We start from the raw sequence: 57,671 nt of genomic DNA, 5'->3' as shown, positions 1-57,671 counted from the left end.
GGTCTGGGCGACGCAGGTGAAATTCTACCAGCCGCAGGCGGCGAAATCCGCCAGCGGCGGCATTACCACCGAATATATGTATCGCGTGCCTGCGCCGACTTGCTCCGTCCTCTACAAAACCTGCCCGCCGCGGCCGAGCGAATGGGATGTCATCACGCTTTTCGTGCAGCCGCTGTTCGAGGATGTCTGCGATGTCTGGCCTTGGATGGCGCTTTATGACGACGATACGCCGATGACCGATCTCATCCATTTCCAGCAGACGATCTTTCTGCAGGACCGGTCGATCCTCGAAAACCAGATCCCGACGCTGCTGCCGCTCGATCCGGGCATGGAAATCCCGACACGCGCGGACCTGACCTCGGTCGCCTATCGGCGCTGGTTGAAGCGCCACAATTATACCTATGGCGCGCAATTGGTGGCGCAATGAAGCTTTACGACTACATCCTCTCCCCGAGCTGCTACAAGGTGCGCCTGATGGCGGCGCTTGCTGGCGCAGCGCTCGAACTGAAGCCCGTGGATTTTCATCCCGGAAACGAACATCGCAGCCCGGCCATGCTGGCGCTCAATCCGGCCGGCACGATCCCGATCCTGGAGGATGGCGATCTGCTGCTGACGGAATCTTCCGCCATGCTCGCCTATATTGCCGCAAAGGCCGCACCTGGCTGGCTGGGTGGCGATAGTGCCGAGGAGACGGCGCGGATCCAGCAATGGCTGGCCTTTTCGGCGCGGCTGACATCCAGTCTCGGTGGCGCGCGGCTCACCCAGATGTTGCTTGTTCCTTGTGATATCGCTGCCCTGCAAAAGTCCGGCATTGCCGCCTTGCGGGAGCTTGAGGCCGGGCTCGTCGAACAGAGCCTGCGCGGCTGCCGTTTTCTCGCAGCCGACCGGCCGACGATCGCGGACATTGCCTGCTTTCCCTATGTGGCGCTGGCGCCGGATGGCAATGTATCGCTCGATCCCTATCCGACGATCCGGCTATGGTCGCGCGCGTTGCGGGCGCTGCCGGGTTTTATCGAGATGCCGGGCATTCACCGTCTGCACGAACTGAAGCCGGAACCGGAGGTGCAGGCCGAAGAGGCGTGAAGCGCTGATATTCCGTTCAGGGCCGTGGCCCTGGCAATCCTGAAATTCCAAAAAGAACCGAAAGAGGGGACAGAAATCATGACCAAACTGACACGCAGAAACCTGATGCAGGCTGCTGCCGCAACCGGCCTTGCCGGCGCATTCGGCAGCCGTGCCGCCTTTGCCGCCGATGAACCGCTCGGCATTACACTTGTCGTGCCGTCGCCGATCGGCGATGTGGGCTGGGGCCATGCGCTTGCTGCTGGCCTCGATCCGGTCAAGGCCGCCTATGGCGACAAGGTGAAGATCACCGTCATCGAGAACATTGCCGAAGGCCCGGATGCAGACCGTATCATGACCAAGACGGTCGCCGACGGGAACAAGTTCCTGATCGCCGGCTCTTTCGGTTACCAGAACGGCGCGATGCAGGTCGCCCGCCGCGACAAGAAGGTCAGCGTGCTGCACGCGTCCGGCTTCCAGGTCGCGCCGAATTTCTCGCCATTTGCGGCAAAGTATTTCCAGGGCACCTATCTGATGGGCATGGCCGCGGCCGCGCTTTCCAAGACCGGCAAGATCGGCTCCGTCTCGGCCTTCGCCATTCCCGAACTGATCACCTCGATCAACGCGTTCACGCTCGGCGCCCAGTCGGTGAAGCCGGATATCGAAGTCTCGGTCGTCTGGGTCAATTCCTGGTTCGATCCGGCCAAGGAACAGGAAGCTGCCAAGGCGCTGATGGCGCAGAAATGCGATGTGATCTTCTCCAACGCACAGGACACGCCCTCGGTCATCGCCGCCTGCGAGGAAGCGGGCGTCTATGCCTTCAACCTCAATTCGTCGATGAAGAAATATGCGCCGAAGAAATATCTCGGCTGCGTTGCGACTGACTGGTCGCCCTTCTTCAAGGCCTCCGTCGACGCGCATTTTGCGGGCAAGTTCAAGGGTGCCAACGCCTTCCTCGGCGTGGCGGACAAGGTGGTCGAAGTCGTCGACTGGAACCCGGACGTGCCGGCCGATACGATGGCGAAGATCAAGGCCCTGGAAGCCAAGATCGCCGATGGCAGCTTCTCGCCCTTCACCGGCCCGATCACCAAGGCCGATGGCAGTGTCGGCGTCGCTGCGGGCAAGACCCTGCCGGACAGCGAGATCGTCGCGATGAACTGGCACGTCAAGGGCGTCACCACGCCGCTGCCGAAGTGAAGCAATGACGACACCGCTCCTGTCGCTCCGCGGCGTCTCGAAGAGCTACGGACAGATCAAGGCCAATCGCGGCATCGATCTGGACGTGGCTCCGCGGTCGATCCATGCGATTCTCGGCGAAAATGGCGCCGGCAAATCGACGCTGATGAAACTCATCTATGGCGTCGAACAGCCGGACGAGGGGAGCCTGTCCTGGAACGGCGAGGCGATGGCGCTTGCCTCGCCCGCCGAAGCCCGCCGGCGCGGCATCGGCATGGTGTTTCAGCACTTTTCGCTGTTCGAAACGCTGACCGTGGTGGAAAATATCCAGCTGGTCATGCCCGGCAAAAAGGCGGAGCTGGCGGAGCGCATGCGGTCTCTCGGCCGCGATTTCTGGCTGGAGGTTGATCCGCTGGCGCATATGCATGCGCTTTCGGTCGGCGAGCGGCAGCGGGTGGAAATCATCCGCTGCCTGATGACCGATCCAAAACTTCTGATCCTCGACGAACCGACATCCGTTCTGCCGCCACAGGCGGTGGAAAAACTGTTCGAGACGTTGCGGCGCCTGCGTGATCGCGGCGTGTCGATCCTGTTCATCTCCCACAAGCTTGAGGAAATCCGCTCGCTCTGCGACCGGGCGACGATCCTGCGGGCCGGGCAGGTAACCGGGCATGTCGACCCGCGCGAACATGATGCGCATGAGCTGGCAAGGATGATGATCGGCCGCGATATGCCGCAACCGACACCGCCGGCGCCGAATGCGATGGGCGAAAAGCGGCTGGAACTGATCGGTCTCGATTACATGCCGGATGATCCTTTTGCCGTGCCGCTGTCGAAGGTGAGCCTTACCCTGCGGGCAGGCGAGATCCTCGGCATTGCCGGCATTTCCGGAAACGGCCAGAGCGAACTTGCGGCGCTAATTTCCGGCGAAACGCGGCTCGGACAGCATGAACACGACCGGATTTTCATGATGGGCCGGGATGTCGGCCAGATGGGCGCTGCTGCCCGCCGCAGGCTGGGCTTCGCTTTCGTGCCGGAAGACCGGCTCGGTCGCGGCGCGGTGCCGGAAATGTCGCTGACCCTGAACGGCCTTTTGACCGCCCATCCGCTAAAGCTCTTGCGCCGGGGTCTTGTCGACCGATCAAAGGCAAAGGCCTTCGCCGAGGATTGCATCCGTGACTACGACGTGCGCACGCCGGGTCCTGATGCAGAAGCCGGTTCGCTTTCCGGTGGCAATCTGCAAAAATTCATCGTCGGCCGCGAAATCATGCTGGCGCCCGGCCTGCTCTTCGTCGCCCAGCCGACCTGGGGCGTCGATATCGGCGCCGCAATGGCGATCCGCCAGAGGCTGGTGAAGCTGCGCAATGAAGGCATGGCGATCCTCGTCATTTCAGAAGAACTCGAGGAATTGTTCGAGCTCAGCGATTTCATTCAGGTCCTGCATCATGGAACCCTCAGCCCTCCGCTCGTCACCCGTGACACGAAGCCGGAGGAGATCGGCCGTTACATGATCGGCTCGGCTCCCGGTTCAGGAAAACTCGCCTCATGAGCATGCCGGCCTTCGCTTTCCTTCCCGCGCTCGTCAAGCGCGAGCGCGCATCGCTCACGGCGACGGTTCTCGCGCCGCTTCTGGCGCTTGCGGTGGCTATCATTCTCAATTTCGGGCTTTATGTGCTGATGGGGCGAGATCCCGGCGCCGTCATGCACGCCATGCTGCTCGAACCCTTCATTTCCTGGGCCTCGTTTTCCGAAGTGCTGTTGAAAATGGGGCCGCTCCTGTTCATTGCGCAGGGGCTCGCAATCGGCTTTCGCGCAAAAGTGTTCAATATCGGCGCCGAGGGCCAGTTCATCCTTGGGGCGATCTTCGCCTCCGCCATTCCGATCTGGTATCCAGAAGCGGAAGGTGTGTGGATCTGGCCAGCCATGCTGCTCGTCGGCGCGATTGGCGGGGCGCTCTGGGCCTCGATCACCGCCTTCTGGCGGGCACGGCTGAATGCGAACGAAATCCTCGTTTCGCTGATGCTGAGTTTCGTGGCATCGCAGCTGCTCTATTATCTTCTGCTCGGACCCTGGAAGGATCCGAACGGCTTCAATTTTCCGCAATCTGTCATGTTTCAGTATGACGCCATGGTGCCGACACTGATCGAAGGCACGCGCGTCAATGTCTCGCTGCTGATCGCGCTTGCCCTGTCGCTTGCCGCCTGGATCTTCATGCAGAAGAGTTTTTGGGGCTACAAGTTGCAGGTTGGCGGGTTGGCGCCGCGGGCGGCGGGGTATGCGGGCTTTTCGGAAAAGCGGGCGATCTGGCTGTCGCTGCTGATCGGCGGTTTTGCCGCGGGTCTTGCGGGTGCCGCCGAGGTCGCAGGGCCGATCGGCCAGCTGCAGCGGTCGATCGCGACGGGTTATGGGTATGCAGCGATCATCGTTGCCTATCTCGGCGGGCTGCACCCGATCGGCATCATCTTTTCGTCGCTGCTGATGGCGGCCCTTTATATCGGCGGGGACAATGCCATGGTCGCGGCCAATCTTCCGGTTGCGGCCGTGCGTGTCTTCCAGGGCAGCCTGCTTCTCGCCTATCTGGTTGCCGTCGCCTTCATCCGTTACCGGCTGGAATGGCCGCATTTATCGCGCCGGAGAGCATCATGAACGGTATCGAGTTCATTCTGGCCGGGATGTTGGCCGCGGCGACACCCTTTTTGCTCGCAGCGCTCGGCGAGCTGGTGGTGGAGCGTGCGGGCGTGCTCAATCTTGGCGTCGAGGGCCTGATGGCGCTTGGTGCTGTGATCGCCTTCATCGTGGTCTATCACGGCGGCGGGCATTTTCTCGGCTTCGTCGCGGGCGGATTGGGTGCCGCACTTCTGTCCTTGCTCTTCGCCTTTATCGTCCTCGGTTTCCGCGCCAATCAGGTGGCGACAGGCCTTGCGATCGGCATTCTAGGCCAGGGACTTTCGGCCCTGTTCGGCAAAAGTTACGAGAGCCTGACGGTCAAGGGCCTGCCGAAGCTCGGAATTCCCGGCTTGTCTGATCTGCCGGTCATCGGCGGCCTTTTCGTGCAGGATATCGCCGTCTGGCTGTCGCTTCTCGCAACACTCGGCGTCTGGTTCCTGCTGGCGAAAACCAAGGCCGGTCTTGTCATCCGCGCCGTCGGCGAAAACCCCAAGGCGGCGCATGCGATCGGGTACTCTGTGATCGGTGTGCGGCTCGCCGCGATTGCCTTTGGTGGATTGATGGCAGGGTTTGCGGGTGCCTATGCCGCGGTCATCTATACGCCGCTCTGGGCTGACGGCATGATCGCCGGTCGTGGCTGGATTGCGATTGCGCTGGTCGTGTTCGGCACCTGGCTCACCGGCCGGGTCTTTCTCGGCGCCTGCCTGTTCGGGGCGGTCTCGCTGATGGGGCTTGCGGCACAGGCGACCGGTGTCGATCTGCCCTCGCAGTTGCTCTCAAGCCTGCCCTATCTCGTCACGATCATCGTGCTCGGCATCATTTCTGCTGACCGCCGGCTGCTGAAGCTCAATGGCGTCGCCTCGCTTGGCGAGCCCTTCGAACGATAAAAGCAGCGCCTCGGTCTGAGGCGCTGCTTTTCAATCCGTCAGATCCTCGATGGGGATCAGAAATCTTCCCAGGCTGCCTCGTTGACTGCTGCAGAGCGGCCACCGAAGGCCGATGCGATCTTGCGGCCGAGAGCGCGGGCAGGCGAGGGGGACGCATTGGTGGAAGCGGATGCCACCTGCACGCTGGCTGATATGGTCTGAGTCCGTGCACCGTCATTGCCGAGCGTGAAGCGGGCGAGCAGTGCGTTCAGCGATGCGGCTTCCCTTGCAAGACTGTGGCTGGCGGCGGTGGACTGCTCGACCATGGCGGCATTCTGCTGGGTGCCCTGGTCCATGGCGTTGACGGCCGTGTTGATCTCCTGCAGGCCGACCGACTGTTCACGAGCGGATTCGACGATCGCGTCGACGTGGCGGTTGATCTCCTGAACTTCCGCGACGATGGTTTCGAGTGCCGTGCCGGTATTGCCGACCAGTTCGGCACCGGAGCGAACATGTTCACCGGACGTGGTGATCAGCGCCTTGATCTCCTTGGCCGCCTGGGCGGAACGCTGGGCAAGCTCGCGCACTTCCTGGGCGACGACCGCAAAACCCTTGCCGGCTTCCCCAGCGCGGGCCGCCTCGACGCCTGCATTCAGTGCAAGCAGGTTCGTCTGGAAGGCGATTTCATCAATGACGCTAATGATATTGGTGATCTCGCCGGAGGAGCGCTCGATCTCCTTCATCGCCATGACGGCATCGCGGACCACCTGTCCGGATTTTTCCGCACCATCACGGGCACGGGCGACAAGGCTGCCGACTTCTTCCGCCCGCTTGCTGGAATCCTTCACCGTCGTGGTGATTTCTTCAAGCGCCGCTGCCGTTTCTTCGACGGAGGCCGCCTGCTGTTCGGTGCGCTTGGATAGGTCGTCTGCAGCCGAGCGGATCTCGTTTGCGCCGGAATCAATGCCACGGGCATTCTGGCCGACGGCGTTCAGCGTCCTGTTCAGGTTCTCGGCCGAATTATTGAAGTTCGAGCGAAGCGTGTCGAGATGTTTGACGAAAGACTTTTCAATGCGGTAGGAGACATCGCCTTCCGCCAGGCGGCCGAGCGCCTGACCGAGTTCGGCAACGGCGAACTGGGTGTCGGCATCGTCCTTGGCCTTCTGGGCATCGCGGGCGATGCGTTCACGGTCAGACAGGCTGCGATTGGCTTCGGCCTCCTTTTCCAGCCGGATGCGTTCCAGCGCATTGTCACGGAAGACAGAAACGGCCTTGGCCATCTGGCCAACCTCGTCGCGACGATCCTGGCCGGCGACGGCCTGATCGGTCTCGCCTGCGGCAAGCGAGGTCATGCGCTCGCGCAGCCTTGCGATCGGCATGGTAATGCCACGCGAAGAAACGAACAGGGCGGCGGCGATCGCGGTCGCAAAAACGATCGTCAGGATTGCGAGCGAGATCGTGATGGTGGAATTGGTCTGATCGGTCAGCGCGGCGGCCCGGATATTGATGTTCTTCTTCATCAATGTCGTCAGGTCACGCATGTCGGAGAGCAGAGGCGTCAGCATAAGGTCGGCCTTTGCGAGGGCTGCTCTTGCCTCGTCATCGCGATCATCCACGCCGAGTTTTACGCCGGCATCGGTCTGGGCAATCAGCAGCTTTGCTTTTGCGATGAAGCTGTCGATCGCGGCAGCATCCTGCGGGCGGCCGCCTTTCGACTGTTCCAGTCGACCGATCAGGCTAGTGGTGTTTTCCTTGTAGAAATCATGCGCGACCTTAAGCGCCGGATCCTTGGTGTCATAGGCCAGCGTCTGGTAGGCCGCATAACCGGTTGCCACGAGGCTTCTCGTTGCTGCGACGAGGTCCACTTCCGCCTGATAGTCCTTCGAGATGAAGTCGGAATAGGTGGAATCGACCGTCTTGAACTTGTCGGAGAGAAACAGTGTGGCACCGATCCCCACGACGCAGATCGGAATGATCAGCGACAGGATTTTTGTCCGGATACCGGAATTCTTGAGAAACGACATAATGCCCCCTTGCTGACCGTTTCGGTGATCGAACGTCGAGGAGGCACAAAACATCAGCGCGCCGGGATGGAGCCATTGCTCATCCCGCGAACCATCAAGCACCCGCGAGAAACGCGGGCGCCTGCTACGCCATGTCATGATACTGCGATTTTCAGGCCGCCAACGACGATATCGATCGGATGGTTGAAATCGACATGGCAGAGATCTTGGCCATCATGGCGGCTTGAGCGGGTTCTGCCGAATATCAATTCAAGCTCAAGGCGGTAAGTGCAGTAATGTTTTGTTTAGAAATGCTTTTTCAGGCCAACAACAATTTTCAGGTTGCCTGCAAAGGCAGCGCGATAAAGTCGTTAAACTTGTAACGAACGATAATCCCAATGGCGCAGTTGCGGAATCATTTTTCGCTTGAAACAGTTTTCATCAAAACTGAAGCGGCGCGCGGCATCGCCAGTTTTTTATCCGACGCTACGCCAGAGAATATAGACGCTGACCGTCAGGATGACCCAGCGGAAGATGCGGGTGAGGGCCGTGCGGCTCTTGGCGAGGCGCGTCGCAAGCAGTGTCCCGATTATGCCGCCGCCAAGGCCGCCTGCGATGAAGTATCCTGCGACATGCCAGTCGACGAGGCCCGAGAGGGCGTAGTTGACGGCGGTGGTGAGGCCGAACGTACCGACCGCCAGCAGCGACGAGCCGACCGCGTTGATGAGCGGCATGCGGGTCGCGAAATAAAGGCCGGGTACGATCAGGAAACCGCCACCTATGCCGAAAAAGCCGGAGCACAGGCCGGTCACAAGTGCCACCACCGTCGTCTTGCGATAATCGCCCGGCGTCAGAGATTGCGGTGTGGTGTCGGACTGGGCGTTGTTCGGCTGCATGACGAAGGCCACGAACATCATCAGCAGGCCGAAGGTGAAGAGAAGGCTGTGGCCATCGACCATCTTGCCGAGGCTCGAGCCGAAATAGGCTCCGAGCGAGCCGGCAATGGTGAAGATCAGCGCACATCGCCACCAGACATGGCCGCGGGCCGCATGGCTGACGAGATTGAGATAGGCGTTGACCGAAACGGCGAGCGCGCCGGTGCCGATCGCGGTGTGGATGTCACGCACGCCGACGACATAAAGGAGAAGTGGTGTCGCGAGGATCGATCCGCCGCCGCCGATCAGCCCCAGCACGAAGCCGATCAGGGAGCCGGAGCCGATGGCGAGAACGGTTTGCGGGATGAGATCGCCCACGCGCGATTACCAGATCGAACCCGGCAAGGCATCGAGCGGGATTTTCAGGTAACAGCGACCGTCCGTCTCCGCTTCCGGCAGTCGTCCACCGCGGATATTGACCTGCAGCGCGTGCAGGATGAGTTTTGGCATGGGCAGGGTTCTGTCGCGCGCCTCACGCAGCTTGATGAAATCCTCTGCCGACTTGCCGTGCACATGCGGGTTCCTGGCCTTCTGTTCGGCGACGGTCGATTGCCAGAGCGCCTCGCGTCCGCCGGGCTGATAGTCATGTCCGGTGAAAAGGCGTGTCTCGTCCGGCAATGTCAGAATGGCCTCGATCGAATTCCACAGGCGGGCAGCGCTGCCGCCGGGGAAATCGGCGCGGGCCGAGCCGCTGTCGGGCATGAACAGCGTATCGTGGATGAAGGCCGCATCGCCGACGACATAGGTGATCGAGGCGAGTGTATGGCCAGGGGAATGCATGACCCGCACGTCCAGTTCACCGATCCTGAAAGTCTCGCCATCGGCGAACAGCCGGTCCCATTGAGAGCCGTCGCAGGCGAAGTCAGGCCAGTTGTAGATTTCCTTCCAGATGGTCTGCACATCTCGGACATGCTCGCCGATCGCGGTCGGTGCACCGGTGCGGGATTTCAGATACTGGGCGGCGGAAAAATGGTCGGCATGGGGATGGGTGTCGAGGATCCATTCGACGGTCAGTCCGTTCGCTGCCACATGGTCCAGAATGGCATCGGCATTCCTTGTCGCGGTCGAGCCCGACTTCTCATCGAAATCCAGAACGGGATCGATGATGGCGCATTTCTTTGTCGCGGGGTCGGCGACGACATATTGGAGAGAACCGGTGCGGGCGTCGTAAAAAGCCGAGACGTCGGGGCGCTGCATGGACTTAAGCCATCTCCCTTTCGGCGCGGGGAAAGAAGATCGCCCGGGCCGGATTGAAATCGTAATCCTTCTCAAAATTCGTGGCGTCCCCGGCGAGCTTGGCCACCGAGGAAAGAATAAAGTCGATCTTGGCCTCCGGCAGGAGAACGCTGAAATTCAGGCGGGTGAAGCCCGGCTTCCGGATCTCGTCGCCGGCGAGGATGGCCTGGCGCACATCTTCCGATTGTTCCTCGTCTATGTCCAGCAGGCGGTGGACATAAGGGCCGGCGCAGGCACAACCGCCGCGCGCCTGGATGCCGAACCGGTCGCTCAGCATCCGCGTCACCAGCTGCTGGTGAACATAGCCGCCTTTGCCATCCCGGATACGGAAGGAGAAGATCGGTAGGCGGTGGGGTTCGTGCAGGCCGAGTAGTTCCAGATTGGTCACGTCCTTCCATGCGGCGAAGGCGCGGGCGGTGAGGGCCTTGTTGCGGTGGCTCATCTCGGCGGCGCCGATCGCGTCCTTGACGATGAAGGCGAGCGCTGCGCGGATATCACCGACGACGTTCGGCGTGCCTGCCTCCTCACGGGCTTCGATATTGCCGCTATAGTCGTGCGTCGTCGGAGACACGAATTTCACCGTGCCGCCGCCCGGCCAGGACGGCTTGTCGGTCGCAAGCGCATCGCGGCGCAGGATGAGAATACCGGAGGCGCCCGGTCCGCCGATGAACTTGTGGGGCGAGGTGACGATCGCGTCGATCTCGACGCCCGGCTTCGGGCACATGGCGATCGGCAGATAGGGGCCGGCTCCGGCATAATCCCAGATCATTTTCGCGCCGGATGATTTGACCAGTTCGGTAATGCCGGCGACATCGCTGACGATGCCGGTGATGTTGGAGGCGGCCGAAAGGCTGCAGATGGTCAGTTCCGGTGCGCCATTGCGGAGCGCCTCTTTGAGCGCAGCAAGATCCGGTCCGCCGGTTGCTGCTTCCGCGATCTCGATGATCTCGGCGCCGCTTTCGCGCCAGGGAAGAATGTTCGAATGGTGCTCGTAGGGGCCGATGATGACGCGCACCGGCCTTCCGGCTGCAATCGCTTCGGTGATGCCGAACAGCGTGACGAGCCGATTGATGCCGGATGTCGCTCCCGAGCCGGTGAATATGACGGCGAAGCGGTCGTCGGCGCCGCAGAAATCTGCAATCAGCGATCGGGCCTCGCGCCGCATGCGGGTCATGAAGCCACCGCAATAGGAGGCTTCGGTGTGGCTGTTGGCGTAATAGGGAAGCACGTCTTCCAGAACGAAATGCTCGATTTCCCGCAGAGCCCGGCCCGACGCGACGTAATCGGCGTAAACGAGGTCCTTTGTGCCGTAAGGCCCGTCGATCCTTGCCTTTGCCCCGATGAGATCGCTGCCGAGATGGCCGATCAGGTCGGCCCGCGCGGCCAGGTTTTCACGGAAGCGCGAAAGGGGGCTGGTCTCGGCTTGCGGCAGGGTGCGGGCGGCGGTTTGCACGGCGGTTCTCCAGTTGCGGATGTCGCAACGAATCTAATCGGCAGCCTGCGGGAAGACTTCACTTGTTTTCTGTCATTTTTTGATGTTTTTGTTTCATATGATAGATAAGGTCGAAAAAATCGATGAATTTGATCTGAAGATCCTGACGCAGCTGCAACGCGATGCGCATCTGTCGCAACGGGACCTCGCCGAAAAGGTCGGTCTGTCCCAAAATGCCTGCTGGCGTCGGTTGCAGCGGCTGACATCGATCGGCATGATCCGTGGCGCCCATAGCGATATCGATCTTTCAGCACTCGGGCTCGATCTGACGGTTTTCGTGATGATCCGCACCCGGCACCATTCCAGGGAATGGATCGACAGTTTTCGCGAGCATGTCGAGCGTTTGCCTGAGGTAATTGATTTCTACCGGATCGGCGGCGACTGGGATTACCTCATCAAGGTCGTCACCCGCGGTATGGGCGGTTATGATGCCTTCTATCAGAAGCTCGTCACCAATTTTGATCTGGCCACGGTCACCGGTTTCTTCTCGATGGAAGCGATCATCAACAATCGTGCTGTCGATATCCGCCGGCTGAAGTGAGCCGCACGGTCCCGGTCAGGCGCTGGCGCGCTTGACGATGTGAAAGCCCGTATCCACCATCATGCCCGTGGCGCCACTACCGGCGGCGCGCTCGATGATCAGCGACATGGCGCGCTGGCCCATCTCATAGCTGTGGGGCTGCACGGTGGTCAGGCCGGGAGTGATCTCGGAGGCAATTTCGTAATCACCCCATCCGGCGATGGCCAGGCGTTCCGGCACTTTCCAGCCGCGGCGGCCGCATTCGAACAGAACGCCGGCCGCAACGATATCCGTCGGGCAGACGATGGCATCGAGATCGGGGTCGATCGCGCAAAGCCCTTCCAGCGCTTTGGGCCCGGCGCCAAAACCATCCGCCTGATCGACGAGGAAAATCCGATAGCTGTCGAGCCCTGCTTTTTCCATGCTCTGTTTGAAGGTCGGGACACGTTCGGTGAAGCGGCTGGAGACATCGCCCTGGTAACCGACAAAGCCGATCCGCCGATATCCGCGCTCGATCAGGAGTTCGGTGATTACGCGGGTCGCGTCTGAAGTGGAATAACCGACCGCCATATCGAACGGGTTTTCGTGCACCCAGGATTCGACGACCGGCACGCCCGTCTTGCGCAACAGGGTTTTGACATCGCTCTCGTGCTCGTCGCCCACAAGGGCAATGCCGGCGACACGCAGCCCGACGAAGGTGCGAATGGCGGAGGCTTCCTGGCTCAGCGTATCTGCCAATTTCAGAATAAGCTGATATCCTTCGGTCGCAACATGATCCTGCATGCCACGTACGTAGTTATAGAAGCTCGAGTTCTTGATCGAGGGGATGACGGCGCCGATAACGCGGCTCTGGCCCGAGGCGAGATTGCCGGCCGCGTGGTTCGGAATATAGCCGAGTTCGGCGGCGATCTTGAGCACGCGCTGGCGCGTTTCTTCCTGAACCCGTTCGGGATAACGGAACGTGTTGGAGACTGTCATCGGTGACACGCCGGCTGCAACTGCAACCGACTGCATAGTGACTGTTTCGTCGGATCGAAGCTTCGTCATGAGGTGACCTTAAGCTTAATTCTACAGCGGAATGATTACGAAATACGCACTGCTATAAATGACGGCAAAATGAGAAAAGCAATCCTTGACAGAAGTCAGACACAGAATATTGTAGCGCTACAAAACGCCGATGGGAACATATCTTTTCGGTTCACCATCTGAAGGCGCAAGCTCGGGAACTATTCATGACGGTAGTGGAACAGGCGGTTGGAAAAGGGCTTCTGCTGAAGGGGATCCATAAATCCTATGGCAAGGTCGCAGCCGTCAGGAATCTGGATCTGCATGTGAATGGCGGTGAGCTCGTCGCATTGCTCGGCCCGTCTGGTTGCGGCAAGACGACGACCCTGCGCATGGTCGCAGGTTTCGAGACACCGGATTCCGGGAAGGTGCAGATCGACGGCGAGGAAATTTCCACGCTGCCGCCGCACAAGCGCCGGCTCGGCATGGTGTTCCAGAACTACAGCCTTTTCCCGCACCGTACGGTCGCCGAAAATATCGGTTTCGGCCTGCGCATGGCCGGCATGGCGAAATCTGCTCGCGACGCGAAAATCAATGAAATGCTCGACCTCGTGCAGCTGGAGGGCAGGGGCGATGTCTATCCGTCAAAGCTATCGGGTGGACAGCAGCAGCGTGTCGCGCTGGCGCGTTCGCTCGTCGTCAATCCCAAGGTTCTGCTGCTCGATGAACCGCTCGGCGCGCTCGACAAGTCGCTGCGTGAAAGCATGCAGTTCGAGATCCGCGGCATGCAGCAGCGTCTCGGCATCACTGCTCTTCTCGTGACGCATGACCAGGAAGAGGCCATGTCGATGGCCGACAAGGTCGCGGTCATGAATGGTGGCCGGATCCTGCAGATCGGCGCGCCGGCCGATATCTACGACCGGCCGAAAAGCCGTTTCGTCGCGGAGTTTCTGGGAACCTCGAACATATTCGAAGGCCGCGTGAGCGATGATGGCGCAAGCCTCGTTGCGTCCGGACCTCAAGGGCCGGTCAACCTGCATCTCCCCGAGCCGCAGAAGGCCGGCCAGTCTCTGCTTCTCTCGGTTCGCCCGGAACGCATGGCGCTGACGCCCGGCGAGGCATCGGCCGGGCTTGCGGCGCGTATCGTCGGCGCGGTGTTTCGCGGAAATTATGCGGCCTACCAGGTCGAAGTGCCGGCGCTTGGCCGCGAACTCTTCGTTTACCGGCAGGCCGACGGGCCGCTCGGCTCGACCACCTATCATCTCGGCCAGGCCGTGACGCTCGACTGGGCGCCGCAGGACGGCGTCATCGTGAGCGCGGAGTAATTTGAAAGTGACGATCATGCAGAAAAGCGGTGCGCGCATCGGGATCGACGTCGGCGGGACTTTTACAGATTTCGTCCTCTCCAATCCGAATGACGGCAGCCTGACCTATTACAAGGAACCGTCGACGCCGGACGAACCGTCGCGCGCCCTGATAGAAGGTTTGCAGTCGCTGTTGAAGAAGGCGGGCATGACGTCCAGTGATGTCGGCACGCTGATGCATGGCACGACGATCGGGCTCAACGCGATCATTCAGCGCCGCGGCGCCACGATCGCACTCGTCGTCAGCAAGGGTTATCGCGACATTCTCGAAATCGCCCGCAGCCGCATGCCGTCTTCCTTCGATTTCCATGCGAGCAAGGAAGAGCCGCTCGTTCCGCGCCTGCGGATCGTCGAGGTCGATGCGCGTCTCTCGGCCTCGGGCGAAGTCAGCAAGGCCGCCGATGATGCCGAGCTTGATCGCGTCGCCGCCGAACTCAAGGCGCTTGGCGTTGATGCTGCTGCCCTCGTGCTGATCAACGGCTATACGACGCCTTCGGTTGAGATCGGCATGGCAAAGACGCTGTCCGAAAAGGCGGGTGGTCTTTCAATCACCTCCGCCGCGGCGATCTGGCCGGAAATCCGCGAATATGAGCGCACGCTGGTCGCCTGCCTCAATGCCTATATCCAGCCGCTGATGCAGCGTTATTTCGCCGGCCTCAAGAAGGGGCTGGAGCGGGACGGCGTCGTGGCTCCGATCCTGGTGACGGCGTCGAACGGTGGTTCGCTCAGTCTCGTTTCGGCGGACGAGCGGCCGGTCGAAACCATTCTGTCCGGCCCGGCTTCGGGCGTCATGGCGGCGGCGCGTCTGGCGGAAGCCGCGGACGTCAAGTCGATCATCACCTTCGATATGGGCGGCACGTCTTCGGATATCGCCGTCGCGCAAGCTGGTTCTGCTGAACTCGCAACGCGCACCGATATCGGCGGCCTGCCGCTCGTGCTGCCCGTCGTCGATGTCTCGGCGATCGGTGCCGGTGGTGGCTCGATCGTCTGGGTCGATGCGCATGGTCTTCTAAAGGTCGGCCCGCAGAGCGCCGGCGCTATGCCCGGCCCGGTTTCCTACGGTCGCGGCGGCACGCAGCCGGCTGTTACCGATTGCTATCTGGCGCTTGGCTATATCGATCCGGCCGGTTTCCTCGGCGGCCGCATGAAGCTCGATATCGATGCGGCGCGCACAGCCCTTGCCGAAGTCGGTGAGCGTATTGGTCTCAAGGGCGAAGATGGCGCGGCGCTGGCTGCCGAAGGCGCGCTTGCCGTGACGACCGCCGGCATGGCGACCGAACTTTACAAGACGCTGGCCTCGCGTGGCCTCGACCCAGCCTCTTTCGCACTTGTTCCGTTTGGCGGTGCCGGCCCGACGCATGCCAATCTTCTCGCCGCAGAAGCGGGTATCGGCCGCGTCGTCATTCCGCCGGCGGCCGGCACGTTCTGCGCGCTCGGCGCTGCGGCCGCCGACCTGCGCCGTGATTTCGTGCGCAGTATCCGCCGTGCTGTCGATGAGACGACTGCCGCGCTGATGCTCGACGTCATGAAGGAACTGGAAGACGAAGGCAGCGCCTGGCTCGACCGCGAAGGCGAAACCAGCCAGACCCGTCGCTTCGAACGCGGGGCCGACATGCGTTATGCCGGCCAGGCTTATGAGCTACGCGTCAAGCTGGACGAAAACTGCCGTGACGCGGCCTCGATCGCCGAAGCCTTCCATCTCGAACACGAGCGCATCTACGGCTTTCGCGATACGCAGACGGAAGTCGAGCTCGGCACCGTACGTCTCGCCGTCGTTGGCGTGACCGAAAACATCACCCAGCCGGAAATCGCAGCCGGCAGCGGTACGCCTTCGCCCAAGGGCGAACGCCCGATCTTCCGCTCCGGCAAATGGGTTTCGGCTGGCGTTTATGACCGCAGTGCGCTCGGTGCCGGCGACCGGATCAGCGGTCCGGCGATCATCGAACAGGATGATACGACGACGGTGCTTCTGCCCGGCTGGTCGGCCCGCGCCGATGTCCTTGGTAACCTTCATCTCGAAAGAACCGCGTAATGAAGCTTGATCCCGTCACGCTCGCCATCCTTGGCAACAAGCTTGCCGCCGTCAGCGAGGAAATGTGCTTGACGCTGCAGCGCACCGGCCGCACGCTCTATGTCAAGGAAACGGCCGATTTCGCCTGCGCGCTCGCCGGTCTCGATGGCCGCTTCTTCGCCTATCCGCGCTCGATCGGCGTTTCCGGCTTCGTCGGCCTCGAATGCGCACCGGCGATCGCGGCGGTCGGCCCGCTTGAACCGGGCGATGTCATCCTCACCAACGATCCCTATCGCTCCGAAGGTCTCGCGACGCATCTGCCCGACCTGCACATGATTGAGCCCTACTTCCATGACGGCAAGATCGTCGCTTACGGCTGGTGCTTCGTGCATTGCTCGGATGTCGGCGGACGCGTGCCGTCGAGTATCTCGCCGGTCAATACGGAAATTTTCCAGGAAGGCCTGCGTATTCCGCCGGTCAAGCTGATGAAGAAGGGGGAGATGAACCCCGACGTCGCGCTCTTCCTCAATGCCAACAGCCGCACGCCTGACGCCAATATGGGCGATATCCGCGCGATGCTGGCAGCCCTTGCCGCCGGCCGCCGTCGTCTGGAGCAGACGATTTCGCAGCACGGCGCCGAAACGGTGTCGACCGCCGCCGTCGATCTGGTTGCCTACTCGGCCGAAAAGGCGCGCACGGTGCTGAAGCGCGTTCCGGCCGGCACCTACAGCTTTGCCGACTATCTCGATGACGATGCTGCCACCCGCCTGCCGGTGCGCGTTGCGCTTTCCGCGACGTTTGCCGATGGTGAAGTGCATCTCGATTTCACCGGCACCGATCCGCAGGTTTCGACCGCGATGAATATTCCTTCGCGCGGCCGGCCGCATGCCTGGCTGACGCTGCGTGTTCTGGCGCTGGTCAATACGCTTGATCCGACGACGCCGCTCAATGTCGGCATGCTGGCGCCGGTTAAGATCACTGCGCCGGAAGGCAGTCTCGTCAATCCGCAGGAGCCGGCTGCTGTCGGCGTTCGCCATGCGGCAGCGATCCGCGTCAACGACGTGTTGAACGGCGCTTTCGGCAAGGCTCTCCCGGATGTCATGCCGGCTGCATCGTCCGGCACGGTCATTCCGGTTGTCATGGCCGAGCCGGATGGCCATGGCGGTCGTCGCGTGCAGGTCATCGAGCCGATGATCGGCGGAACCGGCGCGCGCAAGGGCCGCGACGGCATCGATGGTCGCGACAGCGGCATTTCCAACCTTGCGAACAACCCGGTGGAGACGGTGGAAGCCGAGCTCGGCATCGAGATCTCCACCTATGCGCTGCGTCCCAATTCCGGCGGCGCCGGCCAGTGGCGTGGCGGCTGCGGCATGGAACTGACGTTCCGCGTGCTGACCGACGACAGCAATGTTCTCGGACGCGGTCTCGAGCGGCTGCTGTTCCGGCCCTGGGGTTCGAATGGCGGCAAGCCCGGCATGCCGGGGCAGCTCATTCTCAACCGTGGCACGGAGCGCGAAAAACATCTCGGCAAGATCGATGTCCTGACCGTCAATGCCGGCGACACGGTGACCTTCCTGACGCCGGGCGCCGGTGGCTGGGGTGATCCTGCCGCGCGTGATCCGCAGGCCGTGCTGAAGGATGTCGCCAACGGTTTTGTCACTGCGGAAGCGGCTGAAAGCGAATACGGCGTTGCAATCGTCGATGGTGCCGTGGATGCAGCAAAGACCGAAAGCCTGCGCAAGGGCATGACGGCCAGCACCTCGGCCAATGCCCAGGGCGTCGAACGTGAGCGCTGGGACCAGGCCTTTCCGGCCAGTGTCATGGACAGCCTCAACCGTTCGCTGGTGGCATTGCCGGGCGCCGTGCGCCAGCGCCGCCGCCGTGAAATCTTTGATGCCGTGCTTGCGGAACTGCCGGAAGGTTTTCCGCGGGTGGAGGCCGGCAAGACTGCCGTTGACGCCGCGCGTCAGCGGCTGGAGGCCGCCGCAAGCAGCCTTTGATGCGCATGAACCGAAAAGACTGATGCCACCTCGTTCCAGCTTTGGAGAACTGTGATGACGATAATCAAGAGAAGACATTTCCTCGGTGGCAGCGCCATGATCGGCGCCGGCCTGATGGCAGGCGGCATGCCGCGCCTGGCAAACGCCCAGTCGACGGAAATCACCGTCACCGCTTTTGGCGGCGTCTGGGAAGAAGCGGTCCGCAAATGCTTCGTCGCGCCCTTCGAGGCCAAGACCAAAGCCAAGGCAAATGTTTCCCTTGGTGGTCCGCCGCAGTGGCTGGCACAGGTCGAAGCCAACCAGGCAAAGCCGCCGGTCGACGTGCTGATCATGACGCCGGACCTGGCTCTGACGGCTGCAAAATCCGGTCTGGTCGATGACTTCACCGTCGACAAGATCCCGAACCTTGCCAAGATCCCGAAGGAACTGACCGACAGCGTCATGGGCAAGGGCACGCTGTTCGATTACGGCGTCGGCGGCATCACCTTCCACAAGGAACGCGTCAAGAACCCGCCAAAGTCGTTCGCGGAATTCGTCGATCGCGTTTCCAAGGGCGAGTTCGTCGCCTCCGTTCCGTCGATCGCTTATGCCGTCACCCCGATCATGCTGATCTGGGCCATGGCCAAGGCGCTCGGTGGTGGTGTCGACAATGTCGATCCGTTCTTCAAGGCCATGGCCAAGATGAAGGACAATCTGGTGTTCTGGGGTGGTCCGAACGACTTCTTCAACCACCTGTCCTCCGGCGAAGCCGAAGTCGGCATCTATTTCGACGGCCGTACCTGGAACCATTACGACAGCGGCGCGACCTGGATCGACTTCATCAACCCGGAAGAAGGCGGTTCGCTGAACGGCGTCGCCGTACAGAAGCCGAAGAACGCCAATCCGCTCGCCTGGGAATACATCAACGAAATCCTCGACGCGCAGAACCAGACCAAGTTCGCCGACATCATGAACTATGGCGTGACGAATTCCGACGTCGTCTACAGCGACAAGATCAAGCCGCGCATCACGCCTTGGCAGAAGACCGCGTTTCCGCCCTATGAGCAGATCGCTCAGGTGCGCAACGAATGGGTCGATCGCTGGAACCGCGAAATCGGCCGCTAACCGACCATGGGCTGCCCTTTGATGGGGCAGCCCAAATTTCCCGCCAACGGATGCAAGCGATGAGCGATACCAGCCTGCAACAGACATTGCCCAGCCGACGGACGAGATTGCTCGCGCCGCCTCTCTTGGCGTTGCCGGCTGTTCTCTTTCTCGTCGTCTTTTTCGTGCTGCCGCTGATCGATAACGGCATGCGCAGCGTGATCGCCAACGACGGCGGGTTTACCCTGTCGCGTTATGCCTCGCTGCTGACCGACGGCTTTTATCTCTGGATCATTGCCCAGACGGTTCTGCTGTCCGCGGGGGTGACGATCATCTCGATCATCATCGGTTATCCGGTCGCCTATTTCCTTGTCCGCAAGGCGGGGCGTTTTTCAGGGCTGATCATCTTCCTTCTGATCGCGCCGCTTCTGACCTCGATCATCATGCGCACTTTCGGCTGGCAGGTGCTGTTTGCCCGGCGCGGGCTCGTAAACAATCTTCTCGTCGATCAGCTCGGTATTCTGTCGGCGCCGCTGAGGCTCACCAATTCGCCCGAAATTGCGATCGCGGCACTGGTGCATGTCCTCGTGCCCTTCATGGTTCTTTCCATCGCAACCGTGCTGCAGGGCATCGATACGCGGCTCGAAGAATCAGCAAAAATCCTTGGTGCCAACCGGCTGCGCACCTTTTTCGAAGTGACGCTGCCGTTATCGCTTGATGGTATCGGCACCGGCGCGATCCTCGTCTTTATGATCGCCAATGGCAGTTTCGTCACGCTCGTCCTGCTCGGCGGCGGCATGCAGACGCTGCCGCTGATGATCTACCAGCAGTTTAACACGACGCGCGATTTCGGCATGGCAAGTGCCATGAGCATGATCCTGCTGGTCATCGCCGTCTTCTGCCTGTTCCTGCAACTGCGCCTCGTGCGCCGCAAGGGAGCCTGAGCGATGAAACGCGACTGGATCAATCTCGGGCTTGCCGCCTTCGTCGTTCTCTTCTTTGTCTTCATGCTGGCGCCGATTTTGATCGTTGTCCTCGTGTCCTTCACCTCTGCCGGTTACGTCTCCTTCCCGATTCCCGGCTGGTCGCTGAAGTGGTTCGCCCATATCTTTGAATACCAGCCCTTCATCGATGCATTGATCGTCAGCATCGAGATCGCGATCGGAGCGACGGTCCTGTCCTGCCTGATCGGGGTGCCGGCCGCGATCTTTCTCGCGCGGTCCCGCAGCGCCTGGGCAAGCGGGATCATGACCTTCCTCCTGTCGCCGCTGTCCATGCCGATGATCGTTATCGGTTTTGCCTCGCTGTTCTTCCTGTCCTGGCTCGGCGTCGGCATTTCCTTTGCCGCACTTCTGATCACCCATACGGTCGTCTGCCTGCCCTATATCGTGCGCACGGTTGCCGGCGTTTATGCGGGGCTGCCGCGCTCGTATGAGGAAGCGGCGGCCATTCTCGGTGCCAACCCGCTTCTGACCTTCTGGCATGTGACGCTGCCGCTGATCCGGCCCGGCATCATGGCGGGATCGCTGTTTTCCTTCCTCACCTCGTTCGACAATCTGCCGATCAGCTATTTCTTCGGCAGCGCCAGCACCAACACGCTGCCGGTCGTGATGCTGAGCTATATGGAAAACCAGTTCGACCCGACGATCGCTGCGCTCAGCACGCTGCAGCTCGCTCTCGCCGTCGTCGCGCTTCTGATCGTCGACCGTGTCTATGGCATCGACAAGATGACGGTGGCCGGATGAGTTTCGTTCTGCCGGTCGACCATGTCGTCGTCCTTGTGCCGGATCTGGTAGCGGCGGGCTCTGCCTTCGAGGCCGCCGGTTTTGATGTGACGCCGCAGACACGGCACAGCCCGGCCATGGGCACGGCCAATCGCTGCGTCATGCTGGAGGGCGGCTGCTATATCGAGATCATGGGCATTGTCGCGGAAACGCCGGCCAATGCCACATGGCGCAATCTGCTGGGCAAGGGGCCCGGCATTCGTGGCTTCGCCCTGCGCAGCGCAGATATCGAAGTTTCCGCGCTGGAGCTCGCATCGCTCGGTATTGCAGCCGAACCCGTCCGCCATTTCTCCCGCATGACCGATGACGGCGAGCTGCGTTTTTCCATCACGCGGATCGAACCTTCGGCGACGCCCGGGCTGCAATGCCTGGTCTGCCAGCATCATACGGCCGAGCTTCTTTGGCTGCCTCAAACCATGGTTCATGCCAATGGTGTTTCCCAGCTCGTGTCGGTCGCGCTGCCAGGGGCGGGATCGCTGGCTGTTTTCCCGCCGGATGAGAGCCGGCAGGGCGTTGCGATCGCCGCCGGTGCCGGCCGGCTCATCTTTGCCGGTCGCCAGCCGCAATATCATGATCTGCGCAGCATTTGCGGCGTGGAGATCGAGGTCGCCGCCGCATGACCTCCTGGCCGTCCGACACGCCGTCCTCGCTCTGGATGTCGCTCTCGCGTGAAAAATTCGAGGCGCCGGCGCTGAAAGGCGAGACATGCGCTGACGTCGTCGTCATCGGTGGAGGGATCTCCGGGCTCTCGACGGCGCTGGAGCTCGTCCATCGGGGAAATCGCGTGATCGTGCTGGAAGCGGTGCGTGTCGGTTACGGTGCGTCCGGCAGGGCGAATGGGCAGGTTATCTCTGCACTCACCCGCCATGGTCCGGATGCGATCCGCAAGGTCTGGCCGGGTGAGAGGGGAGAACGTTTCATTCAGCTGGTGAAAGGCGCTGCCGACCAGCTCTATGATCTGATCGAGCGTTACGGGATCGATTGCGATGCACGGCGAACCGGCTGGCTGCAGCCGGCGCATACGCCGGGCCGGCTGAAACGGGTTGCTGGCCTTGCCGCGCAATGGGCGGCGGTCGGTGCGCCGACCGGTGCTGTTTCCGCAGAGGCAATCAGCGCGAGGCTCGGGACCGGCGCCTATTGCGGCGGGTGGGAACATCGCGGCGGCGGCCATATCAATCCTTACGCCTTCACCTGCGGCCTTGCCCGTGCCGCCGTGTCGGAAGGTGTTGTCGTCTTCGAAAACAGTCCGGCATTGCGTCTTATCCGCGATGGCGGCGACTGGATTGTCGAGACGGCCGGCGGGCGCATCCATGCGCCAAAAATCGTGCTGACGACCGCAGCCTATAGCGGAGATCTCTGGCCGGAGCTGACGCGCTCGATCGTTCCGGTGACATCCTATCAGGCCGCGACCGATCCGCTTGGCGCTCTGGCCGATACGATCCTGCCGAATGACGAGGCTGCTTCGGACACGCGGATGGACCTGCGCTATTTCCGCAAGGATCGCGAGGGAAGGCTGATTTCCGGTGGCGCGCTGGCGATCCAGGCCGGTGCCGCGCGGCGCCTGCCGGCCATGGTCGCACGGCGGTTGGGGCAAATGTTTCCTGCCCTGGCGGAAAGGCCGATGACCTCCTTCTGGGGCGGGGGCATCGCCATGACCATGGATCGCCTGCCGCGTCTCTATCGGCGTGGCGACGGCATCTATGCCTGGATCGGCTGCAACGGCCGCGGCCTGGCACTCGCCTGCGCCATGGGGCCGGTCATGGCCGATGCCGTCGAAGGCGTGCCGGACGAGAAGCTGGCGCTGATGCCGACGACACCTTCCACCGTGCCGTTCCACGCATTCGTCTCTCGTTTCGCGCGACTGATCCTGCCCTGGTACCGGTTCAGGGACAGCCGCGAGGTTTGAACAATGATGAACGCCAACAGCATCCCCAAAACATCAAGGTGAGGTTATGACGTTTTCACTCTCAGCACTCGACCGGCAGACCGGCATGTTCGGCATCGCTGTGGCGAGTTCGAGCATTGCCGTCGGCAACCGATGCTCGTGGGCACGCGCTGGAACCGGCGTGATCGCCACCCAGCATCGCACCGATATCCGTTGCGGACCGCTCGGGCTCGATCTGCTGGGCAAGGGTTTTTCGGCCCGCGAGACCGTGGATATTCTCGTCGCAGGCAGCGAACATCCCAATCTTCGGCAGTTTGCGGCAGTGGACACGGGCGGGCGGACGGCATTTTTCAACGGGCCGGATATCTCATCCATCGCAACTGCCCATGAAGGCGATGCATGCGTTTCGGTCGGCAATTTCATGGCCAATGAACAGGTCACGGAGTCGATGGTTCGCGGTTACGAAGCCGCAGCCGGCATGCCGTTTGCCGAACGCTTGCTGGCCTCGCTCGATGCCGGCGTTGCGGCCGGAGGCGAGACGCAGCCGGCCATGGCCGCGGCGCTTCTGATCGTCGACAAACATGCCTGGCCGCTGGTCGATCTTCGCGTCGATTTCGAACCCGAACCCGCCACGAAGCTGCGCTCGCTATGGCGCGCCTACGAGCCGATCGTCGATCGGTTCATCACCCAGGTGCTGGAACCGGCGGCATTGAAGCCGCTGATCAATTCGGCGCTGCAGGTCTGACGACGACAAGCCCGCCCTATCCGAAATTCAAGAGAGACTGCTGCATGACTGACCTGATCGAGGCCCTTGTCGGGCCTGTTCCGGATGCCCGGATCAACAATCTGCTTGCGCGCCGCGCCGACCTGATGGCGCTGACCGAGGCGAGCCGCAAGGCGGTGCTGACGCCGGCCGAACCCGGGGGGCTTTCCCACGCGTTGCGGGCGCTGATTGCCGTCAGGGCTTCCGAACGGCTCGGCGATAGCAGGATGAAGGATCACTATTACGAGCACTTCACCCAGTGCGAGGATTTTTACGATCTGGTCGGGCTGATCGAGCCGGATGCCGTTTCCGACGATCCCTGGCTGCAGGCGATCCTCGACCATGCCGACATGCTGACCTGCCGCCCGCGCACGGCGACCAGCGGCGACATTGAAAAATTGTATGCGGCAGGTGTCAGCGACGCGGATATCGTCCGGCTTGCCGAGCTTGCTGCGTTTCTGGGATATCAGGTCCGCCTCGTTGCCGGTCTGCGCCTGATGGAGGACATCCGATGACCGACGCCGTTCACCACTACACGACGGAGGTTCTCGACTGGCGGCCTTTCGTGAGGCCGGTCAAGGTCGAGGAGCTTACGGACGAGCAGCGCGAGGCATTAAAGATCACGCCGGCCAACAAGAAGATCTCGGACTATGTCCTGACGCTTGCCCACGACCCGGAATCGCTGCTGCACCGTTCGCCGCTGTTCAACGGCATCATGTATGGCAAGGACGGGCTCGATCGCGGGGGCCGGGAGCTTGGGGCGATCGGTTCGTCGATCGTCAACCGCTGCATCTACTGCATTGCCGTGCATGCCCGCCATTTCAATCAGGTTACCAAGACGACCGAGATTGTCGAAGAGATTTTCGCGCACGAAACGGCCGCGAAACTGCCCGAACGGGAACAGGCGATCTTCGATTTCTCGGTGAAACTTTCGGCCTTTCCGCCGGCAGCGATAGCCGAAGACATGGCCCGTCTGAAGGCTGTCGGTCTGGATGAGCTGGAGATCCTCGACCTGATCATGTCGACGTCGATTTTCGGCTGGGCGAACCGGTTGATGCATACGCTGGGCGAGCCGTTCCGGCCAGCAAAGGAAGGCTGAGAGATCGGTCTTCCGTAAGGTATGTGCAGAATAAGGTCTCTAATCAGGGTCACGCCCTTCGCGTGAGAAGCGGAAAAAGTTTTCCGCGGAGAAGCAGGCCGATGCTCAGCACGGCGAGAAGTGCGATCAGAGCATTGACGATGACGAAAACAGGCATGGCGATTGCCGGGACGATGCCTGTATCGCCACGCTCGGTCATTCTCAGCACCGCGGTTGCAAGCGCCGTAAGGCCGAAGGAAAAGGCCCAGTAACCGGCCGCAAACGGCTGTTTCATCACCCAGGGCAGGATGCGGATCATCAGAAAGGCCTGCAGCAGGCCATAACCGAGCATGGCATGGGCCAGCATGTCCGGTACGCCCGTCGTGGCGCTGAGATAGGCGACGCATCCGACCGTCGGCGGCGCGAGCTGGATGCCGATCGTCGGACGCACCGGTTCGGCGAGTTCCGGCGCGGTCAGCAGCCGGTTGAGCAGGACGGATTCAATCGCAAGCCAGGAAAAGAAACCGGCGCCGAAGGCGAGCTGGCTCAGACTTTGATATCCGAGCGATGCGCCGACGATGGCAAGCACATAGGAGCCGGCAACTGTCGGCAGGTAGAGAACCGCCGTCGTGGTCGATGGATTGCGGCCGCCGCGCCAGAGGATGCCCGTCCGCCACAGTGCGAAAAGTGCCGTCCAGCAGGCGCCGATCCAATAGAGGATCTCGGCCAGGAGTGCGGAGAAGGGCAGGGTGATCGTGGCGACCAGCATGGTCGCGACACCGACAAGGCCGGTGAAGCAGCATTGTATCGGATGTTCCAGTTCCTGCAACGCGTCTGACCGGAAGACCAGCCATTTCAAGGCGTAACATATAATCAGAACGCACCAGATTGCAGCACCGATCAGGCCGATCGTTTCGCTGACAATGGGGGACGCGCCCCAGAGGGCTGTCGCGGCCCGCCAGGCATTGGCAAGCCCAACCGTGCCGAGCACGATGCCGAAGGCGGCTGCCGGAATGGCCGGCAAACGAATGCCGGTTGCTGCGGGTGTGGGCCGATCTGCTGCATGCGGGGTGATTGTGGAACTATCAGGCGCATTGACAGGCATTATAACACCCTCCGGTTATACCCGCGCAGCATAGCTAAAGAGCGCAAGATCGCTTGTAGCATTCAATCATATTTACGCGCCTGTCTGCCCTGCGCAACGGTCAATTCACCGGATTTAACGGCGCTTAATGCGCCTCTGCATCAAGAGTGTGTAAGTCTATCGCGGCAACCAAGAGATGTTGCTTCCGCTGATTTCGTCCGGTGGAGCCTGCGAAAAAAACAGGTCCACCGGACGGCATTCCCGTATCAACGCCCTTCAGGGAGACTGCGATGAAACCGGCTTATTCCGAGAAATCGGCCGCGCTTTATGCGGATGCGGCCAAGCCCATGCTGCCGAAGACGGAGATGGTTCTGGACCTGCGGCGCACGGCGCTCGTCGTCATCGATCCGCAGGTCGATGTCATGAGCCCAAAGGGCAAGGCCTGGGCGGCCGTCGGCGAAAGCGTGACCGAAAACAACCTCGTGCCCAATCTCATCGAATTGTTCACGGCTGCCAAGCAGGCCGGGATCATGGTCGCCGTCTCACCGCATTATTATTACTGCTGGGACCATCACTGGCGCTGGCAGGCGCCGCTCGAAGTCTTTCAGCACGAAACGGGCGCCTTCGATCGCAATGGCCCCTATACGGTCGAGGGATTTCGCGGTTCGGGGGCCGACTTCATGGAGGAATTCAAACCCTTTATCGAAGATGGCAAAACGATCATCTGCTCGCCGCACAAGGTCTATGGTCCGCAGGCCAATGATCTGAAGCTGCAGCTCGGTAAACAGGGCATCAACCAGGTCATCCTGGCCGGCATGCTCGCCAATATGTGCGTCGAATCCCATATGCGGGACCTGCTCGAAGTCGGCTTCGAGGTGGCCGTCGTGCGTGATGCCGTCGCTGCGCCCAAACTCCCGGATGGGGACGGCTATCTCGCTGCGCTCATCAACTACCGTTTCATGGCGAACGGGGTATGGAGCACCGACGAGACGGTCGACCGTCTTCGCCGTGCGCAATGACCCATTCGGCCGCCTCGTAACTCAGGAAGTCCAGTATCCTTGTGGCTAACGGGTCGTCAGCGGCCGAGACGCTCCAGCAGTTGCGCCCAGGCCGAAAGGCCCAGCCGAAAATTCTTCAGCCGCAGGAATTCGTTCGGCGCGTGATAATCCTCGTCCGAGGTCGAGAAGGAGAAGAAGATCGCTTCCCGATCGAGGATCTTTCGGATTGCCGAGCCGATCGGCACGGTTGCGCCCATCGCGACACGCAGTGGCTTTTGGCCGAGAAGTTCACCGAGAACATCTTCGGCGGTGGCCAGCAAGGGCAGGTCGGGATTGACGAAAAAGGCTTCGCTGCCTGGGCCCTGCCGATGAAATTCGAGCGAAATGCCCGGCGGAAGGCGCTGTTCGAGATGGCGCTTCACGACCTCGGCAACATGATCCGGCTTCTGGCCTGCAACCAGCCGGCAGGTGATCTTGACGCTTGCCGTGCTCGGAATGATCGTCTTCGAGCCTTCGCCCTGATAACCGCCGCTGATGCCGTTGAATTCCAGTGTCGGCTCCAGCCATTGGCGCAGGAGAAGTTCTCTTCCATTGTCGATCGGATCGGGTTTTGCGGTGCCGATCTCGGCGTAATAAGAAGCGGAATCGAAATTGGCGGCCTCGATCGCGGCAAGGATGCGGGCATCCGGTGCCGCCGTGCCATCCATGAAGCCATCGACCGTGACGCGGCCGTCGCCGCCATGCAGGGAGGCGAGCAGAGCGACAAGAGCGGTAATCGGGTTCGGCGCGCTGCCGCCGTGGCGGCCGGAATGCAGGTCCTTGGACGGGCCTTTGACGATGATCTCGAAATCGACCATGCCGCGGCTTGCGACCGTGAGCGATGGCCTGTCCGGGCGCCACATGGCGCCATCGGCTGAAATCACGGCGTCGCAGGCGAGCAGGTCGCGATATCTGTCGAGCGTTGCCTCGAAATTCGGACTGCCGGCCTCTTCCTCGCCTTCGATCAGGACCTTCATGTTGACCGGCAACTTGCCACCCGTGCGCATGAAGGCTTCGGCAACGAGGATCGGGATCAGAAGCGGTCCCTTGTCGTCCGAGACGCCGCGGGCATAAAGCCGGTCGTCGCGCACGCTGGGCTCGAAAGGCGGCGTCACCCATTTGTCGAGCGGGTCCGGCGGCTGCACGTCGTAATGGCCGTAGACGAGATAGGTCGGCTTCGACGGATCGCTGATGATCTCGCCATAAACGGCCGGGTGGCCACCGGTTTCGAGCTGGGCGACCCGGCTAAAGCCGGCCCGCGTCAGTCGGTCCGCCACGAAACCGGCGGCCGCACGGATTCCTTCCCGATAGGCCGGGTCGGTGCTGACGCTTTCGATGCGGCAGAAGGCCTTGAGATCCTCAAGGGCATCCTCGTAATGCGCGTCGAGATAGGCCTTTGCCGCGTCGAGCGTCGTCATTTGCCGCCATCCACGCTGATGACCTGGCCGGTCACCCAGTTGGCGAAATCGGAGGCGAAGAACATCACCATGGAGGCGATGTCATCTGGTGCGCCGAGCCGCTTCAGGGCGATGTTCTGCATCAGCCTTGCCTGACCTTCCGGTCCCATCGCTTCATATTGTTTCTGGCTCGCCGGATTGGAGAGGACGAAACCGGGGGCAACGTTGTTGACAGTGATGTTGAAGGGGCCGAGTTCGTGGGCGAGCTGGCGGGTAAGGCCGATCTGGCCGGCCTTGGCGCTGGCATAGGCCTGGATGCCGGTCAGCGAAATGCCAAGCCCTGCGCCGCTCGAGATGTTAATGATGCGGCCGGCCTTCTTTGCCTTCATGCCGGGTGCTACCGCCTGCGACATGAAGAAGGCGCCCGAGAGGTTGACGTCGAAGATCACCCGCCAGTCTTCCTCTGAAATCTCCTCGATCGGCCGGCCGACCTGGCCGCGCACGCCGCCGGCATTGTTGACGAGAATGTCGATGCCGCCCGTTTCCGCTTCGATCGCGGCAACGGTTGCCTGCACGGCAGTGCGGTCACCGACATCGAGGCGGTGGGCCTTCGCCTTGTTGCCGCAGAGCTTTACCGTTTCGGCAAGGCTTTCCTCGTTGACGTCGCAGGCATGCACGATTGCGCCGCGCTCGGCGAAACCGAGTGCGATGGCGCGGCCAAAACCATGCGCTGCACCGGTGACGATGACGGTCTTGCCAGGAAAGTCGATATTCATGCCGGTATCCTCACGAGTTCATCAAGATTTGCGCTGTCGAGGGGACGTTTGCCCTCTTCGATCTCATGGATCAACTCGACCAGCTTGAAGGTCAGCGGGGTCGGGATGCCGAGCGCGCGGCCGGTCTCGGCGATCGGCAGGATCTGCGCATCGACTTCGGTCTTGCGCTTGCGCACGGCAAGGTCGCGCCAGACGCCGGTATGGGATTTGGTCGAGCGGCGGTTATGGGCGACCATTCCGTCGAAGGATTTTCCGGTTTCTTCAGCCGGTGCGGTCGGCGCGAAAGCGGCCGGGTCGAAACCGTCGAAGGCTTCCGTGCGGACATTGCTTGCCTTGGCGACATGGCCGACCTCGTGGGCAAGCCGCGTCAGCATCGGGCGATAGGCCGGATTGGCGAAGACATCGGCAATGCTGTCATTGGTGACGGCGGTGGCAAACAGCAGCGCGCCGTAGATCAACTTGCCCCAGAGATAGCCCCAGATATTGTCGGTGAGGACGGCTTTTTCCTCGAATTGCAGCATCATCGTGTGGATCGCCTTGATGCGCTCGGTCACCTTGCCGTCGATCTCGCCGACAACGACTGCAGCGCGGCCACCATAGTTGATCACGCCCGGTTCCAGATAATCCGCCCCGAAATTGACGAAGCAGCCGATGACCCTGTCGTCGCCGACCACACGGCCGATCACCTGTTCGTTCAACCCGTTCTGGGCCGAGACGACATAACCGTTTTCGGCAAGATGCGGTGCAAGCGCTTTGGCGGCGGCTTCCGTATGATGGCCTTTGACGCAGAGGAAGATGCGCTCATAGGTGCCTTCGATCTCTTCCGGCAGGTAGGCTTTCGCCGTCACCGTTGCTTCGAAGATTGGGCCGGTGATCGTCAGGCCCTTTTCATTGATCGCGTCGACATGGTCCTTGACGTTGTCGACGAATACGACCTCATGACCGGCACGGATGAAGGCCGCGCCGAGCGTGCCGCCGATCGCGCCGGCGCCCCAGATGACAATGGGTGAGGTCATTTCCACGGTCCTTCCAGAAGTTCGCGGGTTTCTGCGATCGCCACATCCCAGATCGTCTGCATCTCATCGTCCGGGCGCTGGTAATAACCGCCGAAATTGCCGTCGCCGACATAGTCCTTCACCGCATCCGGGCCCATGACGCGCATGCGGCCGAAATCGATCATCGGCTTCTGCTCCTTCGGCAGGATCTCGCCGGCGAGGCGCGTCCACGGAAAGTTTTCCATCCAGGAGGCATGCGAGGCGACCTTGTCGATCTCCTGCACCTTGGCAAAGGTTTTTGGCGCATTCCACCAGTTGTGGAATTTGACAGCGACATCGGGATTGTCGGTCATCCATTCGACGGCAAGGCTGCCGCCCGGCTGGTTGCCGCCATGGCCGTTGACGATCAGGATGCGGCGAAAGCCCTGGCGCTTCAGGCCGTCGAGGATATCGCGGATGATCGCGGCATAGGTTTCCATCCGAAGGCTGATCGTGCCCGGATAGGCCATGAAATAGGGCGTGATGCCATAGGCCAGAACCGGAAAGACCGGAATGCCGAGCGGTTCTGCAGCCTCGACGGCGACGCGCTCCGAGAGGATGGAATCGACCGAGAGGGAGAGCTGTGCATGCTGCTCGGTGCTGCCGAGCGGCAGGATCGCCCGGTCGTCGGTCTTCAGATAGGCTTCGATATGCTGCCAGTTGGCATCGGAAACGCGCACGGGTTTCGCCTTTCGGGTATGGAATTGTCTGTCAGTGGCTAAGGCCGCCTTTTAGGCGGCCTTCTGTGCGTGTGCGCGGATCTCGCCGGCCTGCATGACGAGGTCGAGATGGCGCAGGTGGTCGAGATCGTCGACCGGATTGCCCTTGACGACGATGATGTCGGCGGCGAGGCCCGGCGTCAGCGTGCCGACCTTGTCGTCGATGCCGATCGCCTTGGCTGCAAAGCCGGTTCCGGCGGTGATCGCATCGAGCGCGGACATGCCGCCCTGCTGCATCATTTCCATCTCGAGCGGCAGGCCGTCGAACGGCGTGAAGCGCCAGCCGGCATCGGTACCGGCGACGAAGCGCACGCCTGCCTCGCGCAGTTTGCTGAACTGCTCGATATTGTCGGCCATCATGCCGCGCCAGCGGGCGAGGAAGGCCTGTTCGGCTTCGGTCAGGTTTTCGCGGGCCGACATCATCTTCACCACAGCACCGGAGACGGCGAGCGTGCCGGTGACCGGAATGCCGGATTTCGCGAGCTTTTCGGCGATGCGCGGCTCGAATTTCTGATTGCCCTTGCCGTCGATCAGGAAGCCGGCATGTTCGATATGGTCGACACCGGCATCGATCGCGAATTCGGTGGATTCCGCGCAGAGACAATGAACGGCGATCTTGCGGTCAAGCGCGTGGGCCTGATCTGCGAGCGCCTGCATCTCTTCGCGCGTATAGGCCGCGCGCCAGGAGAGCGTGCCGATTGTGCCGCCGCCCGAACCCATGACCTTGATGAAGTCTGCGCCCTGCTTGACCATGCCGCGAACCTTCTTGCGAAGTCCATCGACGCCATCGGCTTCGCCGCCGAGATACCAGGTATGGCCGCCGGTAATGGTGATCGGCTGGCCGCAGGCGACAATGCGCGGGCCGGTGCCATGGCCGAGCGCGATGGCGCGCTTCAGATTGAAGACCGTGTCGGTCATCGCGCCGAGATCGCGCACGGTGGTGATGCCGGCGGCAAGCGCCCGGTTGGCGGTGAAGGTCGCGGTGGCGACGAGAACGCCCTGCGGTTCCTTGACGGCATCTTCGAGCGAGGTTCCGTCGCCCGGCAGATTGAGATGGACATGGGTGTCGATCATGCCCGGCATGATCGTGGAGCCCGGGAAATCGAGGACTTTTGCGCCGGCACTGGCGCTTTCGGGCACCTCGCCCTGATAGACGCTAGTGATCTTGCCGTTTTCGACCGCGACGGTGGCGTTCGGCAGCGGCTGTGCGCCGCTGCCGTCGATCACCCGGTCTGCCTTGAGAAGAAATTTCATCAAATCAGTCCCATGAAGAATGCTTTGGAATGGCCGCTCAATCGAGCGACCGTCCACGTGTTTCCGGCGTCAGGAAGAGGTGGGTGACGATGCTGATGACGCAGATCAGCATGGCATAGAGCGACACATACCAGACGCCGCCAAGGCCGTGCAGCCAGGTTGCGACGAGCGGCGCGGTGCCGCCGAAGAGCGCTGCGCAGATGGCATAGGGAATGCCGATGCCGGAGGTGCGCACTTCGGTCGGGAAGAGTTCCGACAGCACGGTGCCGAGTACGCCATTGTTCATCGACAGGAAGAGGGCGCCGATGGAAGCGACCAGCGTGAACGTCCAGAACGAGACCTGGCCATTCAGGAGCGAAAGCAGCGGATAAACGAAGATCAGGAAGAGGACCGCGGTTGCGAAGAGCAGCGGCTTGCGGCCGACGCGGTCGGAAATATAGGCGAAGGTCGGTACGCCGATGATGTAGACGACGGTCGAGATCATGTTGCCGGCAAAGCCTTCCGGACGGGGCAGGCCGCCGATCATGTTGGCATAGGTCGGCAGGAAGATCAGCCACATGTAGTACAGAACGCCGTTCATCTGCAGAACGAAGACGATCAGCGTTTCGCGCGGATGCTTGGCAAGCGCCGCAAGGATGGAGCCGAGCGAACGGTTGGCCATCTTCTTGGCATTGGCTGCAAAGGACGGAGTTTCATCGAGACCACGGCGCATGAAGAAGCCGTAGACGGAAATTGCCGCGCCGAGCAGGTAAGGAACGCGCCAGCCCCAGGCCTGCAGGGTTTCCGGCGAGAAGAATTTTGTCGTCATTGCAGCCACGGCGGTTGCGGCGAGAACCGAAAGGCCGATCGAGATCTGCTGCGGCGAGGCGTTGAAGGCGCGGTTCTTCGGCGATGCATGTTCGTTCAGGAAGGTTGCCGAGATCTGGTATTCGGCACCACCGGCAAAACCCTGGAGCAGGCGGGAGAGAACGATGATGATCGGAGCGAGAATGCCGATCTGCGCATAGTTCGGGCAAAGGCCGATGATCAGGCTGCCGGCGCCGGACATGATGATGGTCGCGGCAAGCAATGTGCGGCGGCCGTATTTGTCGGCCATCGGCGAAAGGATGATGGCGCCGATCGGGCGGCCGATGAAGCCGATTGCGAAGGCGGACAGGCTGGAGATCAGCGAGACCGCCGGGTCGGCGGCCGGAAACATCTGGGCGGCGATGACACCGGCCATCAGGCCGTAGATCGCCCAGTCGAACCATTCGATGAAATGGCCGATCGAGCCGCCGACGAGCGTTTTCACGCGCCCGTTCACGCCGGTCGCCGGCGCGTCGATAGTTGTTTGCATGGTGTTGAAGTTCCCCGGTTCTATGGACTTAAAGGTTAGGAATGGTGCTCGGAGGGGTTTCGGCCATCTGGCCGGATCCCTGCAGGCGGAAGCTCACGAAATCCGCGAGCATCGAGAGATGCCGATCGAAATAGGCGGCGTCCTTGTCCATGAAGCGCTCAAGGCTCAGGCCGCGGATCGTGATCAGCATGAATTCGAAGATTTCGACGCCCTGTTCGGCGGAGCCGGTCAGGCTCTCGATACGCTTCAGGAAGGGCTGGACGACATTCGCCATCGACTGTGCGCGGTGTTCGAGAATGCGCTGGTGCAGCTCGGCATCGACGCGCGTGCCGATAATGATCTCCCAGACCGCCCAATATTCCGCCTGGCCGTAGATCTGCCAGAGGTGGTCGACGATCTCGCGGATGCTGGCCTTTCCGGCGCAGGGCGCGATGCTCTGCGACTGCAGTTTCGCCTCGACCGTGATGGCGGACTGATCCAGCACCGCCAGCATCAGGTCGTCCTTGGTCGGGAAGTGATGATGCAGGGCGCCGGTGGTGACGCCGGCCTCCTTGGCGATCGACTGGGTCGTCGTCTTGGCGAAGCCTGCCGTCGCCAGAAGCCGAACGGTGGCCTGTACCAGAACAGACTGGGTTTCGACGGTGCGCTCCATCTGCGAGCGGCGAGGCTTTCGGGTGGTTTTCATGCTTTGATGTTACATACATATTAATTGGTATGTAAAGTGAGTCATGATTTCGAAATGCCGTTTTCTTGGTCATTTTTGTTGAAAGGCCAAAAAATAACGCCCCGGAGGCTGCCAGACCTTCCGGGGTGGATCGAGATCGAGCGTTATCGGCCCGGAATTTGGAGGTTTTGAAGGGCTGGCGGAGATCCCGTCAGCCGGCTTGTCCGGTCGGAACTAGCTGGTCAGCCAGCCCGTCACCTGCTGCAGCGTGCGTTTTTCCTGATCGGCCTCCATCGAAAAGGCCGGTCTCACATCGGCGCCCTCGGCCAGCGATGTCACGATGTCCATGCTGTTCCCGAGGCCATAACCGCCGTGGGTTATGAACGGCATGATGGTCTTGCCGGAAAGGTCATGGGCCCGGAGAAAGGAGCGGATCACCGGCGGCGCGGTCATGCCCCAGATCGGGAAGCCGAGATAGATCGTCTCATATTGCCGGATGCTCGCGACGAACTGGCCGAGCGGCGGAAGATATCCGGATTTCGTTTCGCGGCTCGCCTGGGCAACCGTCTCCTCATAGTCTTCGGGATACGGGTTCAGGGTCTTGATGTCGAAAAGCACACCGTCGCGGGCACGCCGTATCTGGCGGGCGATCACCGCGGTGTTTCCGGTTCGCGAGTAATAGGCCACCAGTGTCCGGCTGGTGCCGGTGGGCTGGGGCTGTGATTGTGATTGCGCCGATGCCGCACCTGCCGTCAGCGTCAATCCGGCGGCAGTCAGGGGCAGAGCTTTCAGAAGTTTCCGCCTGTCGAGGTCATGTGGCATCTTTGCTTGCTCCCCGCGTTCAATCTATGGCGCTGCCCTTGTTGTAATCCTCATCGGATACCTTTTCCAGCCAGGTCACGACGCTGCCGTTCTGGGCTTCCGCAACGGCGAAATGCGCCATCGGCTCATCCATCGAAGCGCCATGCCAATGTCTGACCAGCGGCGGGATCCATACGACATCGCCCGGCTTGACCGTTTGGACGGCCTCGCCTTCCTTCTGCACCCATCCGGTGCCGGAGACGATGAACAGCGTCTGGCCCAGCGGATGTGTGTGCCAGGCCGTGCGGCTGCCGGCTGAAAACGAGACCGTCGCGCCGCTGATCCGTGCTGGTTCGGTGCCCTTGTAATTGCCCGAGACCTGGACCTCGCCGGTGAAATAATCCGCCGGCCCCTTTGCCGGGGTCGCGCCGGCACGGGTGACCTGGATGTTCGCCGGTGCAGGTGCCGGCTGGGCGGCGGCATTGCGGGTTTCGAAGACCCGGCTCAGCACCGGCACGGCCGACATGGCGCGCGGCCAGCCGGCATAAAAGGCGATATGGGTCACGGCTTCGGAGGCCTCGGCGCGGCTCAGGCCATTATCCATTGCGCGATTGGCATGGAAGGGCAGTTGCTCCGGCTGGCCGATCGCGATCAGCGCCGACATCGTCACCAGGCTGCGGTCACGTGCGGAAAGGTCGGGGCGCTGCCAAAGATCGCCGAAGAGCACACGGTTGGTCAGGTCGGCAAGAGCGGCTGCCGTCGGCGCCACGGAGCCGTTGACCGTTGCAGTGCGTGCTGCTTCCGCCGCAGCTTCGAGCTCGATCCGTGCAGCCGCGCTGCTTGCCACGGGCCCGATATTGCGCTCGTCGAACACCTTTTTGGTTTCGGCCACTGCGGACATGGCGTTCGGCCAACCGGAATAGAAGGCAAGCTGGGTGATCAGCTCACCGATTTCCTCCGGCTTGACACCGTTATCGAGAGCCCGGCGCACATGGCCGCCGATCTGGGCGGTCCTGCCGGTCGAGACGATGGCGGACACGGTGACGAGGCTGCGATCACGCGGCTTGAGTTCGGTGCGTTCCCAGACTTCGCCGAAAAGGACATTGTCGGTGAAGTCGCCGAGGCCGGGCGCGACGTCGTAGACGGCAGGAGGAGCGACACGGCGCCGTTCTTCCTGTGCCTCTGCGCCGGTTGCGGCAAGCGTGGACATGGCGATGCTGGCGACGATATTCTTCATCTCTGGTTCCTCTTCATGGCTCCGCTGAGCAGTCCCGATCCGGGTCGACCGACGTCATCCGGGAGCTCGCGTTTCCAATGAAGTGGGGGTCTGCGCCTCTTAAACTAGAGGGTGAAAATCGATTGGCCTTATGCGTTCCATTCATGAATGTGCGGTGCCAGGGAGGCGAGACGGGTGGTCACCGTCAATCAACTCGTCGTGCAAACGGATTTAGCGCTGGCGGATAGATCCGGCCGAATGTTAATTCATTGCATAACCTATACTTTGGATTCATGAGTGATGATGAAACGGGATGAGCTGGGTGATCTCGTCGCCTTTCTGACGGTTGCGGAAGAGCGCAGTTTTACGCGTGCGGCGGCGCAGCTTGGCACATCGCAATCGTCGCTGAGCCATACGGTGCGACGGGTCGAAGAGCGGATGGGCGTGCGGCTTCTGACGCGGACGACGCGCAATGTCGTCGCAACCGAGGCCGGCGAACAGCTGATGGAGACGCTGCGCCCCGCCTTCAACGATATCAGGGGCCGGATCGACGCCCTGAGCGCGATGCGCCAGCAACCCGGCGGCAATATCCGCATCACCTCCAGCCGGCATGCCGCCGAGACGATCCTGATGCCTGCGGTCAAGCGGCTGATGACCGACTATCTCGATATCAATGTCGAGATTTCTGTCGACCAGCGGTTTGTCGATCTGGTGGCGGAACGTTTCGATGCGGGTGTGCGGCTGGGCGAAAGCATCGAAAAGGACATGATCGCGGTCAGGATCGGTCCGGAACTGCGCATGATGGTGGCGGGCTCGCCCGAATATTTCAAGCGCCATCCGATACCGCAGACGCCGCACGACCTGACGCAGCACAGATGCATCAACCTTCGCCTGCCGACACTCGGCGGACTGTATGCCTGGGAATTCGAGCGCGACGGGCGGCCGCTCAACGTGCGTGTCGAAGGGCAATTCGTCTGCAACGACGTGCCTATGATCATCGATGCGGCGCTTGACGGGGTGGGCCTCACCTGTCTGCCGGACGATCATCTCGGCCCGCTGGTCAAGGACGGGCGGCTGGTGCAGGTGCTCGAGGACTGGTGTGCGCCGTTCCCGGGCTATCATCTCTATTATCCGAGCCGTCGCCTCGCATCGCCGGCTTTCGCGCTGCTGATCGAGGCGCTGCGTTATCGATAGAGGATCACGTGCGGTCTGCCGGCGGAATGTTGAGGGTCATCTCGATCATCGTCGGGCGGAAGCCGCAGGAAGAAAACAGGCTCTGTGCCGCTTCGTTCTTGTGGGCGGTCGACAAAAGGACCTGAGGTGCGCCACGCATTTTAAGTTCCTCGATGGTTGCCAACAGCAGCATGCGGCCGACACCCTCCTTGCGCCGGTCGGGATCGACGAAGAGATCGTAGATCACTCCGGCCGGTCCCCGCAGATCCATGTAGTCATAGCCTTCCAGGCCGGCATAGGTATAGCCGATGACCGCTCCAGCCCGTTCGGCGACGAGGACGACGATTTCGGGCCGGGGAATCTGGCTTTCGAGCCAGTGCGAGTAAGAGGCCGGCGTACTTTTGGCGGCGGGAATGAAGCGGTCTCGGTCCCATTGGTGATGGAGCGCCACCAGCATGGCGCCGTATTTGCCGAGCACGGCCACATCCGCCTTTCTGGCAGGCCTGACGGTCGTCTTTCCGGTCGTGTCCATTCCCATCGAAAACCTTGCCCTCGTGCTTGTGCGCCGAACATCGCCTCGGGACAGGGTCAAAGGTCCGGCCTGCGACAATTATCCCTTTAGCACCATGGAGGGCAGAGGCATTGCGCTATTTCGCTCAAACCGACGTTCATTTCCGGCATGACCGCTCCGGCCGGAGAGATTGATTGCAAAGCGGGCGAAAAATGAAGGGGCCTGCTTTGACGACAGGCCCCTCCCAAAACATCACCGCATCTGAAGCACGATCGGGTTGCTGCTGGCCGGATCGGTATGTTCCCGAAGCGCCTTCACGTCTTCCGGCGTCACCGGTCCGCCGTGGTTGCCCCAGGACGAGCGCACATAGCTGATCACGTCCGCGATCTGGCGATCGGACAGCTGTTCGCGGAAGGACGGCATGCGGTAGGCATCCGGGATATCCGCCGTCACCACGCGGGCCGAGCCGTTCAGGGTCACGTTGACTTGCGATTCACTGTGGCTGATCAGCGAGGAGGCAGCACCCGCAAGCGGCGGGATCCACTCGTTCTTGCCGCGGCCGTCGGTACCATGACAGAAACCGCATTTCGCCGCATAGGTCTGGGCGCCGGGCTTGCCGGCATTGCCAGTGGCCGATGTTGCCGCGACATAGGCCCAGGGCTGTCCGTCCCGCGCCGGATCGCCGGGGAGTGATTTCAGATAATGGCTGATCGCCTTCAGGTCGTCATCCGTCATGAACTGGGTGGAGTTGTTATAGGCCTCGGCCATCGAACCAAAGACGACGGCATGCTTGTTGCGGCCGTTCTTGAGGAAGGCGAAGATGTCGTCCTCGCTCCAGCGCGCAAGGCCGGTATTGTGGTCCTGACGCAGGCTCGGCGCGTACCAGCCATCGAGCAGGGCGCCGGCGAGGAAGTCGGTGCCGCCTTCGTCGAGCGCCTTTTCGTTCATCGTGACGCTGCGCGGCGTGTGGCATGCGCCGCAATGGCCGGCGGCCTGGACGAGATAGGCGCCGCGGTTCCACTGTTCATCCTGCTGTGGTTTTGCCGCATAGGTGCCGGACGGGACAAAGACGGCGTTCCACAAGGCGAGCGGCCAGCGCATGTTCATCGGCCATTCGATGCCGCTTGGCTTGTTTGGCACATTCTGCGGCTGGACTCCGTTCATCATGAAGGCATAGAGCGCGCGGATGTCATCATCCGTCATCTTGACGTAGGACGGGTAAGGCATGGCCGGGTAAAGGCGCTTGCCATCGGGCGTCACGCCATGGCGGACGGCACGGTCGAAATCGGCAAGCGTGTAATTGCCGATACCGGTCTGTTTGTCCGGGCTGATATTGGTGGCGAAGATCGAGCCGAGCGGCGTGCCCATTTCCAGTCCGCCGGAGAACGGCTTGCTGTCCGGCGTGCTGTGACAGGCGACGCAGTCCGCCTGGCGGGCCACCATCTCGCCGCGATGGACGAGGTCTGCCGGGGCGGCAGAAGCGGTCTCGCCATCAAAAGGCGAGCCGGGCTTGTGGGTGACGAACCAGAAAAGGCCGCCACCGGCAATCACGATGATTGCGATCAGGGTCAGAAGAAATTTCTTCAAGGACGTTCCATCCTATAAACAGGTTTCGTTGCGACGAAAGCGCCGCATGGCCCTTGCAGGCCAATCGCGGCGCATCTCGAGCCCGGCCGGCCCGGATGTTTCCGGGCGCTGCCAAGCGAGGCGTCAGGCTTCGAACGTGTAGTGGGAGAGCGGCATGCTGCGGATACGCTGACCCGTGAGGGTCGAGACCGCATTCGCAACTGCCGGCGGGATGGCGGGAAGGCCGGGCTCGCCGATGCCACCCATCTTTTCACCGCTCTCGACGATCCGCGCGTGAACCCGCGGCATGCGTGAGGGCGGAAGGATGGGATAGAGGTCGTAATTGCGTGCGACCGGCACACCCTTTTCGTAGACGGCTTCCTCGAGCAGGACCTGCGACAGGCCGAGCGCAACGGCAGACTGGATCTGCGCGTCGATGATCGCCGGATTGACGATGCTGCCCGGATCGATGGCTTCCCAGACCTCGTGCACGACGATTTCGCCGGCCTTGATCGAGACTTCCGCAATCGCCGCCGTATAGCTGCCGAAAGGCGAAGCCATGCCGACGCCGCGCGCCCGTCGCGTGCCGTCCGCGGCCGTATACGGGCCACGCTTCCAGCCGCCGGACATTTCACCCGCCGCCTTCAGGAGGTTGCTGAGGCGGGGATTGTCCTTGAGCAGTTTCAGGCGCAGCTCATAGGGATCCTGGCCGCCCTTATCTGCGAGTTCGTCGAGGAAGGACTCGTAGAGGAAGTCGTTCATCGAATTGCCGACGGAACGCCAATAGGCGAGCATGGTCGGGTTCTCGACATAAAGCTGGGCGATCCGCTTGTTCGGGATGGCATAGTCCTTGCCGGTCAGGCCTTCCAGAGCCGTCGGGTCCATCTTGTCCGGGTTGTGGCCGGAAATGCCTTCGGTCGGGCCTTCGCAGACGCTGATTGCCTCGATCGCGATCGGCATGCCGGTCTCGTCGAGAGCGCCGCGGAAACGGACCGCTGCCATGGGACGCATCGGGTCACGCAGGAATTCCTCCTCGCGGGTCCAGATCAGCTTGATCGGCTTTCCCGTTTCCTTGGCAAGCTGGATGGCCTGCGGATAGGGATTGGCCGACTTGTAGAGAAAGTGCCGGCCGAAAAAGCCGCCGAGAAGCGGGCTGTGGACATTGACCTTGGAAGCGTCGAGGCCGGTCATCTTGGCGATGTCGGCCTGGAACATTTCCGGCGCCTGGTTGGGCATCCACAGATCGAGACTGCCGTCGTCATTGAAGCGGGCAAGCGTCGAGGGCGGTTCGAGCTGGGCGTGGTGCAGGTACTGGCTGTGATAGGTGGCGGAGACGACGGTCTTGGCGCTGGCCAGAACGCCCGCGGCATCGCCTTCCTTCTCCGCATCCTTGCCGGCACCCGGTTCCTTGGCCAGGCGATCGGCAAAGGCGGCGGTCGAGAAATCTGCGGGCATAACTCGGATGCCCTTGCCCTTGGCTTCGGCTCCCGCCTCGTTCCACTGGACCTGAAGCGCCTCGACCGCGCGCTTGGCATTCCACCAGCGTTCCGCGACGACGGCGACCGCACCATCGAGCTTGTGCACGGAATGCACGCCCTTCATGGCCTTGACGACATCTTCGTTGCGGATGCTGGCAACCGTCATGCCGAGACGCGGCGCATGCTGGACGGCGGCATGCAGCATGCCGTCCACCTTGGTGTCGATGCCGTAGATCGCGCGGCCGGTCGACTTGTCGTACATATCAAGGCGCTTGACCGGCTTGCCGATCCAGCGGAACTGGCTCGGGTCGCGCAGCTTGACACTGTCGGCTGCCGGAACCGGCAGGTTCAACGCATCGCCCGCAAGCTCGCCATAAGAAACCTTGCGGCTGGAGGCGGCATGCACGACCTGTCCTGGTTCGGTCGTCAGTTCGGCGGCCGGAACACCAAGGCGCGTTGCCGCGGCCTCGATCATCATGGCGCGTGCCGAGGCGCCGAGATGGCGCATCGTGTCGTAGCTGGTGCGGACCGACATCGAGCCGCCGGTGATGCGCATCTTGCCGAAGACAACGAGATAGTCCGGGCCGGTCGGCGCGTTTTCGACCACGAAGGACTGCGGATCCATGTCGAGTTCTTCGCCGACGATCTGTGCCATCGCCGTGAAGACGCCCTGGCCGCCTTCGACGAAGGGGCTCATAAGGCGGGCGGTATTGTCCGGACGGATTTCAAGAAATGCCGGGACGCGGGTGCCGGGGGCGACTTTCGCTGCGGCATCCTGCGCGCGGGCAGTGCCGACGGGAAGGCCGAAGCCGATCACGAGAGCGCCGGCGGCGACGCCGGCCGAGCCGAGCAGGAAGCCGCGGCGGGACATGTTGACGGGCGCACCGGTTGGGAGTTCGGCTTCGGCCGAAGGGTGGCGGAGGATCTCGTTCATAGCGATGCCTCCTTGCGACCTGCAACTTCATTGACCGCAGTCTTGATGAAGTTGTAGGTGCCGCATCGACAGAGATTGACCATCGCCGCGGCGATATCGTCTTCCGTCGGGTTAGGCGTCTGCTTGAGGAGAGCGGTCGCGGCCATCACCTGACCGGACTGACAGTAACCGCATTGCGGCACCTGATGGTTGACCCAGGCTGCGACCACGGCCTTGCCGACCGGATCCGTCTCGATCGCTTCGATCGTCGTGACCGAACGGCCGATAACGCTGTCGAGTGGCGTGACGCAGGAGCGGACGATCTCCCCATCCACAAGCACCGAACAGGCGCCGCATTGTGCAAGACCGCAGCCATATTTGGTGCCGGTCATGCCGAGATTGTCGCGGATAACCCAGAGAAGCGGGGTATCGCCATCGGCATCGACTTCGTGGGTCTTATTGTTGATCTGGAGTTGCATGGGATCTCCTCGATTCTTGCGAAATAGAATTTGCCTCGTCGGCAGGATCTACCAATTTCAGCCGGACATCCAGCCAGCTGTATCGATAGAGGTTATGAACCAGGATCATCAATCGACCGGGTTCCTGCGATATCGGTATCTGTGCCTGCCGCATGACCACCGCCTGGAGCGGCAGTACAGATTGGTCTTCCAATGCGGATGCTACATGGGTGGTTGGATGCGGATGGCTAAAACCATTAGGTAGCGGCCCAGTGTAATCTTTCCAGCCTTTCTGTGCGCGCCTATCTTTTGACCTCGGGCCTGAATTTTCATCACTTCTTGCGTGATCTGCGCTCCCTGCCAGCTGAACCTGCTGCAAATCGGGGCTTTCTCAATCTGGCATGCTGCTTGCATCGTTTCTGCCGAGTTGGCGGCTAGGGTTCCGGCGTCGTTTTGACGTGCTGGTCCGAGAGCTGCCACTGGCGGGGAGACATCCCGTCAGGTGCACGGCGGGATAAAAGCCCGGGAGACCTCGTTAGCCAAGGGATTGGCGGCGTTGGTCTATGCCGATCCCTTTTTTTAAACAAAGGGGAAGCCAATGCAGCATTTCAAAAAATTGATGTCTATCACCGCTTTGTCTGCCGCGATCGCGCTTGGCGCCGTGTCCGGTGCGCATGCTGAAGCGAAAAAGGAATTCAAGGTCGCCTGGTCGATCTATGTCGGCTGGATGCCCTGGGGTTATGCCAAGGATCACGGCATCGTCAAGAAATGGGCCGACAAATACGGCATCACCATCGATGTCACCCAGTTCAACGACTATGTGGAATCGATGAACCAGTACACGGCCGGCGCCTTCGATGCCGTGACGCTGACCAATATGGACGGGCTTTCCATTCCCGCAGCCGGCGGCGTCGATACGACCGCTGTGATCGTCGGTGACTTTTCGAATGGCAACGACGCCGTCATCCTGAAGAACAAGGACAAGCTTGCCGATATCAAGGGTCAGAACGTCAATCTCGTCGAGTTCTCCGTCTCGCATTACCTGCTTGCCCGTGCGCTGGAAACGATGGGTTCGAGCGAACGCGACGTAAAGGTGGTCAACACCTCAGATGCCGACATGGTCGCCGCCTACAAGACGGCTGACGTGACTGCCGTCGTCACCTGGAACCCGCTGGTCTCGACCATTCTCGAAGATCCGACCGCGAAGAAAGTGTTCGACAGTGCGCAGATCCCCGGCGAGATCATCGATCTCATGGTCGCCAATTCGGCGGTGCTGAAGGACAATCCGAACTTCGGCAAGGCTCTGGCCGGCATCTGGTACGACACGATGAAGGTGATGACCGCGACCGGCGCTGAGGGCGAGGCCGCCCGTAAGGAAATGGGCGAGGCCTCCGGCACCGATCTTGCCGGTTTCGAAGCGCAGATGAAGGCGACGAAACTGTTCGACAAGCCGGCCGATGCCGTCACGTTTACCGCCTCTGCCGATCTGCCGAAAACGATGGATCTGGTCCGCAACTTCCTCTTCTCCAAGGCGCTGCTCGGCAATGGCGCGACCTCGGCCGATTTCATCGGCATCGAGATGCCCGACGGCAAGGTTCTGGGCGACAAGGGCAACATCAAGCTGCGTTTCACCACCAGCTACATGGATGCCGCCGCCAAGGGTTCGCTCTGAGTTGAAACCGGCGCGGGGTCGATCTGTCATCGATCGGTGCCGCGCCTGAAAACCCGAAGCGGAGCCCTTCCATGCGTTGGATCAACCTGCAGCCCAGCAAAGGCGCGAAACTCGCGCTTGCGCTCGCGCCTTTCGTCCTGCTGCTGATCGCCTATGCGGTCGGCTCGGCGGCGCGGCTGGCTCAGAATGCGCGCGACAAGCTGCTGCCCGGCATCGGCGACTTTGCTGATGCGATCAACCGCCTCGTGCTGACTGCGGATGCCCGCACCGGCGATTACATCCTTTGGAGCGACACGGTCGCAAGCCTGACCCGGCTCGTTTCGGGCCTCGGCATCGGCGTCGTCATTGCACTTCTCATCGGCATGCTGATCGGCATGCTGCCCTATATGCGGGCGCTGCTTTCGCCCTTTATCGCAGCCCTTTCCATGGTGCCGCCGCTGGCGCTGCTGCCGATCCTGTTCATCATCGCCGGTCTTGGCGAAACCTCGAAAATCGCCCTGATCGCCATCGGCGTCACGCCGATCATGATCCGCGATCTGGCGCTCAGAGCCTCGGAAATTCCGCGCGAACAACTGGTCAAGGCGCAGACGCTCGGGGGCGGTTCGTGGCAGATCGCCATCCGTGTCGTGCTGCCGCAGATCCTGCCGCGGCTGATCACCTGTCTGCGGCTGCAGCTCGGGCCTGCCTGGCTGTTCCTGATCGCTGCCGAGGCGATTTCGTCGGATGCCGGGCTCGGTTACCGCATCTTTCTGGTGCGCCGTTATCTGTCGATGGACATCATCTTTCCCTATGTCGCCTGGATCACGCTGCTTGCCGCCGGAATGGACTGGTCGCTCGATGCCTTGCGGCGAAAAATCTTTCCATGGACCGTTCTGGAGAACCCGTCATGAGTGCTTTGACGGTCGAGAAGGTCTGGAAGGAATATGGCGACCAGATCGTGCTGGAGGACGTGTCGATCACGGTCGAGCCGCGTGCCTTCGTGGCTCTGGTCGGCGCTTCCGGTTCAGGCAAGACGACATTCTTGCGGCTTCTGCTCGGACAGGAGACGCCGACGCGCGGAAAGATCCTGCTCGATGGCGTGCCGCTGCCACCCGAACCGGGACCGGATCGTGGTGTCGTTTACCAGCGGTATTCGGTGTTTCCGCACCTGACAGTGCTCGGCAATGTCTTGCTCGGCATGGAAATGTCGGGCTCGCGGCATGCGGCGCGGCTGTTCGGGAAAAGGCGGGCAGCAGCTGTTGCGGAAGCCCGTGAAATGCTGGCTCAGGTCGGGCTGGATCACGTCGAGCAGAAATATCCGGCACAGCTTTCCGGCGGCATGCAGCAGCGGTTGGCATTGGCGCAGGCGCTGGTCATGAAGCCGCGCGTGCTTCTGCTCGACGAACCCTTTGGGGCTCTCGATCCAGGCATTCGCGCCGAAATCCATGCGCTGATGAGACGGCTCTGGCACGAACATCCGATGACTGTCGTGATGGTGACGCATGACATGGCGGAGGCTTTTACGCTTGCCACGCGCGTCGTTGCCTTCGAGCGCCGCCGCGACCGGCCGGAGGAAAAGCTGCGTTACGGCGCCTCGATCACCCGCGACATTCCCATCTGGCCGCCGCGCCGCGCCGGCCTTCCCTCGCTGATCAGACCGGGCCGCGACGGGCCGGCCTTGGCGATCCCCCAAAGCGAATAACGAGACATGGTAGGAGGCACGACCGTGCACATCAGACGTTCACCCGAAGAAATCGCCGCCAACCGGGCGCGTTATGAAGAACACCAGAAGAAGGGCCTGGAATTTGCGCCGACGGCTCTGCCGGGCAAGAGCGAAAAGCCAGCGCCTGCGATTGCCGCCGATCAGGTCCTGCATCGGGAAGTGATTCCGGGCGGCTGGTACTGGGCGACCAAGGTTCGAAAGAACGAGGTCCTGCGTGTTTCGCTCGACGAAGGTTTTTCGACGGTGACGGTCGTTGCCTGGAATGCCGCCGAGCCGACGGAAAGGCTGAACCTGCCGGATACAGTGAAGGTCCAGTGGACGACCGGGCTCGGCAAAGGCCGCGTCATCCTCTCCGACATGGGCAAGGTGATGTTTTCCGTGACCGAAGACAGTTCCGGCGCGCATGACTGCCTGATGGGCGGTTCGACCGCGTCTTCCAATGCCAAAAAATATGCTGGCGCCAATGGCCCTGACATCCGCAACACCCGCGACAACCTTGTGAAGATGACGACCAAGCTCGGCCTCGACAAGCGCGATATCCCGGCAGCGCTGGCGCTGTTCGCGCCGGTGCGGGTCGATGCCGACGGCAAGTTCCTGTGGAAGCCGGAGCTGATTTCCGAGGGCGATTATATCGAGCTGCGCGCCGAGATGGACATGATCGTCGGCTTTTCCAATTGCCCGCATCCGCTCGATCCGAACCCAGTCTATGCGCCCAATCCGGTCACCGTCACCCGCATCAAGGCGGTCGAACCCGCGGCGGATGACCTTTGCCGCACTGCCACCGCCGAAGCCGTCCGCGGTTTTGAAAACAACGTGCTCGCCGACGCCTGAGTGAGGGACGAAAGACCATGACCGCATTTCAACAGACTTCGCCCTCACGCCGGCTCGACAATGCCGCGCAGGACCATTTCATCGCCGCCGAAGCGCCGTTTTCGACCGTCGTGCGCAAGGGCCAGACCGTGCGCATCGAGGACAGTTTTGGCCAGCAGGCAATCGACACGCTGTTCTATAACGCTGCCGACTTTTCCGAGCGGTATTCCAACCAGGATACGATGCGCGAACAGGGTGCGGCCTATATTTCGACCGGCACCAACATCATCTCCAATGAAGGCCGGGTGATGCTGAAGATGACGGCCGACAGCTGCGGCCGGCACGATACGTCGGCCGGCGCCTGCTCCTGCGAAAGCAATACCGTCCGTTTCGGCCACGAGACACGTTACCTGCATGCCTGCCGCGACAATTTCGTGCTCGAAGTCGCCAAGCACGGCATGGGCAAACGGGATGTCGTGCCGAACATCAACTTCTTCATGAACGTGCCGATCGAACCGACCGGCGAGATGACCATCGTCGACGGCATTTCGGCGCCGGGCGACTATGTCGAGCTGAAGGCGGAGATGGATGTGCTGCTCGTCATCTCCAATTGCCCGCAGATCAACAATCCCTGCAACGGGTTCGATCCGACACCGGTTCGGGTTCTCGTCTGGGACGCCGAGGAATAGGCTTGATGTTCACCAAAGTCCTCATTGCCAATCGCGGCGAGATCGCGGTTCGGATCATCCGGACGCTGAAGACGCTCGGGATTTCTTCCGTTGCCGTTTATTCGGATGCCGACCGGTTTTCCAAGGCCGTGCTGATGGCCGACGAAGCCGTGCGGCTGGGTCCGGCACCGGCCACGCAGAGTTATCTGAATGTCGATGCCGTCATCGCCGCCTGCAAGGCGACGGGTGCGCAGGCAGTGCATCCCGGCTACGGGTTTCTGTCTGAAAACATTGAGTTCGCCAAGCGGCTGGAGGTGGAGGGGATCCGCTTCATCGGCCCGAGCGCCGATAATATCGCCGCCTTCGGGCTAAAGCATGTTGCGCGAGAACTTGCCGTCAAAAGCGGCCTTGCGCTGCTGCCGGGAAGCGGGCTGCTCGATACGGTCGAGGAGACGCTGACGGCAGCTGAGGCGATCGGTTACCCGGTCATGCTGAAATCCACCGCGGGCGGCGGCGGTATCGGCATGCAGCTCTGTCAGGATGCTGAAGCCTTGGCGGCCGCTTTCGCCACCGTCAAACGCATGGCCTCGGCCAGCTTTGGTGACGACCGCGTTTATCTGGAACGCTTCGTTTCAAAGGCCCGGCATGTGGAAGTGCAGATCTTTGGTGATGGCAAGGGCGAGGTGATTGCGCTTGGCGAGCGGGATTGCTCGCTGCAGCGGCGGAACCAGAAGGTGATCGAGGAAACGCCGGCGCCGAGTCTCTCCGACGACCTGCGGTCGCGGCTGCATGCGGCGGCCGTCTCGCTCGGGCGCTCGGTCAATTATGCCTCGGCCGGCACGGTGGAGTTCATCTACGATCCGGCTCGGCAGGAATTCTACTTCCTTGAGGTGAATACCCGCCTTCAGGTCGAGCATCCGGTGACGGAAGCCGTTTTCGGCATCGATCTCGTCGAATGGATGATCGCCCAAGCGGCGGGCGAGGATGTGCTTTCGCGTGCGAAAGGTCTGAAGCCGCGCGGGGCGGCGATCGAGGCGCGGCTTTATGCGGAAATGCCGCATGCGAATTTCCGGCCGAGCGCCGGGCTGCTGACCGAGGTTTCGTTTCCGGAAAATATCCGGGTCGATGGCTGGATCGAGACAGGCACCGAGGTGACGGCGTTTTACGATCCGATGCTCGCCAAGCTGATTGTTTCTGCCGACGACCGGGCGTCGGCGATCGAGGCGCTGAACAAGGCGCTCGATGCGTCGTCTGTGGCCGGTATCGAGACCAATCTGGATTATCTGAGGGCGATTGCTGGCTCGGACCTCTTTGCCAGCGGCGATGTCGCGACGACGGCGCTTCGGGATTTCGTGTTTCAGCCGGACGTGATCGAGGTGGTCTCACCGGGGGCGCAATCCAGCATTCAGGAATTGCCGGGGCGGCTTGGCCTCTGGCATGTCGGCGTGCCGCCGAGCGGGCCGATGGACGAGCGTTCCTTCCGGCATGCCAACCGGCTGGTCGGCAATGCCGACGAGACGGCGGCGCTGGAGCTGACGGTGGCCGGGCCGGTGCTGAAATTCTTCTCAGACGTCACCATCGCGCTTGCCGGTGCCGGGATGCCGATGCTGCTCGATGGCGCAAAGGTGGCGCATGGTGCGGCGATTGAAGTGAAAGCCGGACAGATGCTTTCGGTCGGCGCGATCAGCGGGGCGGGACAACGTGCCTATCTCGCCGTTGCCGGCGGCTTTGCGGCGCCGGTCGTGCTCGGATCGCGGGCTACCTTTGGGCTCGGGCATTTTGGCGGTCATGCGACCGGCGTGCTGAAGGCGGGTGATAGCCTCAGGCTCGCACGGGCCGAACAGGCTGGCGAAAAACCGGCCAGCGAACCGGCTGAGCTGATGTCCGACTGGAGCGTCGGCGTCGTTTACGGCCCGCATGGAGCGCCCGATTTCTTCGTCGACGAGGATATCGCGACACTCTTTTCGACCGAATACGAAGTGCATTTCAACAGCGCCCGTACCGGTGTGCGGCTGATCGGGCCTGCGCCGAAATGGGCGCGTGAGGATGGCGGCGAGGCGGGGCTGCATCCGTCCAACCTGCATGACAATGCCTATGCGATCGGTGCGATCGATTTTACCGGCGACATGCCGATCATTCTCGGTCCCGATGGGCCGAGCCTTGGCGGCTTCGTCTGCCCGGCGGTGATTGCCCGTGACGAACAGTGGAAGATGGGCCAGTTCAAGCCCGGCGACCGTATTCGCTTCCATCCGGTACAGCCGATTGGCGAGCCGGTGGCTGTGCCTTACGTGGCGGGCATAGGCGAGAAAGCCGGCTCGGCGATTGTCGGCACGCTGGAGGACCGGGATGTCCCGGTGGTCTATCGCCGGCAGGGGGATGACAATCTGCTGGTCGAATACGGGTCGATGCGGCTCGATATCGGGCTGAGGCTGCGTGTGCATCTGCTGATGCAGGCGATCAAGGCGGCAAAACTTCCGGGGTTGATCGATCTGACGCCCGGCGTGCGGTCGCTGCAGATCCATTATGATGGTTCGTCGCTTGGTCGCAGCAAGCTTCTCGGCCTGCTTGGCGAGCTTGAAGAGAGCCTACCGCCTGTCCATCAGGTCAAGGTGCCGAGCCGCACCGTCTATCTGCCGCTGTCGTGGAACGATCCGCAGGCGGAACTGGCGATGCAGAAATATCAGGAACTGGTGCGCCCCAATGCGCCCTGGTGCCCGTCGAATATCGAGTTCATCCGCCGCATCAACGGCCTTGCCGATGAAGAGGCGGTGAAGCAGACGATCTTTGATGCGCGCTATCTCGTTATGGGGCTGGGCGACGTCTATCTCGGCGCGCCCGTCGCGACGCCGCTCGATCCGCGCCATCGTCTGGTCACGACAAAGTACAATCCGGCCCGCACCTGGACGCCGGAAAATGCGGTCGGAATCGGCGGCGCCTATATGTGCATCTATGGCATGGAAGGGCCGGGCGGCTACCAGCTGTTCGGGCGCACCATCCAGGTCTGGAATACCTGGCGGCAGACATCCGCCTTCGCCAGGGGAAAACCGTGGCTGCTCGATTTCTTCGACCAGATCCGTTTCTTCCCCGTCAGCCATGACGAATTGATGGACGCGCGGGAAGCCTTCCCGCATGACGCCTATCAGGTGCGGATCGAGGAAGGTACGTTCTCCTATGCGGATTACGCAAAAGAGCTTTCGGCCCATTCCGAAACGATCGGCGCCTTCAAGGCGAGCCAGCAGGCGGCTTTCGAGGCGGAACGTCGTCGCTGGAAGGAGCTGGGGCTCGACAGCTTTTCCGTCACCGACGACGCCGTCGCGCCCGAAGGCGACATTCCGGTCGGCTGTTTCGGGGTCGAAAGCGCCATTCCCGGCAATGTCTGGAAAGTGCTTGTCGAACCCGGCCAGACGGTTTCTGCCGGCGATACGCTGGCCATCATCGAATCCATGAAGATGGAAATACCCCTGACCACCCATGCCTCGGGCACCGTGCGCGCGCTGCGCGTCGCTCCGGGCCGCAATGTCAAGGCCGGCGATGTGCTGGCGATCCTAGAGGAAAACTGATGCTCCCTGCCATTCTCGATCTCGCTTCGGTCGCCCAAGCCTATGCAAAGGGCCTGTCGCCGCTCGACCTCGTGGAAGAGGTCATCGCACGCCGCAATGCCTCCACCGATCCCGCCATTTTTATCACGGCCGTGCCGGATGAAGAGTTGCGCGCTGCCGCCAAGGATCTGATGGACCGCGCGCCGGAAGCCAACAGCCTGCCGCTCTGGGGCGTTCCCTTCGCGGTGAAGGACAATATCGATGTCGCCGCCGTGCCGACGACGGCCGGCTGCCCGGCCTATGCCTATACGCCTGACAAGGATGCGACCCTCATCGCGCGACTGAAGGCAGCCGGTGCCATCGTCATCGGCAAGACCAATCTCGACCAGTTCGCGACGGGGCTGAACGGCACGCGCTCGCCTTATGGCGCGCCGCGTTGTGTGTTCGACAGTGCCTATGTCTCGGGCGGTTCAAGCTCGGGTTCCGCCATTGCGACGGCTTCGGGCCTCGTCTCCTTTGCGCTTGGCACCGACACGGCCGGTTCCGGCCGTGTGCCGGCGGCTTTCAACAACCTCGTCGGCATCAAGCCGACGCCGGGTCTGGTGCCGAATGTCGGCGTCGTGCCTGCCTGCCGCAGCGTCGATGTGGTGACGGTGTTTGCCGCGACCGTGGGCGATGGTGTGGCCGTGCGTCGGGTGATGGATGGTTACGATGCTGCCGATCCGTTTTCGCGGGCGGCCGTTCCGGCATACCTGCCGCAGTCTGGTCTGCGTATCGGTGTGCTTGCCGAAAGCGAGCGTGAGTTCTTCGGCAACAAGGCCTATGAGGCGCTTTATGATGCCGCGATCGAGCGTGCTAAAACGCTTGGGGCGACGATCGTACCCTTCGATTACGCACCTTTCCGTCAGGCGGCCGAGCTTCTTTACAACGGTCCCTGGGTTGCCGAGCGGCTGGCCGCGGTGAAAGATTTCATCGCCACCAATGCCGATGATTTCGATCCAACCGTCAGGACGATCATCGAAGGTGCGAAGGCCTATGATGCGGTTGATGCTTTTGAGGGGCGTTACCGGCTGGAAGCGCTGCGTCAGAAGACGCTCGTCGAATGGGCCAAGGTCGATGTGCTGATGCTGCCGACCTCGCCGACCATCTATACGGTCGAGGACATGCTGGCCGATCCGATCGTCAAGAACGGTCATTTCGGCCGTTATACCAACTTCGCCAATCTGTTCGGTTATGCGGCAATCGCCATTCCGGCGGGTTTCGACGAGGCGACGGGGCTTTCCGGCGGTGTTACCCTGTTCGGGCCGGAATTTTCCGACGATGCGCTGTCACCCTTTGCCGATGCCATGCACCGCGCACTCGGTGCCGGTATGGGCAAGGATCGCGCAGTAGTGATCCCGGAAGCGAGCAAGGTCGCGGTGCGCGATGACGGGCTGGTCAGCATCGTCGTGGTCGGCGCACACCTGAGCGGCATGCCGCTGAACCATGAGCTTTCGGCGCATGGCGGCGTGCTGCAGAAGGTTTGCCGCACGGCCGGCGATTACCGGCTGTTTGCCCTGCCCAATACGACACCACCGAAGCCGGGCCTGATCCGTGAGCCGGGATTTGTCGGGGCGGGGCTCGAGGTGGAGGTCTGGAAGGTGACGCCGGCCGTGTTCGGCCGTTTCGTTCAGAACATTCCCGCTCCGCTCGGTATCGGCAAGATCACGCTGGATGACGGTTCGCAGGTTTCCGGCTTCCTTTGCGAAAGCCATGCAGTCGTCGGCGCGCAGGATATTACGGCGCTGGGCGGCTGGCGCAGTTTTATCGCCTCGCTGAAGAAGTGAGGGTTTGATTGTCCGGGCGCGGGCATCAAGGGTAGGGCTGTCTCATGAGGACCTTAAGCGGGCGTCGCACTCCCAATAATCTCCCCCCTTGTGGGGGAGATGTCAGCGAAAGCTGACAGAGAGGGGTGAGCAACAGTTCAGCAGATTCAAAGGTTAGGCCGGTGCCCCCCTCTGCCCTGCCGGGCATCTCCCCCACAAGGGGGGAGATCGGCTGTTGGCACGGTCTCGGACTCGATGCGAAGCCTCACTATCAAGGTCTTCAGATAGTCCCGGAAAAGAAAAATCGCCCCGAAATGGCTTTTCGGGGCGACTGGATGGTGATCGATTTTGAAATCGGTTCAGGTCACGCCTTGCTTCGAAAGGCTTTCAACAGCGCGATATTGGAGGCGTGCACCTCCTCGTAGGCGGGGATGTAGATCAGCGCGCCGCTCTCCACATCCTCGCTCACCGCTTCCGGCAGCGGCATGGTCCAGATTTCCGGCTCGGCCACGTCCTCGTTCATCGCCTCGACATAGCGGATCGTCGCGTCGATGAAGGAGGGCTCGTAGCCGCCCGCGGCAATCCGGTCCGGGTCGCCATGGCAGGGCAGGATTTTTGCGATCGGGAAGGTTGCGAGCCGGTTCAGTTCCAGAATGTGTTTTTGCAGGGCGGCGGCATCCGTCATGTAGGTGACGGTGTCTTCCAGCGTGTCGCCGGCAAACAAGATGCGTTCGTGCGGTAGCCACAGGACCGTCGCGTCGGGGCTGTGAATGTCGAACTCGTGCAGTTCGACGGTGCGGTTGCCGACCGTGATCGTCCGATAGCCGTCGAACAGGCTGTTCGGCATGATCACCGGATCGATTTTCGGCAATCGGGTCGCGATCCGCGGCTTTTCCGCTTCGAGAAGTTTTTCGGTCTTGCTGTTGGCGATGATCTCGCAATCGGCAAACACCTCGTTACCGGCGATATGGTCGTTGTGGAAATGGCTGAGGATGACAGTGATCTTCGTCACGCCCAGACCTTCCAGATGGGCGCGGATGGCGCGGGCGTGGTCAAGGCTGATATGGGTGTCATAGACCAGCGCCTCGCCGCCATCGACGATCGCGAAAGAGGCGATGCCGAGGCTGAAAGCGCCGTCGTCCAGCCAGTTCGGGCCTTCGGAATACAGGCGCTTGCCGGCGATACGGCCGTCATAATAGGCGAAAATGCCCGGATAGGGTTCGAATATCCGGAAATCGTCCAGCATGCTCATCATCGTTGTTCCTCCCTTTATATTTTGGTGACCGGGCGCTCAGCGCGCCCAGGTCGCATCCCAGAAGGATTGCGGGTCCGTCGCCAGCACGTCCGAAATCGTCGGTGCCGGGTCGGGGATTTTTTTGCCGCCGGTGCGGGTCGTCAGTTCCGCCTTGGCGGCAGCGACCGTTTCCGGTGAGGAGAGGAGCGCGATCGCACCCATGGCCAGCGCTTCCGATGCCATCAGCGGGCCGGGGCTGCTGGAGGAATGACCCGACAGCGCCGTCCATGCCCAGTGGTGGATCGGCACATTGTCCGGATAGGCCCAGTTCACCCGGCCGAGCGGAATATGCCAGCTGATATCGCCATCGTCCTGGCCGTAATAATCGATGCCGGTGTCGAAATATTCGAGTTCGCGATGCAGCTTGAACGGTTTGCCGGGGTCGCAAGCGGCGGAAAGTTCTTCCATCCAGGCGATGTCTTCGTCGGTCCAGCGGGGCGGACCGATTTCGCGCAGGCAGGTGTCGAGCACGCGGCCGACCGTGTCATTGCCGAGATAACCGCGGCAATTGGCGATCTGTTCGGCCACCAGTTCGACGCCCTGTTCGGCGGCGATGCGGCTATAGGTGTCCAGCATCAGTTTGTAGCCGACCTCCACCATGTCGAAATCATGGTGCCGGACGGAGGACCAGAGGCGCACTTCTTCGGGCGTCACGCCGGGGGTGATGCCGGCGAAACGGTAGACGTGTTTGAGCTGCAGGCCGGGTACGTCCTGACGCAGGCGGTCGAATTCCGCGTAGGCGGCTTCGGCGGCGAGGAGGGCGTTGCGGGTGGCGGTCTTGCCGCCATGGGCGCTTTCGCCGATGAACTTGAACTCGCCGCTTGCCATCGCATGGCAGGGCCTTGCCAGCGAGCCGTTCTGGTAGTCGCCATGCGAGGTCAGCACGAGGTCGAGGCCGTCGAAGACACCGTTGGCCTGCAGCGCCAGCTTGCCCCAGCCGATCTCTTCGGCCGGGCAACCGACGATGGCGATCTCGCCGGCAAGGCCAAGCTCGATCATCGCCTTGGCGGCCGCAATGCCGGCGCCGGTATTGGCCGGGCCGATATGGTTGTGGCCGCAGCCATGGCCGGGCTTGCGGCGGTTGCCCTGGCGATAGGGAACCGCGTCGTTATAAAGGCTCGGCAGGGCATCATACTCGATCAGGATGCCCACCTTTGGGCCGGCACCATCACCATTGGTGATGCGGGCGAGGAAGGAGGTCGGCACGCCGCCGACACCGCGCTCGACGGTAAAACCGTGGCGCTCGATGAAATCGCAGAGGATCTTTTGCGATTTGTATTCCAGTGCCGGCAGTTCCGGCACTTTCCACATTTCGGCAAACAGGCCTTCGATTTCGGCGGCAAGCGTGGACCAGATGCGGCGGGTTTCCGCCTTCAGGCGATCCTGTGTCACATGTTCTGCCATATCAGGCGGCCTTGCCCTGTTTGAAGGCGAGGAACGCCTCGTTTATTTCGGCGGCCGTGCGGCGGGCGCCGTGCTGCAGATATTCCATGTTGTTCAAGGCTGCGTCATGCGCCTCGATCGAGGAGCCGGCGACGCAGTCCTCGACGACGCGGCAATGGTAATCCGACTGGTGGCCGTCGGCAAAAGTGTAATGCACGCAGATATTGGTGAGGCCGCCGACGAGGATCAGGGTCTCGGCCTTCAGGCCGCGCAGGAGAATGGAGAGGTCGGTGCCGATGAAGCCGGAATAGCGGCGCTTGACGATCGTATAATCGTCGTCGCGCAGGCCGACTTCCTCGGCGGCGATCGCCGTGCCCGGCCAGTCTTCGCGCAGGTGCATGTCCTCGTCACCATCCATCTCGCGGCCGTAATCGACACCGCTCTTGCGGTGGCTTTCCTGCAGGAAGATGATCGGCACGCCGCCTTCGCGGGCAGCATCGATCACGGTCCGGGCCTTGCGCATGCGCTCGACCATGCCCGGCATCAGCGGGATCGTGCCGTCATCGTCAAAACCGACCTTCTGGATGTCGACGACGATCAGGACCGGCTGGCCGACGATCATGGGGTTCTGCTTCTTTGGCATGGAATGCTCCTGTTTAAAAACGCGCACCGAGAAGTTTCGGAAGATTGCCCAGGCGGGCAACGGTGATGAAGCCGAAAAGGCCGATCAGCATGAAGAACACGGCGCCGACGCACATGGTGGGCGAAAAGCCGGTTCGCATGCTGGAAAAGATTTTGACCGGCATGGTTTCGGCGGTGAAGCCGGCCACCATGAAGGCGATGACATATTCGTTGAGGCTGAAGATCGCGACGAAGATGAAGCTCGACACGACGAAGGGCAGGACCATCGGGATCGCGACGGTTCGAAGAATGTCGTTGTCGCGGGCGCCCATCGTGCGGGCTGCTTCGACCAGTGATTTGTCGATGCCGGAAAAGCCGAGCGAGATCATCACCAGCGGCACGGCGATGAAGGTGACGGCATGGCTTATGACGATATTCTCGATCTGGCCGACATGCTTGACCGTGCCCCAGAACAGCAGGAACAGGACGGCGATGACGACCGGCGGCAGGATGAAGGGGACGCCCGCCATGCCCGCCAGGATTTTGGCAAAGCGCGAATTGGTCTTCCACTGGATATAGGCGATCGGGAAGGCGACGCTGATCGTCAGCAACGACGAGGCGATGGCGATGCCGACCGAGCGCAGGAAGGCCGAGGTCCAGGCCGGATCGTTCATGAAGGTAAAATACCAGCGCAGGCTGATATTCTGGGGCGGGAAGGTCATCTGCGCCGTGCTGTTGAAGCTGACGCCGGCGACGATGATCAGGGGTGCCGCCAGGAAAAAGGCAAGGCAGACGAGGAAGATCTGGCGCAGGGTTTTCTGGATGAACCGGCTCATGACGTATATCCCTTGCCGCCGACCTTGTTGATGATCAGGATCATCGCGCCGGTGACGACCATCAGCAGAACGGCGATGGCGGCGGCCTGCGGCAGGTTCTGGGCGGAATTGGCGACCTCGCTGATGATGACGCCGATCGTCCAGTTGGCGGGGCCGCCGAGCACGAGCGGCGCGACATAGGCCCCGATCGTCATCACCACGGTCGTGAGGTAAGCGGTTGCGATCGGCTTGCGCATCAGCGGCAGGAGCACGTTGAAAAAGGCCCGCATCGGGGTGGCGCCCATGGTGGAGGCGGCTTCCATGTAGGAAGAATCCATGCGCGACAGGCCGGGATAGATCGTCATCACGTTGAAGGGGATGACGACATAGATCAGGCAGCTGACGACGCCGGAAAAGCTCGGGGTCAGCGAGACCGGCTTGTCGAGAAGGCCGAGGAAGACGGCGACATTCGAAATGCCGACCCGTTTCGAGAGGATGATCTGCCAGGAGAAGGTGATCAGCACTTCCGACAGCGCCAGCGTCGTCAGAAGGCCGATCAGCCAGAGAACCTGCGCCTTACGGCTCATCCGGGTGATGAAATAGGTCGCCGGAAAAGCGACGATCATGCTGAGCGTCGCGACCGTCAGCGCCAGCCAGAGCGAGAAGGTGAGGCCGTTCAGCACCATAGGCTGAAAGAGGCTTGCCAATGCGTCGAGCGACCAGCCGCTGCCCTGGTAATAGGCCGGATCGAGGCGGGCGACGCTGACGCGCAGAAGAAGCACGAAAGGCACGCCGAAAAAGGCGACGATCATGAAAAAGGGCCAGGCGAGTCCGGAGGCGATGGAAAGCCGCTGCCGGTTGATGCCGTCTTGTTCTGAGGCGAGCGACATGGTCAGTCCTCCAACACGGTCACCGAACCCGGTGCGAAGGAGATGGCGAATTCTTTTGCGCCTTCGAGTTCGGCCCAGGCGGAAGGGGCAAGCGAGGCGACGACCTGCCGGCCGTTCCTGTCGAG

At 61.8% G+C, this 57,671-nt stretch carries 52 protein-coding genes and 1 riboswitch (2 of these 53 cut by a window edge); of the genes, 27 read left to right on the top strand and 25 right to left on the bottom strand.

All coding sequences use genetic code 11. The features are described from left to right. The 6 genes from FHW37_RS21565 to FHW37_RS21540 all read left to right on the top strand — a co-directional run. A protein-coding gene (locus tag FHW37_RS21565) for an aromatic ring-hydroxylating oxygenase subunit alpha (RefSeq protein WP_145640092.1) crosses the window boundary here: on the top strand, positions 1–427 show its 3' portion. It extends 419 nt beyond the left edge of the window; only the last 427 of its 846 coding nucleotides appear in the window; the start codon falls outside the window, past its left edge; it ends in the stop codon at positions 425–427. Next, positions 424–1,083 carry a glutathione S-transferase family protein gene (locus FHW37_RS21560; protein ID WP_145640090.1) on the top strand — a complete coding sequence of 220 codons (660 nt, stop codon included), beginning with the start codon at positions 424–426 and terminating at the stop codon, positions 1,081–1,083. The genes FHW37_RS21565 and FHW37_RS21560 overlap by 4 nt, the downstream gene beginning before the upstream one ends. A 78-nt stretch (positions 1,084–1,161) precedes the next feature. Next, on the top strand, positions 1,162–2,259 hold the full coding sequence (locus FHW37_RS21555) for a BMP family ABC transporter substrate-binding protein (protein WP_145640088.1): 1,098 nt from the start codon (positions 1,162–1,164) through the stop codon (positions 2,257–2,259). 4 nt (positions 2,260–2,263) lie between these two features. Next, positions 2,264–3,787 carry an ABC transporter ATP-binding protein gene (locus FHW37_RS21550; protein ID WP_145640087.1) on the top strand — a complete coding sequence of 508 codons (1,524 nt, stop codon included), beginning with the start codon at positions 2,264–2,266 and terminating at the stop codon, positions 3,785–3,787. After that, entirely contained in the window at positions 3,784–4,884 is a 1,101-nt protein-coding gene (locus FHW37_RS21545; protein WP_145640085.1) for an ABC transporter permease, read from the top strand. The genes FHW37_RS21550 and FHW37_RS21545 overlap by 4 nt, the downstream gene beginning before the upstream one ends. Continuing rightward, entirely contained in the window at positions 4,881–5,792 is a 912-nt protein-coding gene (locus FHW37_RS21540; protein WP_145640084.1) for an ABC transporter permease, read from the top strand. The genes FHW37_RS21545 and FHW37_RS21540 overlap by 4 nt, the downstream gene beginning before the upstream one ends. A gap of 56 nt (positions 5,793–5,848) precedes the next feature. Here FHW37_RS21540 and FHW37_RS21535 read toward each other — a convergent pair whose 3' ends face one another. From FHW37_RS21535 to FHW37_RS21520, 4 genes are all read right to left on the bottom strand, one after another. Then, positions 5,849–7,795, bottom strand: coding sequence for a methyl-accepting chemotaxis protein (locus FHW37_RS21535; RefSeq protein WP_145640083.1), 1,947 nt, complete (start codon positions 7,793–7,795; stop codon positions 5,849–5,851). A gap of 455 nt (positions 7,796–8,250) precedes the next feature. Further along, on the bottom strand, positions 8,251–9,027 hold the full coding sequence (locus FHW37_RS21530) for a sulfite exporter TauE/SafE family protein (protein WP_246690856.1): 777 nt from the start codon (positions 9,025–9,027) through the stop codon (positions 8,251–8,253). 6 nt (positions 9,028–9,033) lie between these two features. Next, positions 9,034–9,906, bottom strand: coding sequence for an MBL fold metallo-hydrolase (locus tag FHW37_RS21525; protein ID WP_145640081.1), 873 nt, complete (start codon positions 9,904–9,906; stop codon positions 9,034–9,036). A gap of 4 nt (positions 9,907–9,910) precedes the next feature. After that, on the bottom strand, positions 9,911–11,398 hold the full coding sequence (locus FHW37_RS21520) for an aminotransferase class V-fold PLP-dependent enzyme (RefSeq protein ID WP_246690855.1): 1,488 nt from the start codon (positions 11,396–11,398) through the stop codon (positions 9,911–9,913). A gap of 97 nt (positions 11,399–11,495) precedes the next feature. Here FHW37_RS21520 and FHW37_RS21515 point away from each other — a divergent pair, with 97 nt between their 5' ends. Next, positions 11,496–11,978, top strand: a complete 483-nt coding sequence (locus FHW37_RS21515; protein WP_145640080.1) for an Lrp/AsnC family transcriptional regulator — start codon at positions 11,496–11,498, stop codon at positions 11,976–11,978. A 15-nt stretch (positions 11,979–11,993) separates the two neighbouring features. Here the strand turns inward: FHW37_RS21515 and FHW37_RS21510 are convergent, their stop codons facing one another. Then, positions 11,994–13,004 (bottom strand): LacI family DNA-binding transcriptional regulator, encoded by a 1,011-nt coding sequence (locus FHW37_RS21510; protein ID WP_246690854.1) that lies wholly within the window; start codon positions 13,002–13,004, stop codon positions 11,994–11,996. A 185-nt stretch (positions 13,005–13,189) separates the two neighbouring features. Between FHW37_RS21510 and FHW37_RS21505 the strand changes: the two genes are divergently transcribed. Genes FHW37_RS21505 through FHW37_RS21455 form a run of 11 tightly spaced genes read left to right on the top strand, consistent with a single transcriptional unit; the run spans position 13,190 to position 24,951 of the window. Then, positions 13,190–14,287, top strand: coding sequence for an ABC transporter ATP-binding protein (locus FHW37_RS21505; RefSeq protein ID WP_145640079.1), 1,098 nt, complete (start codon positions 13,190–13,192; stop codon positions 14,285–14,287). 16 nt (positions 14,288–14,303) lie between these two features. After that, entirely contained in the window at positions 14,304–16,358 is a 2,055-nt protein-coding gene (locus tag FHW37_RS21500; RefSeq protein WP_145640183.1) for a hydantoinase/oxoprolinase family protein, read from the top strand. Next, positions 16,358–18,337 (top strand): hydantoinase B/oxoprolinase family protein, encoded by a 1,980-nt coding sequence (locus FHW37_RS21495; protein WP_145640077.1) that lies wholly within the window; start codon positions 16,358–16,360, stop codon positions 18,335–18,337. The genes FHW37_RS21500 and FHW37_RS21495 overlap by 1 nt, the downstream gene beginning before the upstream one ends. 54 nt (positions 18,338–18,391) lie before the next feature. Next, positions 18,392–19,441 (top strand): extracellular solute-binding protein, encoded by a 1,050-nt coding sequence (locus FHW37_RS21490; protein WP_145640075.1) that lies wholly within the window; start codon positions 18,392–18,394, stop codon positions 19,439–19,441. Between the two features lie 59 nt (positions 19,442–19,500). After that, positions 19,501–20,364 carry an ABC transporter permease gene (locus tag FHW37_RS21485; protein ID WP_145640073.1) on the top strand — a complete coding sequence of 288 codons (864 nt, stop codon included), beginning with the start codon at positions 19,501–19,503 and terminating at the stop codon, positions 20,362–20,364. A gap of 3 nt (positions 20,365–20,367) precedes the next feature. Further along, complete coding sequence (locus tag FHW37_RS21480; RefSeq protein WP_145640071.1) at positions 20,368–21,165, top strand: ABC transporter permease; 798 nt, start codon at positions 20,368–20,370, stop codon at positions 21,163–21,165. Then, on the top strand, positions 21,162–21,824 hold the full coding sequence (locus FHW37_RS21475; protein WP_145640069.1) for a VOC family protein: 663 nt from the start codon (positions 21,162–21,164) through the stop codon (positions 21,822–21,824). Before FHW37_RS21480 ends, FHW37_RS21475 begins: the two co-directional genes overlap by 4 nt. Further along, positions 21,821–23,110 (top strand): NAD(P)/FAD-dependent oxidoreductase, encoded by a 1,290-nt coding sequence (locus FHW37_RS21470; protein WP_145640067.1) that lies wholly within the window; start codon positions 21,821–21,823, stop codon positions 23,108–23,110. Before FHW37_RS21475 ends, FHW37_RS21470 begins: the two co-directional genes overlap by 4 nt. A gap of 46 nt (positions 23,111–23,156) precedes the next feature. Then, complete coding sequence (locus FHW37_RS21465) at positions 23,157–23,834, top strand: DUF1028 domain-containing protein (protein WP_145640065.1); 678 nt, start codon at positions 23,157–23,159, stop codon at positions 23,832–23,834. A 44-nt stretch (positions 23,835–23,878) separates the two neighbouring features. Beyond that, entirely contained in the window at positions 23,879–24,367 is a 489-nt protein-coding gene (locus tag FHW37_RS21460; protein WP_145640064.1) for a CMD domain-containing protein, read from the top strand. Further along, positions 24,364–24,951 carry a peroxidase-related enzyme gene (locus FHW37_RS21455; protein ID WP_145640062.1) on the top strand — a complete coding sequence of 196 codons (588 nt, stop codon included), beginning with the start codon at positions 24,364–24,366 and terminating at the stop codon, positions 24,949–24,951. Before FHW37_RS21460 ends, FHW37_RS21455 begins: the two co-directional genes overlap by 4 nt. Positions 24,952–25,000: 49 nt before the next feature. Here the strand turns inward: FHW37_RS21455 and tehA are convergent, their stop codons facing one another. After that, positions 25,001–26,035 (bottom strand): dicarboxylate transporter/tellurite-resistance protein TehA, encoded by a 1,035-nt coding sequence (gene tehA / locus FHW37_RS21450; protein WP_145640060.1) that lies wholly within the window; start codon positions 26,033–26,035, stop codon positions 25,001–25,003. Between the two features lie 269 nt (positions 26,036–26,304). Here tehA and FHW37_RS21445 point away from each other — a divergent pair, with 269 nt between their 5' ends. Further along, entirely contained in the window at positions 26,305–27,033 is a 729-nt protein-coding gene (locus FHW37_RS21445; RefSeq protein WP_145640058.1) for an isochorismatase family protein, read from the top strand. 56 nt (positions 27,034–27,089) lie between these two features. Here the strand turns inward: FHW37_RS21445 and FHW37_RS21440 are convergent, their stop codons facing one another. From FHW37_RS21440 to FHW37_RS21400, 9 genes are all read right to left on the bottom strand, one after another. After that, positions 27,090–28,469, bottom strand: a complete 1,380-nt coding sequence (locus FHW37_RS21440; protein ID WP_145640056.1) for a dipeptidase — start codon at positions 28,467–28,469, stop codon at positions 27,090–27,092. Next, complete coding sequence (locus FHW37_RS21435; protein ID WP_145640055.1) at positions 28,466–29,224, bottom strand: SDR family NAD(P)-dependent oxidoreductase; 759 nt, start codon at positions 29,222–29,224, stop codon at positions 28,466–28,468. The genes FHW37_RS21440 and FHW37_RS21435 overlap by 4 nt, the downstream gene beginning before the upstream one ends. Further along, a complete protein-coding gene (locus FHW37_RS21430; RefSeq protein ID WP_145640053.1) occupies positions 29,221–30,240 on the bottom strand; it encodes a ketopantoate reductase family protein in 1,020 nt (339 codons plus the stop codon). Before FHW37_RS21430 ends, FHW37_RS21435 begins: the two co-directional genes overlap by 4 nt. Beyond that, the gene (locus FHW37_RS21425) at positions 30,237–30,938 is read right to left on the bottom strand and encodes a creatininase family protein (RefSeq protein ID WP_145640051.1); all 702 of its coding nucleotides are present in this window, start codon (positions 30,936–30,938) and stop codon (positions 30,237–30,239) included. Before FHW37_RS21425 ends, FHW37_RS21430 begins: the two co-directional genes overlap by 4 nt. Before the next feature lie 51 nt (positions 30,939–30,989). Beyond that, positions 30,990–32,231: an amidohydrolase family protein gene (locus FHW37_RS21420; RefSeq protein WP_145640049.1), complete on the bottom strand. Its 1,242-nt coding sequence runs from the start codon at positions 32,229–32,231 to the stop codon at positions 30,990–30,992. Positions 32,232–32,268: 37 nt separating this feature from the next. Then, a complete protein-coding gene (locus FHW37_RS21415) occupies positions 32,269–33,567 on the bottom strand; it encodes an MFS transporter (protein WP_145640048.1) in 1,299 nt (432 codons plus the stop codon). A gap of 28 nt (positions 33,568–33,595) precedes the next feature. Next, positions 33,596–34,252: a TetR/AcrR family transcriptional regulator gene (locus tag FHW37_RS21410; RefSeq protein WP_145640046.1), complete on the bottom strand. Its 657-nt coding sequence runs from the start codon at positions 34,250–34,252 to the stop codon at positions 33,596–33,598. A 213-nt stretch (positions 34,253–34,465) separates the two neighbouring features. Next, positions 34,466–35,053, bottom strand: coding sequence for a flavodoxin (locus FHW37_RS21405; protein ID WP_145640045.1), 588 nt, complete (start codon positions 35,051–35,053; stop codon positions 34,466–34,468). A gap of 19 nt (positions 35,054–35,072) precedes the next feature. After that, the gene (locus FHW37_RS21400; protein WP_145640043.1) at positions 35,073–36,269 is read right to left on the bottom strand and encodes a (R)-mandelonitrile lyase; all 1,197 of its coding nucleotides are present in this window, start codon (positions 36,267–36,269) and stop codon (positions 35,073–35,075) included. 282 nt (positions 36,270–36,551) lie between these two features. Here FHW37_RS21400 and FHW37_RS21395 point away from each other — a divergent pair, with 282 nt between their 5' ends. Then, the gene (locus tag FHW37_RS21395) at positions 36,552–37,442 is read left to right on the top strand and encodes a LysR family transcriptional regulator (protein WP_145640182.1); all 891 of its coding nucleotides are present in this window, start codon (positions 36,552–36,554) and stop codon (positions 37,440–37,442) included. Between the two features lie 4 nt (positions 37,443–37,446). Here the strand turns inward: FHW37_RS21395 and FHW37_RS21390 are convergent, their stop codons facing one another. The 4 genes from FHW37_RS21390 to FHW37_RS21375 form a co-directional block, all read right to left on the bottom strand. Further along, positions 37,447–37,953 (bottom strand): GNAT family N-acetyltransferase, encoded by a 507-nt coding sequence (locus FHW37_RS21390; RefSeq protein WP_145640041.1) that lies wholly within the window; start codon positions 37,951–37,953, stop codon positions 37,447–37,449. Between the two features lie 231 nt (positions 37,954–38,184). Continuing rightward, entirely contained in the window at positions 38,185–39,519 is a 1,335-nt protein-coding gene (locus FHW37_RS21385; protein WP_145640039.1) for a c-type cytochrome, read from the bottom strand. A gap of 123 nt (positions 39,520–39,642) precedes the next feature. Further along, a complete protein-coding gene (locus FHW37_RS21380) occupies positions 39,643–41,910 on the bottom strand; it encodes a xanthine dehydrogenase family protein molybdopterin-binding subunit (protein ID WP_145640037.1) in 2,268 nt (755 codons plus the stop codon). Then, the gene (locus FHW37_RS21375) at positions 41,907–42,368 is read right to left on the bottom strand and encodes a (2Fe-2S)-binding protein (RefSeq protein WP_145640035.1); all 462 of its coding nucleotides are present in this window, start codon (positions 42,366–42,368) and stop codon (positions 41,907–41,909) included. Before FHW37_RS21375 ends, FHW37_RS21380 begins: the two co-directional genes overlap by 4 nt. Before the next feature lie 402 nt (positions 42,369–42,770). Then, positions 42,771–42,878: riboswitch (guanidine-I (ykkC/yxkD leader) on the top strand. 67 nt (positions 42,879–42,945) lie between these two features. On the opposite strand from FHW37_RS21375, the gene FHW37_RS21370 reads away from it, so the two are divergent. The 7 genes from FHW37_RS21370 to atzF all read left to right on the top strand — a co-directional run bounded on the left by FHW37_RS21370 (position 42,946) and on the right by atzF (position 52,564). Then, positions 42,946–44,019, top strand: a complete 1,074-nt coding sequence (locus FHW37_RS21370; protein WP_145640034.1) for a putative urea ABC transporter substrate-binding protein — start codon at positions 42,946–42,948, stop codon at positions 44,017–44,019. Between the two features lie 71 nt (positions 44,020–44,090). Continuing rightward, entirely contained in the window at positions 44,091–44,909 is an 819-nt protein-coding gene (locus FHW37_RS21365) for an ABC transporter permease (protein ID WP_145640032.1), read from the top strand. After that, a complete protein-coding gene (locus tag FHW37_RS21360) occupies positions 44,906–45,700 on the top strand; it encodes an ATP-binding cassette domain-containing protein (protein WP_145640031.1) in 795 nt (264 codons plus the stop codon). Before FHW37_RS21365 ends, FHW37_RS21360 begins: the two co-directional genes overlap by 4 nt. A 24-nt stretch (positions 45,701–45,724) precedes the next feature. Next, positions 45,725–46,552 (top strand): urea amidolyase associated protein UAAP1, encoded by an 828-nt coding sequence (locus FHW37_RS21355; protein ID WP_246690853.1) that lies wholly within the window; start codon positions 45,725–45,727, stop codon positions 46,550–46,552. Between the two features lie 17 nt (positions 46,553–46,569). Further along, complete coding sequence (locus FHW37_RS21350; protein ID WP_145640028.1) at positions 46,570–47,220, top strand: urea amidolyase associated protein UAAP2; 651 nt, start codon at positions 46,570–46,572, stop codon at positions 47,218–47,220. A 5-nt stretch (positions 47,221–47,225) separates the two neighbouring features. Continuing rightward, entirely contained in the window at positions 47,226–50,759 is a 3,534-nt protein-coding gene (uca, locus tag FHW37_RS21345) for an urea carboxylase (RefSeq protein WP_145640026.1), read from the top strand. Then, positions 50,759–52,564 carry an allophanate hydrolase gene (atzF, locus tag FHW37_RS21340; RefSeq protein WP_145640025.1) on the top strand — a complete coding sequence of 602 codons (1,806 nt, stop codon included), beginning with the start codon at positions 50,759–50,761 and terminating at the stop codon, positions 52,562–52,564. The genes uca and atzF overlap by 1 nt, the downstream gene beginning before the upstream one ends. A gap of 343 nt (positions 52,565–52,907) precedes the next feature. On the opposite strand, the gene FHW37_RS21335 is transcribed toward atzF, so the two are convergent. The 6 genes in view from FHW37_RS21335 to FHW37_RS21310 are tightly spaced (at most 36 nt apart) and all read right to left on the bottom strand, a layout consistent with a single transcriptional unit that may run on beyond the window. Next, complete coding sequence (locus tag FHW37_RS21335) at positions 52,908–53,798, bottom strand: MBL fold metallo-hydrolase (protein WP_145640024.1); 891 nt, start codon at positions 53,796–53,798, stop codon at positions 52,908–52,910. A gap of 36 nt (positions 53,799–53,834) precedes the next feature. Further along, positions 53,835–55,241, bottom strand: coding sequence for an amidohydrolase (locus FHW37_RS21330; protein ID WP_145640022.1), 1,407 nt, complete (start codon positions 55,239–55,241; stop codon positions 53,835–53,837). Position 55,242: 1 nt separating this feature from the next. Further along, entirely contained in the window at positions 55,243–55,863 is a 621-nt protein-coding gene (locus tag FHW37_RS21325; protein WP_145640020.1) for a cysteine hydrolase family protein, read from the bottom strand. A 13-nt stretch (positions 55,864–55,876) separates the two neighbouring features. Beyond that, positions 55,877–56,677, bottom strand: a complete 801-nt coding sequence (locus FHW37_RS21320) for an ABC transporter permease (RefSeq protein WP_145640019.1) — start codon at positions 56,675–56,677, stop codon at positions 55,877–55,879. Continuing rightward, the gene (locus FHW37_RS21315; protein WP_145640017.1) at positions 56,674–57,546 is read right to left on the bottom strand and encodes an ABC transporter permease; all 873 of its coding nucleotides are present in this window, start codon (positions 57,544–57,546) and stop codon (positions 56,674–56,676) included. The genes FHW37_RS21320 and FHW37_RS21315 overlap by 4 nt, the downstream gene beginning before the upstream one ends. Positions 57,547–57,548: 2 nt before the next feature. After that, on the bottom strand, positions 57,549–57,671 hold the final stretch of the coding sequence (locus FHW37_RS21310) for an ABC transporter ATP-binding protein (protein WP_145640016.1). The gene runs 930 nt beyond the window's last position; the window shows 123 of its 1,053 coding nt (coding positions 931–1,053); the start codon falls outside the window, past its right edge; the stop codon is at positions 57,549–57,551.

It is taken from the genome of Neorhizobium alkalisoli, assembly GCF_007829835.1.
Taxonomy (GTDB): domain Bacteria; phylum Pseudomonadota; class Alphaproteobacteria; order Rhizobiales; family Rhizobiaceae; genus Neorhizobium.
This window is presented reverse-complemented; position numbering and strand designations above follow the sequence as displayed.

Coding starts and splice junctions, on each gene's coding strand:
- FHW37_RS21415 (WP_145640048.1), bottom strand. CDS start 33,567: ATGCAAACAACTATCGACGCGCCGGCGACCGGCGTGAACGGGCGCGTG.
- FHW37_RS21360 (WP_145640031.1), top strand. CDS start 44,906: ATGAGTGCTTTGACGGTCGAGAAGGTCTGGAAGGAATATGGCGACCAG.
- FHW37_RS21365 (WP_145640032.1), top strand. CDS start 44,091: ATGCGTTGGATCAACCTGCAGCCCAGCAAAGGCGCGAAACTCGCGCTT.
- FHW37_RS21350 (WP_145640028.1), top strand. CDS start 46,570: ATGACCGCATTTCAACAGACTTCGCCCTCACGCCGGCTCGACAATGCC.
- FHW37_RS21330 (WP_145640022.1), bottom strand. CDS start 55,241: ATGGCAGAACATGTGACACAGGATCGCCTGAAGGCGGAAACCCGCCGC.
- FHW37_RS21455 (WP_145640062.1), top strand. CDS start 24,364: ATGACCGACGCCGTTCACCACTACACGACGGAGGTTCTCGACTGGCGG.
- FHW37_RS21390 (WP_145640041.1), bottom strand. CDS start 37,953: ATGGACACGACCGGAAAGACGACCGTCAGGCCTGCCAGAAAGGCGGAT.
- FHW37_RS21380 (WP_145640037.1), bottom strand. CDS start 41,910: ATGAACGAGATCCTCCGCCACCCTTCGGCCGAAGCCGAACTCCCAACC.
- FHW37_RS21535 (WP_145640083.1), bottom strand. CDS start 7,795: ATGTCGTTTCTCAAGAATTCCGGTATCCGGACAAAAATCCTGTCGCTG.
- FHW37_RS21475 (WP_145640069.1), top strand. CDS start 21,162: ATGAGTTTCGTTCTGCCGGTCGACCATGTCGTCGTCCTTGTGCCGGAT.
- FHW37_RS21485 (WP_145640073.1), top strand. CDS start 19,501: ATGAGCGATACCAGCCTGCAACAGACATTGCCCAGCCGACGGACGAGA.
- FHW37_RS21370 (WP_145640034.1), top strand. CDS start 42,946: ATGCAGCATTTCAAAAAATTGATGTCTATCACCGCTTTGTCTGCCGCG.
- FHW37_RS21555 (WP_145640088.1), top strand. CDS start 1,162: ATGACCAAACTGACACGCAGAAACCTGATGCAGGCTGCTGCCGCAACC.
- FHW37_RS21550 (WP_145640087.1), top strand. CDS start 2,264: ATGACGACACCGCTCCTGTCGCTCCGCGGCGTCTCGAAGAGCTACGGA.
- FHW37_RS21320 (WP_145640019.1), bottom strand. CDS start 56,677: ATGAGCCGGTTCATCCAGAAAACCCTGCGCCAGATCTTCCTCGTCTGC.
- FHW37_RS21470 (WP_145640067.1), top strand. CDS start 21,821: ATGACCTCCTGGCCGTCCGACACGCCGTCCTCGCTCTGGATGTCGCTC.
- FHW37_RS21465 (WP_145640065.1), top strand. CDS start 23,157: ATGACGTTTTCACTCTCAGCACTCGACCGGCAGACCGGCATGTTCGGC.
- FHW37_RS21510 (WP_246690854.1), bottom strand. CDS start 13,004: ATGACGAAGCTTCGATCCGACGAAACAGTCACTATGCAGTCGGTTGCA.
- FHW37_RS21335 (WP_145640024.1), bottom strand. CDS start 53,798: ATGATGAGCATGCTGGACGATTTCCGGATATTCGAACCCTATCCGGGC.
- atzF (WP_145640025.1), top strand. CDS start 50,759: ATGCTCCCTGCCATTCTCGATCTCGCTTCGGTCGCCCAAGCCTATGCA.
- FHW37_RS21445 (WP_145640058.1), top strand. CDS start 26,305: ATGAAACCGGCTTATTCCGAGAAATCGGCCGCGCTTTATGCGGATGCG.
- FHW37_RS21430 (WP_145640053.1), bottom strand. CDS start 30,240: ATGACCTCACCCATTGTCATCTGGGGCGCCGGCGCGATCGGCGGCACG.
- FHW37_RS21490 (WP_145640075.1), top strand. CDS start 18,392: ATGACGATAATCAAGAGAAGACATTTCCTCGGTGGCAGCGCCATGATC.
- FHW37_RS21495 (WP_145640077.1), top strand. CDS start 16,358: ATGAAGCTTGATCCCGTCACGCTCGCCATCCTTGGCAACAAGCTTGCC.
- FHW37_RS21440 (WP_145640056.1), bottom strand. CDS start 28,469: ATGACGACGCTCGACGCGGCAAAGGCCTATCTCGACGCGCATTACGAG.
- FHW37_RS21400 (WP_145640043.1), bottom strand. CDS start 36,269: ATGAAGAATATCGTCGCCAGCATCGCCATGTCCACGCTTGCCGCAACC.
- FHW37_RS21525 (WP_145640081.1), bottom strand. CDS start 9,906: ATGCAGCGCCCCGACGTCTCGGCTTTTTACGACGCCCGCACCGGTTCT.
- FHW37_RS21460 (WP_145640064.1), top strand. CDS start 23,879: ATGACTGACCTGATCGAGGCCCTTGTCGGGCCTGTTCCGGATGCCCGG.
- FHW37_RS21560 (WP_145640090.1), top strand. CDS start 424: ATGAAGCTTTACGACTACATCCTCTCCCCGAGCTGCTACAAGGTGCGC.
- tehA (WP_145640060.1), bottom strand. CDS start 26,035: ATGCCTGTCAATGCGCCTGATAGTTCCACAATCACCCCGCATGCAGCA.
- FHW37_RS21395 (WP_145640182.1), top strand. CDS start 36,552: ATGAAACGGGATGAGCTGGGTGATCTCGTCGCCTTTCTGACGGTTGCG.
- FHW37_RS21315 (WP_145640017.1), bottom strand. CDS start 57,546: ATGTCGCTCGCCTCAGAACAAGACGGCATCAACCGGCAGCGGCTTTCC.
- FHW37_RS21515 (WP_145640080.1), top strand. CDS start 11,496: ATGATAGATAAGGTCGAAAAAATCGATGAATTTGATCTGAAGATCCTG.
- FHW37_RS21405 (WP_145640045.1), bottom strand. CDS start 35,053: ATGCCACATGACCTCGACAGGCGGAAACTTCTGAAAGCTCTGCCCCTG.
- FHW37_RS21410 (WP_145640046.1), bottom strand. CDS start 34,252: ATGAAAACCACCCGAAAGCCTCGCCGCTCGCAGATGGAGCGCACCGTC.
- FHW37_RS21375 (WP_145640035.1), bottom strand. CDS start 42,368: ATGCAACTCCAGATCAACAATAAGACCCACGAAGTCGATGCCGATGGC.
- FHW37_RS21420 (WP_145640049.1), bottom strand. CDS start 32,231: ATGAAATTTCTTCTCAAGGCAGACCGGGTGATCGACGGCAGCGGCGCA.
- FHW37_RS21545 (WP_145640085.1), top strand. CDS start 3,784: ATGAGCATGCCGGCCTTCGCTTTCCTTCCCGCGCTCGTCAAGCGCGAG.
- FHW37_RS21435 (WP_145640055.1), bottom strand. CDS start 29,224: ATGAATATCGACTTTCCTGGCAAGACCGTCATCGTCACCGGTGCAGCG.
- FHW37_RS21480 (WP_145640071.1), top strand. CDS start 20,368: ATGAAACGCGACTGGATCAATCTCGGGCTTGCCGCCTTCGTCGTTCTC.
- FHW37_RS21325 (WP_145640020.1), bottom strand. CDS start 55,863: ATGCCAAAGAAGCAGAACCCCATGATCGTCGGCCAGCCGGTCCTGATC.
- FHW37_RS21540 (WP_145640084.1), top strand. CDS start 4,881: ATGAACGGTATCGAGTTCATTCTGGCCGGGATGTTGGCCGCGGCGACA.
- FHW37_RS21505 (WP_145640079.1), top strand. CDS start 13,190: ATGACGGTAGTGGAACAGGCGGTTGGAAAAGGGCTTCTGCTGAAGGGG.
- uca (WP_145640026.1), top strand. CDS start 47,226: ATGTTCACCAAAGTCCTCATTGCCAATCGCGGCGAGATCGCGGTTCGG.
- FHW37_RS21500 (WP_145640183.1), top strand. CDS start 14,304: ATGCAGAAAAGCGGTGCGCGCATCGGGATCGACGTCGGCGGGACTTTT.